The organism is Streptomyces sp. NPDC004327, from assembly GCF_042873935.1.
Classification (GTDB): Bacteria; Actinomycetota; Actinomycetes; order Streptomycetales; family Streptomycetaceae; genus Streptomyces.
The window spans coordinates 639,025-694,849 of record NZ_JBIAME010000003.1; the positions used below are offsets into that span (position 1 = coordinate 639,025).

General features: G+C 72.1%; 50 protein-coding genes, 2 pseudogenes and 1 riboswitch (1 of these 53 cut by a window edge). Of the genes and pseudogenes, 30 read left to right on the forward strand and 22 right to left on the reverse strand.

The window, feature by feature from the left end; translation table 11 throughout:
- Positions 1-161 precede the first annotated feature (161 nt).
- Both ACFYU9_RS13485 and rocD read right to left on the reverse strand, forming a co-directional pair.
- Positions 162-857 (reverse strand): polysaccharide deacetylase family protein, encoded by a 696-nt coding sequence (locus ACFYU9_RS13485; RefSeq protein WP_389344628.1) that lies wholly within the window; start codon positions 855-857, stop codon positions 162-164.
- 241 nt (positions 858-1,098) lie between these two features.
- A complete protein-coding gene (gene rocD / locus ACFYU9_RS13490; protein WP_389204695.1) occupies positions 1,099-2,316 on the reverse strand; it encodes an ornithine--oxo-acid transaminase in 1,218 nt (405 codons plus the stop codon).
- Between the two features lie 109 nt (positions 2,317-2,425).
- Positions 2,426-2,516, forward strand: a riboswitch (ZMP/ZTP riboswitch).
- A 68-nt stretch (positions 2,517-2,584) separates the two neighbouring features.
- Here rocD and glyA point away from each other — a divergent pair.
- Positions 2,585-3,853, forward strand: a complete 1,269-nt coding sequence (glyA, locus tag ACFYU9_RS13495) for a serine hydroxymethyltransferase (RefSeq protein WP_389344630.1) — start codon at positions 2,585-2,587, stop codon at positions 3,851-3,853.
- A 59-nt stretch (positions 3,854-3,912) separates the two neighbouring features.
- Here the strand turns inward: glyA and ACFYU9_RS13500 are convergent, their stop codons facing one another.
- The 3 genes from ACFYU9_RS13500 to ACFYU9_RS13510 all read right to left on the reverse strand — a co-directional run bounded on the left by ACFYU9_RS13500 (position 3,913) and on the right by ACFYU9_RS13510 (position 6,334).
- Entirely contained in the window at positions 3,913-4,065 is a 153-nt protein-coding gene (locus tag ACFYU9_RS13500; RefSeq protein ID WP_389344632.1) for a hypothetical protein, read from the reverse strand.
- 80 nt (positions 4,066-4,145) lie between these two features.
- On the reverse strand, positions 4,146-4,949 hold the full coding sequence (locus ACFYU9_RS13505; protein WP_389344633.1) for a hypothetical protein: 804 nt from the start codon (positions 4,947-4,949) through the stop codon (positions 4,146-4,148).
- Positions 4,950-5,134: 185 nt separating this feature from the next.
- Positions 5,135-6,334, reverse strand: a complete 1,200-nt coding sequence (locus ACFYU9_RS13510) for a calcium-binding protein (RefSeq protein ID WP_389344635.1) — start codon at positions 6,332-6,334, stop codon at positions 5,135-5,137.
- A 299-nt stretch (positions 6,335-6,633) separates the two neighbouring features.
- On the opposite strand from ACFYU9_RS13510, the gene ACFYU9_RS13515 reads away from it, so the two are divergent.
- A complete protein-coding gene (locus tag ACFYU9_RS13515) occupies positions 6,634-7,539 on the forward strand; it encodes a DUF4331 family protein (RefSeq protein ID WP_389344637.1) in 906 nt (301 codons plus the stop codon).
- Between the two features lie 18 nt (positions 7,540-7,557).
- Here ACFYU9_RS13515 and ACFYU9_RS13520 read toward each other — a convergent pair whose 3' ends face one another.
- Positions 7,558-8,661, reverse strand: a complete 1,104-nt coding sequence (locus ACFYU9_RS13520; RefSeq protein WP_389204690.1) for a serine hydrolase domain-containing protein — start codon at positions 8,659-8,661, stop codon at positions 7,558-7,560.
- Positions 8,662-8,762: 101 nt separating this feature from the next.
- On the opposite strand from ACFYU9_RS13520, the gene trpS reads away from it, so the two are divergent.
- Positions 8,763-9,776 (forward strand): tryptophan--tRNA ligase, encoded by a 1,014-nt coding sequence (gene trpS, locus ACFYU9_RS13525; RefSeq protein WP_389344639.1) that lies wholly within the window; start codon positions 8,763-8,765, stop codon positions 9,774-9,776.
- Between the two features lie 109 nt (positions 9,777-9,885).
- Positions 9,886-10,494: a 2'-5' RNA ligase family protein gene (locus ACFYU9_RS13530; protein WP_389344641.1), complete on the forward strand. Its 609-nt coding sequence runs from the start codon at positions 9,886-9,888 to the stop codon at positions 10,492-10,494.
- A gap of 58 nt (positions 10,495-10,552) precedes the next feature.
- On the opposite strand, the gene ACFYU9_RS13535 is transcribed toward ACFYU9_RS13530, so the two are convergent.
- Both ACFYU9_RS13535 and ACFYU9_RS13540 read right to left on the reverse strand, forming a co-directional pair.
- Positions 10,553-11,320: a decaprenylphospho-beta-D-erythro-pentofuranosid-2-ulose 2-reductase gene (locus ACFYU9_RS13535; RefSeq protein WP_389344774.1), complete on the reverse strand. Its 768-nt coding sequence runs from the start codon at positions 11,318-11,320 to the stop codon at positions 10,553-10,555.
- 14 nt (positions 11,321-11,334) lie between these two features.
- On the reverse strand, positions 11,335-12,723 hold the full coding sequence (locus ACFYU9_RS13540) for an FAD-binding protein (protein ID WP_389204687.1): 1,389 nt from the start codon (positions 12,721-12,723) through the stop codon (positions 11,335-11,337).
- A 318-nt stretch (positions 12,724-13,041) separates the two neighbouring features.
- Here ACFYU9_RS13540 and ACFYU9_RS13545 point away from each other — a divergent pair.
- From ACFYU9_RS13545 to ACFYU9_RS13555, 3 genes and pseudogenes are all read left to right on the forward strand, one after another.
- Positions 13,042-13,578, forward strand: a pseudogene (locus tag ACFYU9_RS13545) (phosphatase PAP2 family protein); the annotation flags it as partial.
- A gap of 190 nt (positions 13,579-13,768) precedes the next feature.
- On the forward strand, positions 13,769-14,740 hold the full coding sequence (locus ACFYU9_RS13550; RefSeq protein WP_389204684.1) for a decaprenyl-phosphate phosphoribosyltransferase: 972 nt from the start codon (positions 13,769-13,771) through the stop codon (positions 14,738-14,740).
- A 72-nt stretch (positions 14,741-14,812) separates the two neighbouring features.
- Entirely contained in the window at positions 14,813-15,799 is a 987-nt protein-coding gene (locus ACFYU9_RS13555) for a YihY/virulence factor BrkB family protein (RefSeq protein ID WP_389204683.1), read from the forward strand.
- On the opposite strand, the pseudogene ACFYU9_RS13560 reads toward ACFYU9_RS13555, so the two are convergent.
- Positions 15,762-17,000 (reverse strand): annotated as a pseudogene (locus tag ACFYU9_RS13560) (D-alanyl-D-alanine carboxypeptidase family protein); the annotation flags it as partial. The gene ACFYU9_RS13555 and the pseudogene ACFYU9_RS13560 overlap by 38 nt on opposite strands.
- Before the next feature lie 229 nt (positions 17,001-17,229).
- Here ACFYU9_RS13560 and ACFYU9_RS13565 point away from each other — a divergent pair.
- Positions 17,230-18,267 carry a recombinase family protein gene (locus tag ACFYU9_RS13565; RefSeq protein WP_389344643.1) on the forward strand — a complete coding sequence of 346 codons (1,038 nt, stop codon included), beginning with the start codon at positions 17,230-17,232 and terminating at the stop codon, positions 18,265-18,267.
- A gap of 53 nt (positions 18,268-18,320) precedes the next feature.
- On the opposite strand, the gene ACFYU9_RS13570 is transcribed toward ACFYU9_RS13565, so the two are convergent.
- Positions 18,321-18,560: an SCO4848 family membrane protein gene (locus ACFYU9_RS13570; RefSeq protein ID WP_389204681.1), complete on the reverse strand. Its 240-nt coding sequence runs from the start codon at positions 18,558-18,560 to the stop codon at positions 18,321-18,323.
- An 86-nt stretch (positions 18,561-18,646) separates the two neighbouring features.
- Between ACFYU9_RS13570 and ACFYU9_RS13575 the strand changes: the two genes are divergently transcribed.
- Positions 18,647-19,969, forward strand: a complete 1,323-nt coding sequence (locus ACFYU9_RS13575; protein WP_389344645.1) for a metallophosphoesterase — start codon at positions 18,647-18,649, stop codon at positions 19,967-19,969.
- 220 nt (positions 19,970-20,189) lie between these two features.
- Positions 20,190-21,749, forward strand: a complete 1,560-nt coding sequence (locus ACFYU9_RS13580; RefSeq protein WP_389204679.1) for an ABC transporter substrate-binding protein — start codon at positions 20,190-20,192, stop codon at positions 21,747-21,749.
- Positions 21,750-21,869: 120 nt separating this feature from the next.
- On the opposite strand, the gene ACFYU9_RS13585 is transcribed toward ACFYU9_RS13580, so the two are convergent.
- Entirely contained in the window at positions 21,870-22,643 is a 774-nt protein-coding gene (locus tag ACFYU9_RS13585) for a TetR/AcrR family transcriptional regulator (RefSeq protein WP_389205271.1), read from the reverse strand.
- A gap of 101 nt (positions 22,644-22,744) precedes the next feature.
- Here ACFYU9_RS13585 and ACFYU9_RS13590 point away from each other — a divergent pair, with 101 nt between their 5' ends.
- Positions 22,745-23,251 (forward strand): alpha/beta fold hydrolase, encoded by a 507-nt coding sequence (locus ACFYU9_RS13590; RefSeq protein ID WP_389344647.1) that lies wholly within the window; start codon positions 22,745-22,747, stop codon positions 23,249-23,251.
- Here the strand turns inward: ACFYU9_RS13590 and ACFYU9_RS13595 are convergent.
- Positions 23,248-24,438 (reverse strand): MFS transporter, encoded by a 1,191-nt coding sequence (locus ACFYU9_RS13595; protein ID WP_389204677.1) that lies wholly within the window; start codon positions 24,436-24,438, stop codon positions 23,248-23,250. The two genes, ACFYU9_RS13590 and ACFYU9_RS13595, sit on opposite strands and share 4 nt — an antisense overlap.
- A gap of 204 nt (positions 24,439-24,642) precedes the next feature.
- Here ACFYU9_RS13595 and ACFYU9_RS13600 point away from each other — a divergent pair, with 204 nt between their 5' ends.
- The gene (locus ACFYU9_RS13600) at positions 24,643-25,173 is read left to right on the forward strand and encodes a MarR family winged helix-turn-helix transcriptional regulator (RefSeq protein ID WP_389344649.1); all 531 of its coding nucleotides are present in this window, start codon (positions 24,643-24,645) and stop codon (positions 25,171-25,173) included.
- A gap of 54 nt (positions 25,174-25,227) precedes the next feature.
- Here the strand turns inward: ACFYU9_RS13600 and ACFYU9_RS13605 are convergent, their stop codons facing one another.
- From ACFYU9_RS13605 to ACFYU9_RS13630, 6 genes are all read right to left on the reverse strand, one after another.
- Positions 25,228-25,701, reverse strand: a complete 474-nt coding sequence (locus ACFYU9_RS13605) for a hypothetical protein (RefSeq protein WP_389344651.1) — start codon at positions 25,699-25,701, stop codon at positions 25,228-25,230.
- 115 nt (positions 25,702-25,816) lie between these two features.
- Positions 25,817-26,575, reverse strand: a complete 759-nt coding sequence (locus tag ACFYU9_RS13610) for a succinate dehydrogenase iron-sulfur subunit (RefSeq protein WP_389204674.1) — start codon at positions 26,573-26,575, stop codon at positions 25,817-25,819.
- Positions 26,575-28,329, reverse strand: coding sequence for a succinate dehydrogenase flavoprotein subunit (gene sdhA / locus ACFYU9_RS13615; RefSeq protein WP_389344653.1), 1,755 nt, complete (start codon positions 28,327-28,329; stop codon positions 26,575-26,577). Before sdhA ends, ACFYU9_RS13610 begins: the two co-directional genes overlap by 1 nt.
- Positions 28,330-28,354: 25 nt before the next feature.
- A complete protein-coding gene (locus tag ACFYU9_RS13620) occupies positions 28,355-28,831 on the reverse strand; it encodes a succinate dehydrogenase hydrophobic membrane anchor subunit (RefSeq protein ID WP_389204672.1) in 477 nt (158 codons plus the stop codon).
- An 8-nt stretch (positions 28,832-28,839) separates the two neighbouring features.
- Positions 28,840-29,220, reverse strand: a complete 381-nt coding sequence (gene sdhC, locus ACFYU9_RS13625) for a succinate dehydrogenase, cytochrome b556 subunit (protein WP_389204671.1) — start codon at positions 29,218-29,220, stop codon at positions 28,840-28,842.
- Between the two features lie 203 nt (positions 29,221-29,423).
- On the reverse strand, positions 29,424-29,966 hold the full coding sequence (locus ACFYU9_RS13630; RefSeq protein WP_389344776.1) for a 2-oxo-4-hydroxy-4-carboxy-5-ureidoimidazoline decarboxylase: 543 nt from the start codon (positions 29,964-29,966) through the stop codon (positions 29,424-29,426).
- Positions 29,967-30,180: 214 nt separating this feature from the next.
- Here ACFYU9_RS13630 and ACFYU9_RS13635 point away from each other — a divergent pair, with 214 nt between their 5' ends.
- Together ACFYU9_RS13635 and ACFYU9_RS13640 are read left to right on the forward strand one after the other, a co-directional pair.
- Positions 30,181-31,812, forward strand: coding sequence for a glycoside hydrolase family 20 protein (locus ACFYU9_RS13635; protein WP_389344655.1), 1,632 nt, complete (start codon positions 30,181-30,183; stop codon positions 31,810-31,812).
- Positions 31,813-31,966: 154 nt separating this feature from the next.
- On the forward strand, positions 31,967-32,497 hold the full coding sequence (locus ACFYU9_RS13640) for a hypothetical protein (protein WP_389204669.1): 531 nt from the start codon (positions 31,967-31,969) through the stop codon (positions 32,495-32,497).
- Positions 32,498-32,550: 53 nt separating this feature from the next.
- Here the strand turns inward: ACFYU9_RS13640 and ACFYU9_RS13645 are convergent, their stop codons facing one another.
- Positions 32,551-33,300 carry a Clp protease N-terminal domain-containing protein gene (locus ACFYU9_RS13645; protein WP_389344657.1) on the reverse strand — a complete coding sequence of 250 codons (750 nt, stop codon included), beginning with the start codon at positions 33,298-33,300 and terminating at the stop codon, positions 32,551-32,553.
- A 452-nt stretch (positions 33,301-33,752) separates the two neighbouring features.
- Between ACFYU9_RS13645 and ACFYU9_RS13650 the strand changes: the two genes are divergently transcribed.
- Together ACFYU9_RS13650 and ACFYU9_RS13655 are read left to right on the forward strand one after the other, a co-directional pair.
- The gene (locus tag ACFYU9_RS13650) at positions 33,753-34,421 is read left to right on the forward strand and encodes an RNA polymerase sigma factor (RefSeq protein ID WP_389205269.1); all 669 of its coding nucleotides are present in this window, start codon (positions 33,753-33,755) and stop codon (positions 34,419-34,421) included.
- Positions 34,421-35,482: a hypothetical protein gene (locus ACFYU9_RS13655; protein WP_389344659.1), complete on the forward strand. Its 1,062-nt coding sequence runs from the start codon at positions 34,421-34,423 to the stop codon at positions 35,480-35,482. Before ACFYU9_RS13650 ends, ACFYU9_RS13655 begins: the two co-directional genes overlap by 1 nt.
- Positions 35,483-35,724: 242 nt before the next feature.
- Here the strand turns inward: ACFYU9_RS13655 and ACFYU9_RS13660 are convergent, their stop codons facing one another.
- On the reverse strand, positions 35,725-36,630 hold the full coding sequence (locus tag ACFYU9_RS13660) for a L,D-transpeptidase family protein (RefSeq protein ID WP_389344661.1): 906 nt from the start codon (positions 36,628-36,630) through the stop codon (positions 35,725-35,727).
- 236 nt (positions 36,631-36,866) lie between these two features.
- On the opposite strand from ACFYU9_RS13660, the gene ACFYU9_RS13665 reads away from it, so the two are divergent.
- From ACFYU9_RS13665 to ACFYU9_RS13675, 3 genes are all read left to right on the forward strand, one after another.
- Entirely contained in the window at positions 36,867-38,447 is a 1,581-nt protein-coding gene (locus ACFYU9_RS13665) for a methylmalonyl-CoA mutase (RefSeq protein ID WP_389204665.1), read from the forward strand.
- 147 nt (positions 38,448-38,594) lie between these two features.
- Entirely contained in the window at positions 38,595-39,254 is a 660-nt protein-coding gene (gene leuE / locus ACFYU9_RS13670) for a leucine efflux protein LeuE (RefSeq protein ID WP_389204664.1), read from the forward strand.
- A 45-nt stretch (positions 39,255-39,299) separates the two neighbouring features.
- Positions 39,300-40,121 carry a MerR family transcriptional regulator gene (locus tag ACFYU9_RS13675; protein ID WP_389204663.1) on the forward strand — a complete coding sequence of 274 codons (822 nt, stop codon included), beginning with the start codon at positions 39,300-39,302 and terminating at the stop codon, positions 40,119-40,121.
- Between the two features lie 9 nt (positions 40,122-40,130).
- Here ACFYU9_RS13675 and ACFYU9_RS13680 read toward each other — a convergent pair whose 3' ends face one another.
- Positions 40,131-41,447: an alpha-2,8-polysialyltransferase family protein gene (locus ACFYU9_RS13680; protein WP_389204662.1), complete on the reverse strand. Its 1,317-nt coding sequence runs from the start codon at positions 41,445-41,447 to the stop codon at positions 40,131-40,133.
- Entirely contained in the window at positions 41,444-42,439 is a 996-nt protein-coding gene (locus ACFYU9_RS13685) for a glycosyltransferase family 2 protein (protein WP_389344663.1), read from the reverse strand. The genes ACFYU9_RS13680 and ACFYU9_RS13685 overlap by 4 nt, the downstream gene beginning before the upstream one ends.
- A gap of 199 nt (positions 42,440-42,638) precedes the next feature.
- Here ACFYU9_RS13685 and ACFYU9_RS13690 point away from each other — a divergent pair, with 199 nt between their 5' ends.
- From ACFYU9_RS13690 to ACFYU9_RS13740, 11 genes are all read left to right on the forward strand, one after another.
- Positions 42,639-43,958, forward strand: coding sequence for a DUF6716 putative glycosyltransferase (locus ACFYU9_RS13690; protein WP_389344665.1), 1,320 nt, complete (start codon positions 42,639-42,641; stop codon positions 43,956-43,958).
- A complete protein-coding gene (locus ACFYU9_RS13695; RefSeq protein WP_389344667.1) occupies positions 43,958-45,160 on the forward strand; it encodes a cytidylyltransferase domain-containing protein in 1,203 nt (400 codons plus the stop codon). Before ACFYU9_RS13690 ends, ACFYU9_RS13695 begins: the two co-directional genes overlap by 1 nt.
- A 48-nt stretch (positions 45,161-45,208) precedes the next feature.
- Positions 45,209-46,105 (forward strand): N-acetylneuraminate synthase family protein, encoded by an 897-nt coding sequence (locus ACFYU9_RS13700; protein ID WP_389204658.1) that lies wholly within the window; start codon positions 45,209-45,211, stop codon positions 46,103-46,105.
- Positions 46,106-46,563: 458 nt separating this feature from the next.
- The gene (locus tag ACFYU9_RS13705; RefSeq protein WP_389205268.1) at positions 46,564-47,469 is read left to right on the forward strand and encodes a hypothetical protein; all 906 of its coding nucleotides are present in this window, start codon (positions 46,564-46,566) and stop codon (positions 47,467-47,469) included.
- Between the two features lie 116 nt (positions 47,470-47,585).
- Positions 47,586-48,818, forward strand: coding sequence for an amidohydrolase (locus tag ACFYU9_RS13710; protein WP_389204657.1), 1,233 nt, complete (start codon positions 47,586-47,588; stop codon positions 48,816-48,818).
- Positions 48,819-49,145: 327 nt separating this feature from the next.
- Positions 49,146-50,201 carry a BMP family protein gene (locus tag ACFYU9_RS13715; RefSeq protein ID WP_389204656.1) on the forward strand — a complete coding sequence of 352 codons (1,056 nt, stop codon included), beginning with the start codon at positions 49,146-49,148 and terminating at the stop codon, positions 50,199-50,201.
- Positions 50,202-50,395: 194 nt separating this feature from the next.
- The gene (locus ACFYU9_RS13720) at positions 50,396-52,036 is read left to right on the forward strand and encodes an ABC transporter ATP-binding protein (RefSeq protein ID WP_389205267.1); all 1,641 of its coding nucleotides are present in this window, start codon (positions 50,396-50,398) and stop codon (positions 52,034-52,036) included.
- The gene (locus tag ACFYU9_RS13725) at positions 52,033-53,151 is read left to right on the forward strand and encodes an ABC transporter permease (RefSeq protein WP_389204655.1); all 1,119 of its coding nucleotides are present in this window, start codon (positions 52,033-52,035) and stop codon (positions 53,149-53,151) included. The genes ACFYU9_RS13720 and ACFYU9_RS13725 overlap by 4 nt, the downstream gene beginning before the upstream one ends.
- The gene (locus tag ACFYU9_RS13730; RefSeq protein WP_389204654.1) at positions 53,148-54,410 is read left to right on the forward strand and encodes an ABC transporter permease; all 1,263 of its coding nucleotides are present in this window, start codon (positions 53,148-53,150) and stop codon (positions 54,408-54,410) included. The genes ACFYU9_RS13725 and ACFYU9_RS13730 overlap by 4 nt, the downstream gene beginning before the upstream one ends.
- On the forward strand, positions 54,407-54,811 hold the full coding sequence (locus ACFYU9_RS13735) for a cytidine deaminase (RefSeq protein ID WP_389204653.1): 405 nt from the start codon (positions 54,407-54,409) through the stop codon (positions 54,809-54,811). The genes ACFYU9_RS13730 and ACFYU9_RS13735 overlap by 4 nt, the downstream gene beginning before the upstream one ends.
- Positions 54,812-54,910: 99 nt before the next feature.
- Positions 54,911-55,825 carry the 5' portion of a thymidine phosphorylase gene (locus ACFYU9_RS13740; RefSeq protein ID WP_389204652.1) on the forward strand. The gene runs 363 nt beyond the window's last position, so only the first 915 of its 1,278 coding nucleotides appear in the window; it begins with the start codon at positions 54,911-54,913; its stop codon lies beyond the right edge, outside the window.

Sequence of the window (55,825 nt, forward strand, 5' to 3'; positions counted from 1 at the left end):
GCCTGACCGCCTGACCGCCTGACCGCCTGACCGCCTGACCGCCTGACCGCCTGACCGCCTGACCGCCTGACCGCCTGACCGCCTGACCGCCTGACCGTCCGTACCGGCTTTCCGGGCCACTCGGGATACTCGGACGGCTCGGGACACTCGCGCCGCTCCGGCTACTCCGGTACGTAGTCGCGCAGCGGCGCGGGCCGCAGGCCGGCCGCGTCGGCCGCGGCCAGGGCCCGCCTCAGATCCTGTTCGACCGTCTCGTTGAAGTGCAGCAGGACGATGTCGCCCGCCTTGAGCGCGGGCGTCGGCGGGGTCCACCGGCCCCAGGTCGTCATGTCGTACGTCCACGTCACCACCGCCTTCGCGCCGCACGCCCGCGCGGTGGTCAGCGTGGTCGCGTCGTACGTCCCGTACGGCGGCCGCAGCAGCCGCGCCCCGTCCCCGAACTCGGCGAGCTGCGCCTCGCGCGCCCCGCACACCTGCGCCTTCTGGCCGGCGGCGTCGAGCGCGGTGAGGTCCGGGTGGTCGACGGTGTGGTTCTCGACGCGGGAGGGGCCCTGGTCGAGCAGCGTGTGGAAGTAGCCGGAGTCGTACGAGTAGGCGCCCGGCAGCAGGAAGAGCGAGGTGGGCACCCGGCGGTCGAGCAGCAGTTTCGCGGCGGCCGGGTCGTGGTTCCAGCCGTCGTCGATGGTGATGAAGACGACCGGGTCGGTCGTCCCGACGTGGTTCACGACGGGCACGGGCTCGGGCCAGGCGGCGGCCGGCGCGGCCTGGGCGGGCGCGGCCAGTGCGCCCAGGAGGGCGACGGGGACGAGTGCGGCGAGCGTGCGGCGCAGGGCGCGGCGCGGACGGGGTCTCGGCATGGCGGCCATCATTGGCCTAGACCAACTGGGGTGTCAATGGGGCCAGTTGACGGCGAAACGGACGCCGGCGGTCCACCGTGGGGTGGACCGCCGCCATCCGTTTCCGCGGACCGTGGGGCCCGCGGAACGTGGAGCCGGCGGACCCCAGGGTCCGCGGACCGTGGGACGCGCGAGCCGTAGCGCCCCCAGGCCACCGGCCCCCCAAGCCGTCGGACCCGCAGGCCACCGGCCCCGCAGGCCGTCAGTCCGCCGAGAGCACCGCCCGCAGCTGCTCCAGGCCCCAGTCCAGGTCCTCCTTCGAGATCACCAGCGGCGGCGCGATCCGGATCGTCGAGCCGTGCGTGTCCTTCACCAGCACGCCCCGGGCCATCAGCTTCTCCGAGATCTCCCGGCCGGTGCCCTTCGCGGGTGCGATGTCCACGCCCGCCCATAGGCCGCGGCCGCGCACCGCCTCCACCGCGCCGCCGCCGACGAGCAGGCCCAGCTCGGCGTGCAGGTGCTCGCCGAGCTCGGCCGCGCGCTGCTGGTACTCGCCCGTGCGCAGCATCGCGATGACCTCCAGGGCCACCGCGCAGGCCAGCGGGTTGCCGCCGAAGGTCGAACCGTGCTCGCCCGGCCGGAACACCCCGAGGACGTCCCGGTCCGCGACCACCGCCGACACCGGCACGACGCCGCCGCCGAGGGCCTTGCCCAGGATGTAGACGTCCGGCACCACGTCCTCGTGCTCGCACGCGAACGTCCGGCCGGTGCGGCCCAGGCCCGACTGGATCTCGTCCGCCATGAACAGCACGTTCCGGCGGGTCGTCAGCTCCCGTACCCCGCGCAGATAGCCGGCCGGCGGGACCAGGACCCCGGCCTCGCCCTGGATCGGCTCCAGGAGCACGGCCACCGTGTTCTCGGTGACGGCCGCCTCCATCGCGGTCAGGTCGCCGTACGGCACGATCTCGAAGCCCGGCGTGTACGGGCCGAAGTGGTCACGGGCCTCGTGGTCCGTGGAGAAGCTGACGATCGTCGTCGTCCGGCCGTGGAAGTTGTTCGCGGCCACGACGATCTTCGCGTGCCCGTCCGGCACGCCCTTCACCTCGTACCCCCACTTGCGGGCCGTCTTCACCGCCGTCTCCACGGCCTCCGCGCCCGTGTTCATCGGCAGCACCGCCTCCTTGCCGCACAGCTCGGCCAGGCGCGCGCAGAACTCCCCGAAGCGGTCGTGGTGGAACGCGCGCGACGTCAGCGTCACCCGCTCCAGCTGGGCACGGGCGGCGTCGATCAGGCGCCGGTTGCCGTGCCCGAAGTTGAGCGCCGAGTACCCGGCGAGCATGTCGAGGTAGCGGCGCCCCTCGACATCGGTCATCCAGGCGCCTTCGGCGGAGGCGACGACCACGGGCAGGGGGTGGTAGTTGTGGGCGCTGTGCGCGTCCGCGGCAGCGATCTCGCCTTGCGTCTTCGACGTGCTCGACACGGGATCTCCGTTCGTCCTGCGGCCAGGGGCGGGTGTGGTTCCCTGTTCTTATCGTCGCTCGTATGCCGGACGGGGAAACCTGCCGTGACGGCGCGCCCGATAGTCTGGAAACACGCACGGCGACTGGCGTACGGGGACCGAACCCCGGGGGAGCCGTGCGCGGCAGAGCACACGAGATGCCGCCCGCCTGGGCATCACGGGACACCTGACCAAGTCCCGTGGGGTGCCGCCCGGCACCCGCACCGGGGCCCATTCGCGGAGGAACGCCATGAACCTTCCCGCCCACCACCCGGCGCTGAGCGCGACCGACCCCGAGCTCGCCGTGCTCGTCGGGGCCGAGGAGCGGCTGCAGGCCGAGACGCTGCGCCTGATCCCCAGCGAGAACTACGTCTCCGCCGCCGTCCTCGAAGCCTCCGGGACCGTGCTGCAGAACAAGTACAGCGAGGGCTACCCGGGCCGCCGCTACTACGAGGGCCAGCAGAACATCGACCGGGTCGAGAGCCTCGCGATCTCCCGCGCCCGGGCCCTCTTCGGCGTCGACCACGCCAACGTCCAGCCGTACTCCGGCTCCCCGGCCAACCTCGCCGTCTACCTGGCCTTCGCGCAGCCCGGCGACACCGTGATGGGCATGGCGCTGCCGATGGGCGGCCACCTCACGCACGGCTGGGGCGTCTCCGCGACCGGCACCTGGTTCCGGGGCGTGCAGTACGGCGTACGGAAGGACACCGGGCTCATCGACTTCGACGAGGTCCGGGACCTGGCCCTCGCCGAGCGGCCGAAGGTGATCTTCTGCGGCGGCACGGCGCTGCCCCGCACGATCGACTTCGCCGCGTTCGGCGAGATCGCCCGCGAGGCCGGCGCCGTGCTCGTCGCCGACGTCGCCCACATCGCCGGCCTGATCGCGGGCGGCGCCCACCCGTCTCCCGTACCGCACGTGGACGTCGTCTCCACGACCACGCACAAGACCCTGCGCGGTCCGCGCGGCGCGATGCTGATGTGCCGCGAGGAGCACGCCAAGGCCCTCGACAAGGCCGTCTTCCCCGGCCTCCAGGGCGGCCCGCACAACCAGACGACCGCCGCCATCGCCGTCGCCCTGCACGAGGCGGCCCAGCCGTCCTTCCGCGACTACGCCCACGCGGTCGTCGCCAACGCCCGGGCCCTCGCCGACGCGCTGCTCGCCCGCGGCTTCGAGCTGGTCTCCGGCGGCACCGACAACCACCTGATCCTCATGGACCTCACGCCCAAGGAGGTCCCGGGCAAGGTGGCGGCCAAGGCGCTCGACCGGGCCGGCATCGTCGTCAACTACAACACCGTCCCGTACGACCCGCGCAAGCCCTTCGACCCGTCCGGCATCCGCATCGGCACCCCGTCGCTCACCTCCCGCGGCCTCGGCGTCGCGCACATGCCGCAGGTCGCCGACTGGATCGACCGGGGCGTCGCCGCCGCCGGCAAGGGCGACGAGGAGGCCCTGGCCGTCATCCGCGCCGAGGTCGCCGAACTGATGGCCGCGTTCCCGGCCCCGGGCCTGCCGGTGTGACGGCGGTCGCGGCGGGGGTCCGAGGCCCCCGCCGCGGAAATCGCGTCGCGCCCAGGCAGCTACGCGGCGTCGATGCGCAACTCGCTCTCCGGGTGCAGAGCCGCGATCGACTTGATGCCGACGGACACGCCTGGGGGCAGCGACTGGACGTAGACGGCCAGGCCCTTCGCGAGCAGTGACAGCTCGCGGTGTTGGGCGAGGTGGTTGCCCACGACGGTGTAGCGGGTCGTGGGCCTCCGCGTCGCGGACGTCCGAGACGCGGAAGCTCGTCGGAATGAACGACCTTCCCTGGTCAGGAGATGACGCAGTTGGCGACCGTGCTGCGCACCCTGTCGCCGGTCGAGAAGTGCTTGACCTTGCACTTGTTGATGCCCAGCCCGCCGTCGACCTGGGCGTATCCCGGCCCGATCACCAGCTGGGTGTCATTCTGGCCGCGGATCGTGTCGTTGCCGGGGCCGCCCATGATGACTCCGGACGACTCGTCGCCGACGGACTTCGGCTCGATGGTGTCGTTCCCGCTGCCGCCGAGTACCCGGCCGCCGAGGTCTACTCGGCTGGTGCGGATGACGTCGTCGTCGTCGTTGCCGAGGACCTGGCCGCCGCCGCGCTCGTATTCGCCCGGCTGGCCCATCACGCTGCCCGTCGTGATGGTGTCGTTGCCGTGGTCCCCGTAGACCGTCGCGCCGTGCTCCGCCGTTCCGACGACCAGCGCGGTGGTGATCGTGTCGTCGCCGGCGCCGCCGCGGACCGACGAATCGCCGTTGCGCGGGTAGAGGTTGTTGACCTGGATGATGTCGTCGCCGTCGCCGCCGAGCACCTGGGAGTCGATGACCAGGCCCTTGACGCGGATGTTGTCGGCGCCGCCGCCGCCGTAGATGATCACGTTGACGACGTCGTTCTCGCAGAGGATCGTGTCGTTGCCCGTCGTGCCGTACACGTTTCCGGGCGGGGCCTCGACCCCGTTGACGAAGCACCAGTGCGAGGGCAGGGGATCTGCGGCCGCCTGGGCCGGGGAGGCCGCCAGTGACGCTGTCATGACGACGGACGTGGCGGCGGCGTGCAGGGTGAGACGGGCGACGCGGTTCGTGCGCGGCATGGGGAACTCCCGTACGTGGAGGGGGTGGGCCCGGTCTGCGCAGTGTGAACCGGGCCCACCGGACGAACATGGGTGCCGCGCCGGAGCGCGGGTCCCCCGTACTCCGTACGAAGGGTCGTATGCGGCAGGACGGCTCGCAAGGCCCCGGCACGCGGCGACGCCGCGTCGCCGCGCCGAGGCACGGGTCAGGGAACGTTGGTGACGGACTCGCAGCGCACCGCGACGTCGTGGTTGCCGGCTTCGCCGTCGCAGGAGTCGGTGTGGGCGCCGCCGTCCAGGAGGTCGTCGGCGGGGCCCGCGAAGATGGCGTCGTCGCCGGTGCCGCCGCGGATGTCGTCCCGGCCGCCGGCCGTGCCGACGGTCGCGTCGCCGTCGAAGTTCACGTTGTCGCCGAAGAGGTGGTCGTCGCCGCCGCGTCCGTCGATCACGTCCTTGCCCGCGGACGTCCGCGAGGCGTCGCCGACCGAGCTGTCGCCGAAGAGGTAGTCGTCCGCCGTTCCGCCGGTGATCCGGTCGTCGCCCGCGCCGGTCGCCTGCCCGCCCTGGGGATCGCCGATGTTGTGGTCGCCGATGGCGAAGATGCCGCCGTCGGTGCCGAGGTCGATGATGTCGTCGCCGCCGGCTCCACGGGCCCCGGCGATGCCTTCGCTGTCCCCGACGATGCTTTCGAGGACGCCTGGCCCGGAGAGGAGCACGTCGTCGCCCGCGCCGGTGCCGAACCCCTGGAAGGGCGCGGCCGAGTCGCCGAGCAGGCCGTCGTCGCCGGTGCCACCTTCCAGGTGGTCCCGGCCGCCGCCCTCGGCATTGCCGCCCAGGGCGACGCTGTCCCCGGTGATGTGCACGTCGTCGCCGGCGCCGCCGTACATGACGTCGTTGCCCCCGCCCTTGGCGTCGCCGTCGGCGTCGGTCTCCGAGTCGCCGACCATGAAGTCGTCGCCGCCGCCGCCGTACATGACGTCGTTGCCGCCTCCCTCGGCGTTGCCGCTGTCGCTGTGTGAGTCACCGACCATGTCGTCGTCGCCGGCGCCGCCGTACAAGACGTCGTTGCCCCCGCCCTTGGCGTCTCCGCTCTCGACCGACACGTCACCGCGGATCGCGTCGTCGCCCGTCCCGCCGTCGATCCGGTCGTTGCCGAGGCCGCCGATCAGGCGGTCGTCGCCGCCGAGGCCGCAGATGAGGTCGTCGCCACCGCGACCGTCGACGACGTCGGCCCCCGGGGATCCGACGATGACGTCGCGGCCCGGCGTGCCGGTGAGGGTGCCCGCGCCGGTGAGAGTCGCGGGAATGCCGAAACAGGTGGGCGGGGCGGCAACCGCGGCGGTCGCCGGAACCCCCGTCGTGATCAGCGCCGCCGACACGATGCCGGCCATGACGAACCGAGCCATGCAAGACCTCCAGGTCCGAGGAGTGGCAGAAGGAGGTCTGCCTCACGGCATGGCGCTTCGGACGCGCATGAGGCCGTTTGCCGCATGCCGTCCCTCGAACGCCCCGGCGGGCGTAGCGCTTCTCGGCTTCGGACTGTGGCACCCGCACTGAGCTCCTCGCCCTGTACCAAGCCCCGGGCCGGGGAACCCGTTCGCCTCGCTCAAGATGCCGGGGGTCCGGGGCTCGCCGAGATTGGGGGCATGTCTCATCACCTCAGCGGTCCGAACCTGCGCTCGCCCATGAATGACGCCGGCTCGACATGACCGACCTGTTCGCCTTCACCGTGGACGGCGACCGGACCGTTCTGATCATGAACGTCAATCCGATCGCCCCGACCGGCGGCCAGGCGTTCCACCCGGACGCGGTGTACCGCATCAACGTCGACACCGACGGCGACCAGCGGGCCGACGTTGCGTACAGCTTCGTGTTCGCGCCGCCGCAGGACGGTCGGCAGACCGTCACCGTTCACCGGGCCACCGGGGACGAGGCGCGGGCGCACGACGCCGCGGGTGAGGAGATCTTCACCGACGTGCCGGTCAGCTTCGGGGCCGAGCCGCACCCGGTGGAGTCCGGTGCGTACCGGTTCTTCGCCGGGATGCGCAGCGATCCGTTCTTCGCCGACCTGGACGGCATCGTGCAGAAGTTCCAGTGGACCGGGGTCGACTGGGGGGCCGGCAAGAACGTCTTCGGGCTGGTCCTTGAGATGCCGAGCAGCGAGCTCGGCGCAGGTCCGGAGATCGGCGTGTGGGGCCGGGTGAGCCTGCGGCAGAACGGGCAGCTGACGTCCGTCGACCGGGGCGCCCACCCGTCCCTCACCGCCTACTTCAACGCCGAGGACGTCAAGGACGCCTACAACGCGGGCGAGCCGGCCGACGACTGGGACACCTACCGGGAGCCGTGGACCGCGGTGCTCGAGCACTTCGGCGGCTACAGTCCGCAGGCGGCGGAGGCGGCGCTGCGCACCGTCCTGCCGGACGTCCTGCGCTTCGACCGCCGCCGCCCCGCCGCCTACCCCAACGGGCGCTCGCTCACCGACGACGTCACCTCGGCCCGGCTGTCCATGCTCACCGACGGCAAGGTCCCGACCGACCACATCGGCCCGCACACCGACCTGCTCCCCGGTTTCCCCTACCTCGGCACGCCGCATCCGGTGTCCGCCGGCTGACCCGCCCCACCAGGTCTCTCAGCTCGCGTCGACGGCCTCGCGGACCAGCGCCGCGAGGTCCGCCGCGGAGGAGTCGCCCGCGCTCAGCCGGCTGCGGGTGAAGGCGAACGCGAGGCCGCGCTTCGGATCCGCGAAGGCGGTGCTGCCGCCGCTGCCGTTGTGGCCGAAGGCGGTGGGCTCGCCGCCCGTCTCGGGCCGGCCGAGGAAGTAGCCGAGGCCCTTGGGGACCGGCACGCCGAGGACCCGGTCCGGCTCGCGGGTACGGAGTTCGTACAGCGAGGGAAGCCGCTCGGCGGGCAGCAGGCGGACGCCGTCGACCTCGCCGAGCAGGGCCGCGTACATGCGGGCCGCGGCCCGCGCGGTGAGGGTCGCGCCGGCGGGAGCGTGGGCGCGCAGGAAGTCGGGGCGGTTGGCGAGGCGGGCGCACGGCCACACGTCGGGGTTCGGGACGGCCCGGAAGAAGGGGGCGTCCGCCGGGATCGCGGCGAGCATCTCCTCCCAGCTGCCCGCCACCAGCGGGACGACGCGGCCGGCCTGCTCGTCGGGGATCCCGTAGAAGAGGGAGTCGGCGATGCCGAGCGGCTCGGTGACGTACGTGCGCAGCGCCTCGGCGACGCCGTCGAGACCCGTGGCGCGGCGCACGGTCTCGCCGAGCACCCAGCCGAAGGTCCAGCCGTGGTAGCCGCTGGCCGTGCCCGGCTCCCACAGCGGCTCCTGCGCGGCGATCAGCGCGCACATGCCGTCCCAGTCGCACAGCTCCTCCGGCGTGATGGCCGGCGGCAGCTGCGGCACGCCCGTGCGGTGGGTCAGCGCGTCGCGGACCGTGGTGCGGTCCTTGCCGTGGGCGCCGAACTCCGGCCAGTAGGCGGCCAGCGGGGTGTCGTAGTCGAGCAGCCCGCGCTCGACGAGGACGTGGACCAGCGTCGCCGTGACGCCCTTGCCGGTGGAGTAGGCGTGGAACAGCGAGTCGGAGCCGACCTCCTGGCCCGCCGCCCCCTCGCCCGCGTACGCGTCGACGATCAGTTCACCGTGCAGATACGCCGCCACCTGCACGGCCTTCTCCGCGCCCGAGTCGACCAGCCGCCGGGCCAGGTCCTCGACCCGAGCCTGTATGTCCGCCATCGCGTTCCCCCTGTGGATGCGTGACCGCATGTGTGTTCCTTGTCTCACGGGGCACGATGCCACGTCCGGTTCGGGGGGTCACACCTGAGAGAATGATGAGCATGGCCTCTGACCGACCTCGTGTGCTTTCCGGAATCCAGCCCACCGCAGGCTCGTTCCACCTCGGCAACTACCTCGGCGCCGTCCGCCAGTGGGTCGCGCTGCAGGAGTCCCACGACGCCTTCTACATGGTGGTGGACCTGCACGCGATCACGGTCCCGCAGGACCCCGCGGAGCTGCGCGCCAACACCCGGCTCGCCGCCGCCCAGCTGCTCGCCGCCGGGCTCGACCCGGACCGGTGCACGCTCTTCGTGCAGAGCCACGTGCCCGAGCACGCCCAGCTCGGCTGGGTCATGAACTGCCTCACCGGCTTCGGCGAGGCGTCCCGCATGACGCAGTTCAAGGACAAGTCCGCCAAGCAGGGCGCCGACCGCGCCACCGTCGGCCTCTTCACGTACCCGGTCCTCCAGGTCGCGGACATCCTGCTGTACCAGGCGGACCAGGTCCCGGTCGGCGAGGACCAGCGCCAGCACATCGAGCTGACCCGCGACCTCGCGGAGCGCTTCAACGGCCGCTTCGGGGAGACGTTCACCATCCCGTCGCCGTACATCCTGAAGGAGACGGGGAAGATCTACGACCTCCAGGACCCGTCGATCAAGATGAGCAAGTCGGCGTCCACGCCGAAGGGTCTGATCAACCTGCTCGACGACCCGAAGGCGACCGCGAAGAAGGTGAAGAGCGCGGTCACCGACACCGAGACGGTGATCCGCTTCGACCCGGAGAACAAGGCCGGCGTCTCCAACCTGCTCTCCATCATGTCCACGCTCACCGGCACCTCGGTCGCCGATCTGGAGAAGAGCTACGAGGGCAAGATGTACGGCGCCCTCAAGACCGACCTCGCCGAGGTCATGGTGGACTTCGTCACTCCGTTCCGGACCCGCACCCAGGAGTACCTGGACGACCCGGAGACCCTGGACAAGGTGCTCGCCAAGGGCGCGGAGAAGGCCCGGGCGGTCGCGGCGGAGACGCTGGCGCAGGCGTACGACAGGATCGGCTTCCTGCCCGCCAAGCGCTGAGTCCCGCAACGCTGGCCGAAACGGTGGTGCAGGCCGCACACTGGCGCCTGCACCACCCGTACACATATCGACGCATCGACGGATCGACGGATCGACGGAGGAGAACGACGTGGGGACCGTAACGCTCGGCGTTTCGATCGCGGTCCCGGAGCCTCACGGCAGCCTGCTCCAGGAGCGGCGCGCGGGCTTCGGGGATCCCGCCGCGTACGGCATCCCGACCCACGTCACCCTGCTCCCGCCCACCGAGGTCGACGCGGCCCGGCTGCCCGAGATCGAGGCGCACCTCGCCGCGATCGCGGCCGCCAGCGAGCCGTTCCCGATGCGCCTCGACGGCACCGGCACCTTCCGCCCGCTCTCCCCGGTCGTCTTCGTCAAGCTCGTCGAGGGCGCCACCGGCTGCGACCTGCTCCAGGAGCGCATCCGGGACGCGGCCGGCCCCGTTCCGCGCGAGCTGCAGTTCCCGTACCACCCGCACGTCACCGTCGCGCACGGCATCCCGGACGAGGCGATGGACCGCGCCTTCGAGGAGCTGGCCGGCTACACGGCGGAGTGGAGCTGCGGATCCTTCGCGCTGTACCTGCAGGGCGCGGACGAGGTGTGGCGCAAGCTGTACGAGTACGAGTTCGGCAGCGGCCGTACGGTCCCGGTGCCGGCCCCCGTCACCGCCGTACCGGCGCAGGGCGGCAGCCCCGTCGACGAGCCCACCGCCACCCTCTAGGGCCCGGCCGGCGTCACGTGCGTCACGTGCGGCACGGACGCCAGGGACGTCACTGCCGTCACACCGGCAGGCGGCGGAACAGCGGCCGCGGCACGTGCCGCAGCGCCGACATCACCACGCGCAGCGTGCCCGGCACCCACACCGTCTCCGAGCGGCGCCGCAGCCCGAGCTCGATCGCCGTGGCGACGGCCTCCGGGGTGGTCGCCAGCGGCGCCTCCGCCAGGCCCTCGGTCATCTTCGAGCGCACGAACCCGGGCCGCACCACCATCACGTGCACGCCCGTGCCGTGCAGCGCGTCCCCGAGTCCCTGCGCGAAGGCGTCGAGCCCGGCCTTGGACGAGCCGTAGATGAAGTTCGCCCGGCGGGCGCGCTCGCCCGCCACCGACGACAGGACGACCAGCGAGCCGTGGCCCTGCGCCTGGAGGGACTGGGCACACACCAGGCCGGCCGAGACGGCGCCGGTGTAGTTGGTCTGGGCGACCCGGACGGCGGCGAGCGGGGCGGCCTCGTCGCGCGACTGGTCGCCGAGGACGCCGAAGGCGAGCAGCACCATGTCGATGTCGCCCGCCGGACCCCCCTCCGTGAAGAGCTTCCCGAGCCGTTCCTCGTGCGACTCGGTGTCCAGGGCGTCGAAGGGCACGACGTGCACCTCGGCGCCGAGCGCCCGCAGCGAGCCGGCGGCCTCGGTCAGCGCGGGGGAGGGGCGGCCGGCCAGCCAGACGGTACGGGTGCGGCGGGCGATCAGCCGGCGGGCGGTCGCCAGGCCGATCTCGGACGTGCCGCCGAGAACGAGCAGGGACTGGGGGGCGCCGAAGGCGTCCTTCATGGCGGTCACGCTCCTCAGAGGGCGAGTCGACGGGAGAGGTCCGAGGTGAAGACGGCGGTGGGGTCGAGCGTCGCCCGCAGCTCGCGGAAGTCGCCGAGCCTCGGGTACATCGCGGCCAGCGCATCCGGCCGCAGCCGTGAGTCCTTGGCCAGGTAGACCCGGCCGCCGGCCGCCGCGACCTCCTCGTCCAGCTCGTCGAGGAAGGCGCCGAGGCCGCTGAGCGAGGCCGGGACGTCGAGCGCGAGGGTCCAGCCGGGCAGCGGGAAGGACAGCCAGCCGGGGTCGGCCTCGCCGAAGCGCTTGAGGACGGCGAGGAAGGACGGACAGCCGCGGCTCGCGACGCGCCGCACGACCCGGCGCAGCGTCTCCTCCTGCCCGTACCCGACGACGAACTGGTACTGCACGAAGCCGCCGCGCCCGTACACCCGGTTCCAGTGCGGGACGCCGTCGAGCGGATGGAAGAAGGCGGACAGCCGCTGCAGCCGGCCGGTGGAGCGGCGCGGGGCCTTGCGGTACCAGAGCTCGTTGAAGAGGCCGACGCTCGTGCGGCCGAGCAGCCCCTCGGGGACGTACGCGGGCGCGGCCGGCAGCCGTCCGCCCGGCCGGAAGGCCAGGGGTGCGCGCCGGGCCCGGCGTTCGCGGACGGGCAGGGCGTCGTACGGGGCGTGGTCGCCGCGGGTGAGGACGGCGCGGCCGGTGGCGGCGCCGCGCGCGAGGAGGTCGATCCAGGCGACCGAGTAGCGGTAGCGGTGGTCGGTGGCGGTGAGCCGGGCCATCAGGTCGTCGAGGTCCGTGGCGCGTTCGGTGTCGACGCACATCAGCGAGGTCTCGACGGGCAGCAGTCGCAGCGTGACGGAGAGGATCACGCCGGTCAGGCCCATGCCGCCGGTAGTGGCGTCGAACAGCGGGGTGCCGGGGGCGATCGTGTGCACCTGGCCGTCGGCGGTGAGCAGGTCGAGGGAGACGACGTGCCGCGAGAAGGAGCCGGAGACGTGGTGGTTCTTGCCGTGGATGTCGGCGCCGACGGCCCCGCCGACGGTGACGTAGCGGGTTCCGGGGGTGACCGGCACGAACCAGCCGAGCGGCAGCAGCACCTCCATCAGGTGGTGCAGGCTGACGCCCGCGTCACAGACGACGAGCCCGGCCTCGGCGTCGACGGCACGGATCCGGGCGAGGCCGGTCATGTCGAGGACGGCGCCGCCGGCGTTCTGCGCGGCGTCCCCGTAGGCCCGGCCGAGGCCGCGCGCGATCGACCCGCGGGCACCGCAGGTGCGGACGGCCTCGGCGGCCTCCTCGTACGTCCGGGGGCGGATCACGTACGCGAGCGTGGGGGCGGTGCGGCCCCAGCCGGTGAGGGTGTCGAACCCGGCGTCGATGTCCGCGGGCAGGGGGGTGACCGTCATGAAGGCGACCGTATAGCCGGGAGTGTCGCTTATGCCGGGATTGGCGGGCGGTTCGTCGAAATGGGTGATTAAACGAGTGTCAGGAAAGCGCCCCGGCCCGCAGGACAGGTCGGCGCGTCAGAGTCGCCCGTGGCCGACGGTGAACCGGGGAGGCGGGCGAGGAGCATGCGATACGGGGACGGGCGAGAGGCGGTCCGGCGATCCGGGGACGGGTGGTCAGGGGACGGGCGATCCGGGGACGGGCGATCCGGGGACGGGCGAGACGCGGTCCGGCGATCCGGGGACCGGCGCCCCGGGGATCGGCGGTACCGGGTTCCGCTGACCAGGGTCGGACGGCACCGGGTCCGGCGATCCGGCGACTGGGCCGCGGCCGACCACCGGCTGCTCGCCGCGCTGCGCGCCCACGGCCGCCGGCCCGCCGTGGCCGCGGCCGCCCGCGCGCTCTCGGGCGCCGGCGAACACGCCGCGCTCTGGCTCGCCGCCGGCCTGACCGCCGCCGCCCTCGACCCCCCGCGTCGCACCGGCTGGCTGCGCGCCACCGCCCTGGTCGCCGCCGCGCACCTCGCCGGCATGGGCGTCAAGCGGGCCGTACGGCGCCCGAGGCCGAGCCCCGACACGTACGCGCCGCTCGTCCGCACCGCCGGCCGGCACTCCTTCCCCAGCTGTCACGCCAGCTCCGCCGCCGCGGCCGCTGTCGCCTTCGCCGCCCTGCACCCGCCGACCCGCCGCCTCGCCGTCCCGGCCGCCACCGCCATGTGCCTCGCCCGGCTCGTCGCCGGCGTCCACTACCCGACGGACGTCGTGGCGGGCGCGCTGCTCGGGGCGGCGACGGCGAGGGCGGGGCGAGCGTGGCTGGGCCTCGCGGCCGGACGGGGCCGGCCGGGCGGCGACGCCCGGCTCCTTACCCCGGCGACGCGCGGCGGAGGCCCGGCCCGGCCGCGTACGGCTGCCGCACCCGGCGGAGGCCCGGCCCGGCCGCGTACGGCTGCCGCACCCGGAGGAAGCCGGGCCCGGCTCGGTACCCCGGCACCGCACGGCGGCGGCCGTGGCTGAGTCCGCCGCCGGGCGCGCCGGCGCCCTGCTCACCGCGCCCGCCGCCCCGCCACCGCCCGCGCCGCCCGTGCGGCGGCGGCCGCTCGCCGTCGCCGCCGGGCTGCTGCGCACCGCGCGGCCCCGGCAGTGGGTCAAGAACGCGCTCGTCGTCGCCGCGCCCGTCGCCGCCGGCAGGCTCGGGTCCTGGCACAGCGCGGCCCGACTCGCCCTGGTCTTCGCCCTGTTCACGGCCGCCGCCTCCGCCGTCTACCTGGTCAACGACGCCCGCGACGCCGACGCCGACCGCGCCCACCCCGTCAAACGGCACCGGCCCGTCGCCGCCGGACTCGTCCCCGTACCGCTCGCGTACGCCGCCGGCGGGGCGCTCGGACTCGGCGCGGCGGCGATCGGCGCGCTGGCGTGCGACCCGATGACCGCGCTGCTCGTCGCCGCGTACCTGGCGATGCAACTCGCCTACTGCGTACGCCTGAAGCACGTCCTCGTCGTCGACCTCGCCGTCGTCACGACCGGTTTCCTGATGCGGGCGATGATCGGCGGGACCGCGCTCGGCATCCCGCTGTCGCGCTGGTTCCTCATCACCACCGGCTTCGGCGCGCTCTTCATGGTGGCGGCGAAGCGCTACTCCGAGGCGGTGCAGCCGGCGGCCGCCGAGGGTGCGACCCGGGCGCTGCTCACCCAGTACACCGCCGGATACCTGCGCTTCGTCTGGCAGTTGGCGGCCGGCGTCGCCGTCCTCGGCTACTGCCTCTGGGCCCTGGAGAGCGGCGGCGTCGCGGGCAGCTCGCTGCTGCCGTGGCGTCAGCTCTCCGTCGTCGCCTTCGTGCTCGCCGTGCTGCGCTACGCCGTCTTCGCCGACCGCGGCACGGCGGGCGAACCGGAGGACGTGGTGCTGCGCGACCGGCCGCTCGCCGTGATCGGCCTGGTGTGGGCGGCGATGTACGGCATGGCGGTCGCGGACCTGTGAGGCGGGTGCTCGCGTGAGCCGTCTGCGATCCTGGGGGCCGCTGCCTGACCACCTGAGGAGAACGCGTACGCCATGGACTGGCTGACCAAGCTCCCCGTCATCGGCCCCTGGGTCGTCCGCTTCATGCGGACCCACGCCTGGCACTCGTACGAACGTCTCGACGAGATCCGCTGGGCCCGGCTCGCCGCCGCCATCACCTTCCTCAGCTTCCTCGCCCTCTTCCCGCTGATCACGGTCGCCGCAGCGATCGGCGCCGCGCTGCTCACCCCGGACCAGCTGCACCGGATCGAGGACAGGGTCGCCCACCAGGTGCCCGGCATCTCCAACCAGCTCGACATCGGCGGGCTCGTCGCCAACGCCGGCACGGTCGGTCTCGTCGCCGGTGCCGTGCTGCTCTTCATGGGCATCAGCTGGGTCGGGTCCATGCGCGAGTGCCTGCGCGCGGTCTGGGGGCTCGACGGCGTCGACGAGGGCAACCCGATCGTCCGCAAGGGCAAGGATGCGGTCGTGCTGCTCGGCCTCGGCGGGGTCATGATCTGTTCGCTCGCCGCGTCCTGGCTCGGCTCCACCGCCGTCGGCTGGAGCGCCGAACGGATCGGGCTCTCGCACAACGGTGCCGAGGGGATGCTGCTGGAGGCCGCCGCCCTCGTGGTGGCGATCGGCGCCGACTTCCTGATCCTCACGTACGTGCTGACGCTGCTGCCCGGCGTCGAGCCGCGGCGCCGCGACGTGGTCGTCGCGGCGCTCATGGGCGCGGTCGGCTTCGAGCTGCTGAAGCTGCTGCTCGGCGGCTACATGAAGGGCGTCGCGTCGAAGTCGATGTACGGGGCGTTCGGCGTGCCGGTCGCCCTGCTGCTGTGGATCAACTTCACCGCGAAACTGCTGCTGTTCTGCGCGGCCTGGACGGCTACGGGTTCACGCTCTCGTCCACCGGAGGAGCCGGCCGCGAAGCCTTCCCCCGAGCCTCCCGCGGCGTCTCCTCCGAAGCCTTCGGGGAAGCCTTCCGGGAAGCCTTCTGGGGGCGCCGGGACGAACCCGCCAGCGGCCAGCGTCGGTTGACGAGGAACACGGCACCCGCGAGCAGCACCAGCACGCCGCCCGCGATGGCGAGCGCGATGCCCATGCCGCCCGACTTCTCCTGCACGACGGCCGCGTGCTCGGTGCCGGCCGGTGCGTTCTTGCCGGAGGACGGCCCGGTGCCCGCGCTGGTGCCCGGCGCCGGAGTCGTACGGACCGACTTCGGCGGGACCAGCTCGCCGACCGGCGTCACCTTGCCGGTCGCCGCGAAGCCCCAGTCGAGGAGCCGCGCGGTCTCCTTGTAGACGGCGTGCTGCTCCTTCGACGAGGGGTTCATGACGGTGACGAGCAGCCACTTGCCGCCCCGCTCCGCGACGCCCGTGAAGGTGGCACCGGCGTGCGTGGTGTTGCCGTTCTTGACGCCGGCGATGCCCTGGTACGGGACGACGCCGATGTCGCCGGTGAGCAGCCGGTTGGTGTTCTGGATCTCGAACGTCGGGCGCTTCTTGTCGCCGGGCTTCTGCTCGCCGGGGAACGCGGCCCGCGCGGTCGAGCAGTACTCCCGGAAGTCCGGCTTCTGCAGGCCGCTGCGGGCGATGAGCGTCAGGTCGTACGCCGAGGAGACCTGGCCCGGGGCGTCGTAGCCGTCCGGGGACTTGACCTGGGTGTCGAGGGCCTGGAGGTCGTCCGCGTGCGCCTGCATGTCGGTGACGGTCTGCGCGACGCCGTTGTTCATGGCGGACAGGACGTGCACGGCGTCGTTGCCGGAGCGCAGGAAGACGCCCAGCCACAGGTCGTGGACGCTGTAGGTCTGCTTCTCCTTGATGCCGACCAGACTGGAGCCCGCGCCCATGCCGGCCAGGTCGGCGGGGGTCACGGTGTGGTTCTGCGTCTTGGGGAACTTCGGCAGCAGGGTGTCGGCGAACAGCATCTTCAGCGTCGACGCCGGCGCGAGCGGCCAGTGCGCGTTGTGCGAGGCGAGGACCTGGCCGGTCTCCGCGTCCGCCACGATCCACGAACGCGCGCTCAGCTCCTTCGGCAGCACCGGCGCCCCCGGCAGCAGCTGCACCTGGGTGCCGGGCCGGCCGAGCAGCGCGCCGCCCACGCTCGACATCCGGGCCGGCGGCTGGGGCTGCGGGACCTTGCCGTCCGCGTGCGCGGGGGCGGCGGCGAGGACGGGGAGCAGGGTGGCGGCGGCGGTCGCCGCAAGGGCGGCCTTCGCGGTCATCTTCGAAGCGGACACGATCGAGAACGTACATGCCCGCACGTACGTTCCGAACCCCGCCTGGCGGTTCGACCCGCCCCGTCCACCCGTCCGCAGGGGCGTCGGGGCGGGTGGCGGTACTGGGCTCAGCCGCCCGGTCTCCTGGTTCCTGCTCGCGTTCGAGCTGTGGAGCTGGTTCATCTGCATGACTTTCTATATGTAACTAACCGGTAGAGACTCAATGACAGAGAAGATCAGGTGAGAGACCTTGACCCCCTTCGTCTCGCCCGTGGGAGCCGAGCATCTGGACACGGTTCGGGTGGCCGTCTACGCCCGGCAGTCCAAGGCGCTCCCCGACTCGTCCGAAGCGCCGCCGGAGGCGCAGGTGGCAGCCGGCGAGGCGCTGGCCGTCAGCCGGGGGTGGGAGGTGATGCACACGTTCAAAGACGTCGGTCGGTCCGGTTGGGATCCAAATGCCGTCCGACCGGGGTTCGAAGACCTCATGTCCGCTGTCCGCGCGGGCGAGGTGGACGTGGTGGTGGTCAACGAACTGTCCCGGCTGACCCGCAAGGGCGCACACGACGCCCTGGAGATCGACAAGGAGTTCAAGAAGTACGGCGTCCGCTTCGTCTCCGTACTCGAACCGTTCCTCGACACGTCGAACCCGATCGGCGTCGCGATCTTCGCGCTGATCGCAGCACTCGCGAAGCAGGACGCGACAACAAGATCGCGACGACGCTGCCGGCGTGTCTGGGCACGTCTTGCCGCCGCGGACGTCGACGACCACGAGGACAGAGAATGGCTGGCGGAGGCGGCACTCCGATTCGCGCTTCGGCGCGACCTGTCCGGAGTCCAGGAGGAACGGCGCGAGACGGCGGCGCACCTTGAGCACGTCCGGAACTCCATCGCCGAACTCCAGGCCGACCGCAAGGCGGGGCTCTACCGGGGGCGGGACGAGCTGGCCATGTGGCGCGCGACGATGACGCAGTACCGGACTTTCGAGGACCGGTGCACGGCCAGGTTGGAAGAACTGGACGAGCAGACCACGGCGGCGATCCAGGTTCCCCCGGACTGGTTCGAACCGGGCGAGGACCCCTTGGGTGCCGGTTCCCCTTGGGCAGAGTGGGACGTGTTCAAGCGACGCGAGTTCCTGGACCTCTTCCTCTCAGGCGTCTCCATCGGCCCCGGCCGGGACCCGGAGTCCCGCAAGTACATCGCGATCGAGGAACGCGTGACGCTCCACTGGCGGCACCGTGAGACGGATGAGGACCACGAAGACGACGAAGAGACACTGAAGCCGGGATGAACCGCAAGACCGCCCCGCCTGTGCGCTCTCCCGTAGCGCGTGGGCGGGGCTTTCTACTTGCCCGAGTTCGCTCGTACGCCCCTCAGGCCGATCACGCCGACGGCCGTCCCTAGGATGAACGACGTCACGGCGAGGGCGAGATGCACCCAGAAGTAGGCGGTCGGGTCGCCCGCGTCGTCGAAGGCTAGTCCGCTCGCGTCCTTGTAGAGGTTCCGAGCGAAGGTGATCCAGATCATCCAAGACCAGGCACCGAACGCGAGAAGGAACCAGGACGTGCGACTGCTGAGCTTCACGGGATGCCCTTCCGGGGGGAGGCGGGTCGGTCCTGCCAGTATGCGCGGAGTGCGCGCCCTCACGGGTGGGCGGGGGTAGCGGCGCGATGCTGCTCGTGGTGGTCCTGCTCCTGGTCCTCGCCGTCCTCGGTGCGGTGCACTGGTACGTGTGGCGGCGCCTGGTGCGCGATGTCACGGCGCCCGGTGGCCCGCCCCGCCGGCTCGGTACGGCCGCCGTGATCGTGCTGCCGCTGCTCTCGGTCGCGGCGCTCGTCTCCGGCCGCGCCGACGCGCCCTTCCTGTTCCAGAAGGTCACCGCGTGGCCGGGCTTCCTCTGGCTCGCGGTGCTGCTGTACGTGGTGCTCGCGCTGGTGGTGACGGAACCGCTGCGCCCGCTGCTGCGGCGGGCACTGGCGCGCCGGGCGGCGGCGGAGGAGCGGGAGCCGGTCCTGGTGGCGGCCGACGCGCCGGCGGGCGGTACGGCGACCGTGGGCGGCCCCGAGGACGTGGCCCCGGCGGCGGAGGGCGCGATCGGTCCCGAGGTCGCGCCCCCGGCGGAGGCCGCCCCCGAGGTCGCGCCCCCGGCCGCGGCCGCTCCCGATCTCTCCCGTCGGCTCCTCGTCAACCGGCTCGTCTCCGGCACCGCCGCCGCCGTCGCCCTCGGGACCGTCGGCTACGGGACGTACGGGGTGCTGCGCGGGCCGCGGGTGAAGCGGGTGACGGTGCCGCTGGCCAAGCTGCCGCGGGCGGCGCACGGGTACCGGATCGCGGTGGTGTCGGACATCCACCTCGGGCCGATCCTGGGGCGCGCCCACACCCAGCGGATCGTCGACACGATCAACGCCACCCAGCCCGATCTCGTCGCCGTCGTCGGTGACCTGGTCGACGGCACCGTCGCCGACCTGGGCCCGGCCGCCGAGCCGCTCGCCCGGCTCCGGGCGCGGGACGGAGCGTTCTTCGTGACGGGCAATCACGAGTACTTCTCCGGCGCCGACGCGTGGGTCGAGCACGTCCGCGAACTCGGCCTGCGCCCGCTGCGCAACGCCCGTGTCGAGATCGGCGCCGGCTTCGACCTCGCGGGCGTGGACGACGTGGCGGGCGAGAGCATCGGCGAGGGGCCCGACTTCGCGAAGGCGCTCGGGGACCGGGACCGCTCGCGTACCGCCGTGCTGCTCGCGCACCAGCCGATCGTCATCGACGAGGCCGTGCGCCACGGGGTCGACCTCCAGCTGTCCGGCCACACCCACGGCGGCCAGCTCTGGCCCGGCAACTACCTCGCCGAGCTCGCCAACCCGACCGTCGCGGGTCTGGAGCGCTACGGCGACACCCAGCTGTACGTGTCGCGGGGCGCGGGCGCCTGGGGGCCGCCGGTCCGGGTCGGGGCGCCGTCGGACATCACGGTCGTGGAGCTGGCGAGCAAGCAGGCGTGACGAGGGGCCGAAAACGTGTCGGAGTGACGCAGCGCGCCGTGTCGGATACGTACTGCTCAGGTACGGGAAATCCCTGAAATCCCTTATCCCTGGACATATGCGTGCCGTGTGAAGGTTTACTCTTCCACTTGTGTGGGGCGTGTGATTGGGTGTCGCCATCGCGGCCGCGTGCGTGCCGCCGCGGCAGCGGGGTGGGCACGAAAAAAGGGAAGCACGTCTCATGCGGTCGACGGTCCGTCTGCGCATATTGATCACTTGTGGGGTTCTGCTGGCGGCCGGAATCGGCGGCTGGCAACTCCTGCCCTCGGACGACGAGCGGACCGACCCGATCACCGTCGGTACGACGGACGAGGTCACCTCGCTGGACCCGGCGGGCGCCTACGACGCCGGCTCCTGGGCCATCTACAGCAACATCTACCAGTCACTGCTGACGTTCAAGCCCGGCTTCACCACCCCGGTCCCGGACGCGGCCGAGAGCTGCCGCTTCGTCGGCACGAGGCTCACCACGTACGAGTGCACGCTCCGTGACGACCTGAGCTTCTCCAACGGTCACAAGATCACCGCCGAGGACGTCCGCTACTCGTTCGAGCGGATGCTCGCGATCAAGGCGGACGTCGGCCCCGCGCCGCTCTTCCCGACCCTGAAGAACGTCGAGGCCGAGGGCCGGAAGGTCACCTTCCACCTCACCGCCCGCGACGCGACCTTCCCGCTGAAGATCGCGACGGGTGCCGGTGCGATCGTCGACCACACCGCCTACCCGGCGAAGTCGCTGCGCGCGGGCGATGCCGTGGACGGCTCGGGGCCGTACGTCCTCAAGGAGTACAAGCCGGGCGAGTCGGCCCGGCTGGAGCCGAACCCCAACTACCGCGGCGCCATCACCAAGACCGGTCACACGGTCGTCGTGAAGTACTTCAAGGAGTCCGAGCAGCTCGCCACCGCCTGGAAGAACAAGCAGCTCCAGGTGACGCACCGGCAGATGCCGCCGGCGTTCCTCAACGCGCTCGGCGACGAGCCGAAGGACGGCACCCGGGTCACCGAGGCGGCCAGCGCCGAGATCCGCAACCTCAACTTCAACACCCGCCCCGGCGCGGTGATGTCGAAGAAGGCGGTCCGCCAGGCCATCGCCGCGGTCGTCGACCGCCCGGCCATCGCCACCGGCCCCTACCAGGGCACGGTCGAGCCGCTGTACTCCCTCATCCCGCAGGGCTTCGTCGGCCACAGCACGGCCTTCTACGACATCAACCCGGAGCCGGACCCCGACAAGGCCAAGCGCCTGCTGCGCGAGGCGGGCGTCAGCACGCCGGTGTCGATCACGTTCGGCCACCGCACGGACGCCACGTACGCGGCCGAGGCCGCCGAGCTGAAGAAGCAGCTGGAGGCGAGCGGGCTGTTCAAGGTGACGGTCAAGTCGGTCGACTGGCAGAACTTCCAGAAGGAGTACGCGGCCGGCAAGTTCGACGTGTACCCCGTCGGCTGGTTCCCGGACTTCGCCGACTCCGACAACTTCACCGCCCCGCTCGTCGGCACGGGCAACGCGCTGCACAACAGCTACTCCAGCGAGAAGGTCGACGCGCTGATCGCCGCCACCCAGCAGTACAGCGACCGCGGCCGCGCGGCCGGTGACTTCAAGTCCATCCAGGACGAGGTCGCCAAGGACGTTCCGCTGGTGCCGCTGTGGCAGAAGAAGGACTACGTGATCTCCACGGAGGCCGTGGCCGGCTCCCAGTACCTGACGGACGGTACGGGCATCTGGCGCCTCTGGGAACTCAGCTGGATCTAGCCACACCCCCGGCACGCGAAAGGGGCCCCGGTCCGACCGGGGCCCCTTCCGCATGCTCGGGCCTCCTCGTGTGCCCCGCGGTTTCCCGCCAGGCGTGCGCCCCGGGCTTTCCCGACTGCCTCAGGGCTTCTTGGCGGGCCGCTTGGGCTTGCCCGAGGCGGCCATCCCGGCCGCCGTCGGCATGAAGTCGGCCAGCAGCTCGTGGGTCTCCTTCACCAGCGGGCGCAGGATCCGGAAGCGGGACAGCGAGATGGCCCGGGCGGTGACGGGCGCGAGGCGCTCCACCAGGCGCCGGCTGTTGGCGGCGCCCTCGGAGCGGTCGTACACCCAGAAGAGCACCAGGCCCATCTGCTGGAGCCAGAGCAGCCGGGGCAGCGCCTCGGTCAGCTCCGGGTCGATCTTCACCGAGGCCCCGGCGATGACCCGCCGGTGCACGTCGATGACCGCCTCGCGCGGGCCCTCGGACTCGGGGGAGAAGGGGCTGAGCGGGCTCTTCGGATCGGCCGCGTTCTTGAAGAACTGGGCCGCGAACTCGTGGTACGGCTCGGCGATGTCGAGCCAGGCGAGCAGCACCCCGCGGATCCGGGCCGTCAGGTCCTTCTCGCCGCCCCCGAGGATCGGCTCGACGGCCGCCTGGTGCTCCTCGGCGATCCGGTCGTAGAAGCCCTGGACCAGGTGCTCCTTGGAGGAGAAGTAGTAGTACGCGTTGCCGACCGAGACCCCGGCCTCCTGGGCGATGGCCCGCATCGTGGTCTTGTCGTACCCGCGCTCCCGGAACAGCTGGAGCGCGGTCTCCAGGATGAGCGCCCGCGTCTGCTCGCTCTTCGGCGCCTTGGCGGCCTTGGCAGCCTGGGAGGCCCGTGCAGCCTTCTCCTGGTCCTGCTTCTCTTCCATCGCGTCGCTCACGGGTCCCGAGCCTAGCCGGACGAGCTGTGTGTCCTGTAACGCCCGCTCTCCAGGGGCCGGACTCCCGGCCCCTTCTAGGGTGTCGAGCCATGACACTCGCTCATGACGTGACCGGCGACGGCCCCTCCACCGTGCTGCTGCTCCACTCCGGCGTCTGCGACCGGCGCATGTGGGACGCCCAGTTCGACGCCCTGGCCGCGGCCGGGCACCGGGTGGTCCGCTGCGACCTCCGCGGCTTCGGCGACAGCCCCGTCGACCGCCCGCACCTGCACGCCGACGACGTGGCCGGGCTGCTCGACGGGCTCGGCGCCGAGCGGGCCGCCCTCGTCGGCTCCTCCTTCGGCGGCGAGGTCGCCCTGGAGCACGAGGCCCGCCCGGCGGGCGTCACCGAGGCGCAGCTCGCCGCGGTCGACGTCCCCGTGCTCGCCGTCACGGGCGGCCACGACGTCCCGGACTTCCGCACCCTCGCCGACCGGCTCGCCACACTGATCCCGCGGACCCGCCGGCTCGACCTGGACTGGGCGGGCCATCTCCCCTCCCTGGAGCGCCCCGAGGAGATCTCGGCCCTCCTGGCGGACTTCCTCGACCGGCCCTAGGCGGCCTTGAACCTCCGCACCCCGGGCACGAACGCCGTCCCCAGGCAGCAGCCGCCCACCGCCACCGCCGCGGTCACCAGGGCCGGTTCCGGGCCCCACGCGCGCGCGGCGAGCGGGGCGAGGGCGTAGCCCAGCGGCATCGCGGCGAGCGAGAGCAGCCAGTCGTACGAGGTGACCCGGGCCAGCGCGTGCTCGGGAACAGCCCGCTGGACGGCCGTCTCCCACACCGGGGTCAGGAAGCCCAGGCCCATCTGCGCGATTCCGTACGCCCCGATGACGAGCGGCCCGGGCGCCCCGTACGCCAGGAGCAGCAGCGGCAGCGCGTACGTGGCCAGGCCGAGGTTCGCGGCGAGCACCGGGCGCCTGGGGCGGACCCGGTGGGCGAGCAGCGAACCCAGCAGCAGCCCGATCGCGCCCGCCTGGAGCAGACCGGCCCAGGCGAGGTCGCCGCCGAGCCGGTCCAGGGCGATGGCCGGGCCGAGCGTCATCAGGACGGCCGCCGCGCCGTTCCAGGCGCTGTGGCCGATGAGGCTGGTCCAGTACCAGTCCCGGGTGCGGACCTCCTGCCAGCCCTCCTTCAGATCGGCGAGCACCGACCGCCGGCCGGGCGCCGTCACCCGGGTGACCCGCACCGCGCACAGCAGCGCCGCGCTCACCGCGAAGCTCGCCGCGTCCAGGACGAACGCCCAGCCGGGCCCCACCGTCACGATCAGCGTCCCGGCGAGCGCGGGCCCGCCGACCCGGCTCGCGCTGGAGGCCACGGCCATCGCCGCGTTGGCCTTCTGCAGCCCCTCCGCCGGCACCGTGCCCTTGACCAGCGGCGCGGACGTCGGCTGCGCGAACGCCCCGGCCGCGCCGCCGGCCACCCCGGCCGCGGCGATGACGGTGAGCGAGGGCGTGGCGCCCAGCAGCTGGATGCCGACGATCAGTTGGGTGACGCAGCGGATCAGGTCCATGCCGAGCGCCACCGCCCGCGCGTCGAACCGGTCGCCGACGACGCCGCCCAGGGGCAGCAGGACCAGCTTGGGCACCATCGAGCAGGCGAGGACGAGCGCGAGGGCCGAGGTGGAGCCGGTCGCCTTCAGGACGGCGAGGGCGAGGGCGGCGGGGATGACGGCGTCGCCGACCAGGGAGAGGGTGCGACCGACGAAGAGCAGCCGGAAGGAGCGCAGGCGCAGAGGATGCATGCCTCGGAGGTTATTTCGGTACCGAATAATTCGTCAACGAAATACTTCGCTTCGAAGCATGAGGAGGGAGGCGCCGAGGTCTCCCCGGCGCCCCAGTGCTCAGTGCCCGGCGTCCAGTGCCCGGCGTCCAGTGCCCGGCGCCCGGCGCCCGGCGTCGGAGCGCTCACCCGGGGCGGCACCCGCCCGTCGACGTACGATCACTTCATGGCACCCACCGAGGAGACCCCGCAGGACTGGACCGACGGGCACGTGGCCCGCTGGCAGCCGGTGCTGCCCGACCTCGACCCGGCCGTCGAGGGCGCCGTCACCCGGATGAAGAAGCTCTCCGTCCACCTCCGCCGGGTGCGCGAGCAGTCCCTCGTCGACTTCGACCTCGAACGCCACGAGTTCGACACCCTGCACAAGCTCGCCGGCCGCGGCGGCAGCGCCGCTCCCTCCGACCTCGCCCAGGACCTCGACCTCGCCCCGGCCTCCGTCTCCGGCCGCCTCGACGCCCTGGAGAAGCGCGGCTTCATCCGCCGCACCCAGTCCACGACCGACCGCCGCCGCGTGGTCGTCGAACTCACCGCCTCGGGCCGCGAGACCTGGCTCGGCGCGATGGACGTCCTCGGCCACGAGGAGGAACGCCTCCTCGGCGTCCTCACCCCCAAGGAGCGCGCCACCCTCAACGACCTCCTGCGCCGCGTCATGCTCGCCGCCGAGGAAGGCCTCACCGGCGACCACTGGCACGGCTAGGACCGGTCGGCCGGATCAGGGGCTCGGCCGGCCGGAGCGGCTCCTGGGGATCACTCACATGCTCAGCGAGCGGGCGTAGTTGAGCTGGCCCATGACCCAGTGGATGGTGTCCGGCCCGGTCGCCGGGATCATCGTCGCGTGGTGGCGGCCGCCGCTGGTCACCGTGACCTGGATGAAGCCGGTCGTCTGCTTCTCCTTCATCAGCAGGAAGAGCAGCCCGAGCAGGCAGAACAGGAAGAAGATGACCGCGAGCACGATGGCCACCGTCGGCATCTTCTCCTCGGTGCGCGACATGTCCATCGCGTTCCACACGGCGCCCTTCAGCGGCATCGGGCCGGCCGGCGTCATGATCTGGTCGCCGACCACCGTGATGTCCCCGAGCGACAGCACCGGCGCGCCCGCGCCCATCGGGAACTGCGCGGGCACCGGCGGGTACTGCGGCGGCACCGGCGCGCCGCCGGCCTGCCGGCCCGGGCCCCACTCGTAACCCCCGGCGTCCCCGGCCTGGTAAGGGTTCGGCTCGCTCATCAGTCCCCGTCCTCCATGTACGTACGCACACATGCGAAAGCCCGCTTCTGCACGTCGCAGCGTACAGAAGCGGGCTCTCCGCCGGTGACCTGGTGTCAGGTACCGATCCGGTGGATCAGAAGCGACGCGTGATCAGCGCGCGCTTCACTTCCTGGATCGCCTTCGTGACCTCGATGCCACGCGGGCAGGCGTCGGTGCAGTTGAACGTCGTGCGGCAGCGCCACACGCCGTCCTTGTCGTTGAGGATCTCCAGGCGCTGCTCGCCGGCCTCGTCACGCGAGTCGAAGATGAAGCGGTGCGCGTTGACGATCGCGGCCGGGCCGAAGTACTGGCCGTCGTTCCAGAAGACCGGGCAGGACGACGTGCACGCGGCGCACAGGATGCACTTGGTGGTGTCGTCGAAGCGCTCGCGGTCCTCGGCGGACTGCAGGCGCTCGCGGGTCGGCTCGTTGCCCTTGGTGACCAGGAACGGCATGACGTCCCGGTACGCCTGGAAGAAGGGCTCCATGTCGACCACGAGGTCCTTCATCACCGTGAGGCCCTTGATGGCCTCGACGGTGATCGGCTTCTCGGGGTTGATGTCCTTGATCAGCGTCTTGCAGGCGAGCCTGTTCTTGCCGTTGATCCGCATCGCGTCCGAGCCGCAGATGCCGTGCGCGCACGAGCGGCGGAAGGTCAGCGTGCCGTCCAGGTCCCACTTGATCTTGTGAAGGGCGTCGAGGACACGCTCCTTCGGGTCGATCTCGATCTGGAAGTCCTCCCAGACCGCCGCGTCCGAGACCTCGGGGTTGAAGCGGCGGATGCGGAGGGTGACCGTGATGTACGGGGAGGCGGCGGACTCCGCCTCGACCTTGTCCAGTACGGGGGTAGCCATCAGTACTTACGCTCCATCGGCTGGTAGCGGGTCTGGACGACCGGCTTGTAGTCGAGACGGACGGTCTCGGAGCCGTCCTCGCCGACCTCGCGGTACGCCATGGTGTGGCGCATGAAGTTGACGTCGTCGCGGTTCGGGTAGTCCTCGCGGTAGTGACCGCCGCGGGACTCCTTGCGCGCCAGGGCCGAGACGGCCATGACCTCGGCCAGTTCGAGCAGGTTGCCCAGCTCGATGGCCTCCAGGAGGTCGGTGTTGAAGCGCTTGCCCTTGTCCTGGATGGACACGTTCTTGTAGCGCTCGCGCAGCTCGGCGATCTTCTCGACGGCCGTCTTGATGGTCTGCTCCGTACGGAACACCATCACGTTGGCGTCCATCGTCTCCTGGAGCTCGCGGCGCAGGTCGGCGACCCGCTCGCTGCCCGTGGAGTTGCGCAGGTTCTCGATCTGCGCGACGACCATGGCCTCCGGGTTCTCCGGGAGCTCGACGAAGTCGTGCTTGGCGGAGTACTCGGCGGCGGCGATGCCGGAGCGCTTGCCGAAGACGTTGATGTCCAGGAGCGAGTTGGTGCCGAGGCGGTTGGCGCCGTGCACGGAGACACAGGCGACCTCGCCGGCCGCGTACAGGCCCGGGACGACGGTGGTGTTGTCCGAGAGGACCTCACCCTCGACGTTGGTCGGGATGCCGCCCATGGCGTAGTGAGCGGTGGGCTGGATCGGGATCGGGTCCGTGTAGGGCTCGATGCCGAGGTACGTGCGCGCGAACTCGGTGATGTCCGGGAGCTTGGCGTCGAGCTGCTCCGGCGGGAGGTGCGTCAGGTCCAGGTAGACGTGGTCGCCCTCGGGACCGCAGCCGCGGCCCTCGCGGATCTCCGTGTAGATGGAGCGGGAGACGACGTCACGGGACGCGAGGTCCTTCATGACCGGCGCGTACTTCTCCATGAAGCGCTCGCCGTCCTTGTTGCGGAGGATGCCGCCCTCACCGCGGGCGCCCTCCGTCAGCAGGATGCCCATGCGCCAGATGCCCGTCGGGTGGAACTGGAAGAACTCCATGTCCTCCAGGGGCAGGCCGCGGCGGTAGCAGGCGGCCTGGCCGTCACCGGTCAGGGTGTGGGCGTTCGACGTCACCTTGAAGAACTTGCCGGTGCCGCCGGAGGCGTAGATGACCGACTTCGCCTGGAAGACGTGGATCTCGCCGGTGGCCAGCTCGTAGGCGACCACACCGGCGGAGTGCTTGACCCCGTCGACCTCGGTGATCAGCTGGTCCAGGACGTAGAACTCGTTGAAGAACTCCACGCCCTCCTTGACGCAGTTCTGGTACAGCGTCTGGAGGATCATGTGGCCGGTGCGGTCCGCGGCGTAGCAGGACCGGCGGACCGGGGCCTCGCCGTGGTTGCGGGAGTGACCGCCGAAGCGGCGCTGGTCGATGGTGCCGTTCGGGGTGCGGTTGAACGGCAGGCCCATCTTCTCCAGGTCGAGGACGGCGTCGATGGCCTCCTTCGCCAGGATCTCGGCGGCGTCCTGGTCGACCAGGTAGTCACCGCCCTTGACCGTGTCGAAGGTGTGCCACTCCCAGTTGTCCTCCTCCACGTTCGCCAGCGCGGCGGCCATGCCGCCCTGCGCGGCGCCCGTGTGGGAGCGGGTCGGGTACAGCTTCGTCAGCACGGCGGTGCGGCTGCGCTTCGTCGCCTCGATGGCGGCGCGCATGCCGGCGCCGCCGGCGCCGACGATGACGGTGTCGTACTTGTGGATCTTCATGACGTGGATTACCTCAGCCCCGTGCCTAGCGGATGTTCGGGTCGAAGGTGAAGATCACCAGCGTGCCCAGAAGGATGGTGAACACCGTGGCGGTGTACAGCAGGCCCTTGAGCCACAGGCGCGTGTTGGCGCGCTCCGCGTAGTCGTTGATGACGGTGCGGAGGCCGTTGGCGCCGTGCAGCATCGCGAGCCACAGCATCAGCAGGTCCCAGACCTGCCAGAACGGGGACGCCCAGCGGCCGGCCACGAAGGCGAAGCCGATCTTGGAGACGCCGCCGTCCAGGAAGAGCTGGATCAGCAGGTGGCCGAGGACCAGGACGACGAGGACCACGCCCGAGAGGCGCATGAAGAGCCACGCGGCCATCTCGAAGTTGCCGCGGGTCGCGCGCGGGGTCTTGCCCGTGCGCTTGCGGGGGGCCTCGATGTACGGGGCCGGGTTGTCCACGTCGTAGTGGGCCGCGCCCTCGACGGGACCGATGGCGGAGGTGGTGTCAGCAGACATGTCTGGCGTCAGCTCCCGAACAGTTCACGTGCGGCGTGCCCGAGGACCGGGTAGAGCGAGAAGGCCATCAGCACGACCCAGATGCCCACGACGGTCCAGAGCATCTGCTTCTGGTAGCGCGGGCCCTTGGACCAGAAGTCCACGGCGATGACACGGAGACCGTTCAGCGCGTGGAAGAGGATGGCAGCGACGAGGCCGTACTCGAGGAGTGCGACGATCGGCGTCTTGTAGGTCGCCACGACACTGTCGTACGCCTCGGGGGAGACGCGGACGAGAGCGGTGTCCAGCACGTGTACGAACAGGAAGAAGAAGATGAGGACGCCGGTGACTCGATGAGCCACCCAGGACCACATTCCTTCCCGGCCGCGGTACAGCGTTCCAGCCGGCACGGAAAAACCCTCCGGGAGCGGGGATCGGGGCCGGCCGGCTTCTCTGTCGGTCTGGCCCGGCCGGGTACGGTCCACCGGCCCCGGTCATCGTAGCGACGACTTGTCGGTTCGCTCGCGCGGGGTCCATAGGTGTGATCAAACAGGCACGGACGGCCTATCAGCGCGCAACGAATCGGCCCCTTTCCGGCCCATTGCGGCCGAACTCACCGCGTCTGAATCGAACACGTGAGCCGAGTGCGGGCCAGCCGGCGCAGTTCCTCGGCGGCGACGACCCGTTCCTCCTCCCTTTCGTTGCCGAGACGTGACCGGATCGCGGCGAGCACCTGGTCGAGCCGCTCGCCTTCCGGCACCCCGTCGAGGCTGATCACGAAGGCGTGGCCGAAGCGGGCCTCGTACGCGGCGAGGGCGGCGCCGAGCGCCGTGCGGGCGGCCGGCGGCGCGTCCGGGTGCGGCGGGGCCGGGGTCTCGCGGGCCAGGGCCTCGGCGAGGTCGGCGCGCCGGAGGTCGTAGCCGGCCTCGTCGGCGGCGGCGAGCAGCGCGTCGAGGGTCGGGTAGGGGCGGTGCGCCGTCACCCGTTCGGCCCAGCGGTGGCTGCCGCAGCAGGTGAGCAGCAGGGCCTCGGCGGCGGCGGACGGGGCGGTGTTGAAGCGGGCGAGCCCGCCGTCCGGCCGGGAAGAGTGCCGGTCGGTGGCCTGTTGGGCGGGTATGGCGGGAGGTTCCAGGGTCCGGCAGGGGGCGGCGTGGATGTCGCTGGACAGCGGGGACTCCGGGAGCGAGGCGTGGAGGTACTGGGGGGAAGCGGTGGGGTGGATGTGACTCCACGCTATCGACGGGAAGAGGGAAGTGTCCGACGGGTGCGCGAATTTCACCTGGACGAGTGCGTTTCGTCGATCACGTGGACAGAAGGCCGGAGAACGTCCGGGATGCCGGGGTTCGTGCGATGAGGGAGGATTCCGGGTGATGCGGTACTCCATACGAGGGCCCCGTCGGGGCCCCGCACTGATGGCGGCCGCGGTGGCACTGGTCACCGTGGCGGCCTGTTCGAACGGTTCCTCCGCCGGACCGTCCGCCGTCGCCTCCCCCTCGGGGAGCGGCCCGGGCGGCACGGTCACCTCCGCGCCCCCCACGCCGCCGCCCCCGCCGAGCCCGACGCCCACCAGGACGTACCCGCTCTCCACCGCGCCGCAGGTCATCCCGGCGGTCCGGGCCTTCCAGGCGGCGCGCGGACCCGGCTGGAAGCCCGGCCCGGGCACCGGGGTCGTCGTCGCGGCGAAGGACGCGGCCGCCCTCTCCGACGAGGCCCGGCTGATCGCGGGCGAGCTGCACGTCCCCTACCGCGGCACGGCCGCCGCCGGTCCCGGCGACGTGAGCCTCGCGCTGGGCGGGACCGGCGGCACCGAGTCGTACACCCTCGCCGTCCACGGCGGGCAGGTCCGCATCACCGGGCCAGGGCAGACGGGTGTGTTCTACGGCACCCGGACGCTCAAGCAGTCCGTCAGGTCGACCGGCGCGATACCCGAGGGCACGGTCACCGACGCGCCCGCGAAGCCGCAGCGCGGGCTGATGGTCGACATCGCCCGCAAGTACTTCTCCGCCGGCTGGATCGAGGCCCGGCTGCGCGAGATGGCCGACCTCAAGCTCAACCAGCTCGGTCTGCACTTCTCCGACGACCAGGGCTTCCGCATCGCCTCGGACACCCACCCCGAGATCGTCTCCGCCCAGCACCTCACCAAGGCGGAGGTGCGGCGGATCGTGGCCCTCGCGCAGAGCCTGCACATCGCGGTCGTCCCCGAGATCGACTCGCCCGGACACCTCGGCGCCGTCATCGCCGCGCACCCGGACCTCCAGCTCGTCAGCGCGACCGGGCGGACGCCGCGCGGGGCGGTCGACATCTCCAAGCCGGCCGCCGGGAAGATCGTCGACGAGCTGCTGCGCGAGTACACGGGCCTGTTCCCCGGCGCGTACTGGCACCTCGGCGGCGACGAGTACGTGGCCCTGATGTCCAGCAACCCGGAGGCGAGCTACCCGCAGCTCGCCCGCGCCGCCACCGCCCGCTTCGGCCCCTCCGCGCGCGTGCAGGACCTGGCCACCGGCTGGCTGAACGACCGCGCGGCCGTGGTCCGCCCCACGGGCAAGGCCATGCGCGCCTGGAACGACGGCTTCTACGCGGGCGGCGTGACCAGCGCGGCCGGGGACCTCCAGGTCGCCTACTGGACGGGCCGCGAGATCGGCGCCCGCCTGCCCACCGCGTTCCTGAGCGCCGGCCGCAAGGTGATCAACTACAACGACGAGTACCTGTATTACGTGCTCGGCCAGCCCAACAACTTCACCTACCCCACCGGCCGCCGCATCTACGAGCAGTGGACCCCGCTGGTCCTGCGCGGCACCACCCCGGTCCCCGCCCGCTACGACCCCCAGATCCTCGGCGGCAGCTTCGCCGTCTGGTGCGACCTGTCCGCCGCCCAGACCCAGGCGCAGGTGGCGGACGGCATCCGGATGCCGCTGACGGCGCTCTCCCAGAAGCTGTGGGACGCGCGACGGCCGAGTCTGAGCTGGGAGGCGTTCAAGGGCTTGGCGGTGCGGGTGCGCTGACGCCTTTCTTCCTTACCCCGTCGTCGGCCGTCGTCCGACCCCTATGCAGCACGCGAAGGCCACTGGCATGATTCCGGCCGCGCAGTGACGAAAAAGCGCCCCTCGGCGCAGTAGGGGAAGTACTGCGTCCGCATCTGGTGGCGAGGAGGCGTCCATGGCGTCCGAGACGAGCACGAGCCTGCTGGGGCTGATCGACCGGGCCGACGAGCGGGGCCTTGCCGCCGCCGGGCTCGCCTGCCTGGACCGGTGCCTGCCGGTGTTCGCGCCCGACCGCGCCGACGTGCTGCGTCCGGTGTGGGCCGCGGTGGCGCGCGGTGACGGCGGGGCCTGGGCCGAGGCCGTCGGGAAGGCGCGCGTGGAGCTCGGCGTGGACGGCGTGGACGGCGCGCGGGACGACGAGGCGACCGCGCTCGTCCGCGCGATGCTCGCCGGGGCGCCCGTCGAGTGGGCAGTGGAGCCGCTGCGGGCCTGGGCGCGGGAGTGCTCGGGGGCGGCGCTCGCCGTGCACGAGGGGTACGACGCCACGGACGCGGGCCCGCTGTTCGCGGGCGAACTCCGCCGCCAGCAGGCCGTCCTGGAGTCGGCCGCGCACGGCCCGACCGGGCTGCGCCGGGCCCGGGACCTGTCGACGGAGGGCGGGCGCGTCCTGCGCGCGGTCGTCTCGCGCAGGGCACGCACCGCCTGAGCTTCCTGCCGGGGGCCGTCGGCTCTCCGGCTGCTCCTCACTCTGCTTTCTCGCTACTCCTTCGGCTCCTCGAGATTCAGCGAGGCGATCGCCTCGCCGATCTCCCGCTCGGCCCGCGCCTTGTCCAGGCCGAGACCCGCGAGCGTGCCCTTGCCGTCCTCGAACTCCAGGAGGGCGAGCAGGATGTGCTCGGTGCCCACGTAGTCGTGGCCCAGCCGCAGCGCCTCGCGGAAGGTGAGCTCCAGGACCTTCTTGGCGTCCGCGTCGTACGGGATGAGCGCGGGCACCTCCTCGGCGGCCGGCGGCAGCGTCGCGCCGACCGCCTCCCGCAGCCGCTCCGGGGAGACGCCCTGGCCGGTGATCCAGCGCACGGCGAGTCCCTCGGGCTCGGCGAGCAGGCCGAGCGCGAGGTGAGCCGGCCCCGTCTTGTCGTTGCGGGCGGCGGTCGCCTCGTTCTGCGCGGCCACCACCACGTTCCTGGCCCGGGGCGTGAACCGGCTGAAGCCGGCGGCAGGGTCCATCTTGGCCGCGTCCGCCGCGCTGTCGTCCTTGGGGACGAAGCGCTTCTGGACGGCCTGCCGGGTGACGCCCATGCTCCTGCCGATGTCGGTCCAGGAGGCGCCGGCGCGCCTGGCCTGGTCCACGAAGTGTCCGATGAGGTGGTCGGCGATCTCGCCCAGGTGGTCCGCCGCGATGACCGCGTCGGAGAGCTGGTCGAGGGCGTCTTCCGGGTGGGACTTCTTGATCGCGTCGATCAGGTCGTCCAGACGCACGGGCTGGGTCACGCCGAGTGGATTCGTCATGAGCGCAACCTTAGGTTGACACCCGCAGGGTGTCAACGATGGGTTGACACCCTGCCCGAAGGTTTCCGTGGAGGCGTCCGCAGAGGCGTCCGCGGAGGCACGGGAAGAGGGGCACGGGAAGAGGGGGGCGCGAGTACGCGCAGAGGCCCCGGCAAAGGAAAAGGGCGCCCTCGTCGGGCGCCCTGAAAAGGAAGACGACCGGGGCCGCCACCCCCCACAGGAGAGGCCCCGGTCGTCGTCCGCGGAGCCGCAGCACGGCCCCGTACTCCCTTCAGCGCCGTGCGTGCGTTTTCTGTCACACCCCGCGTCACCCCAGGCGAAGTTGCCAGTTGTACAAAGAACCGGACCCGCGTGGACGCGGCGCCCGAAAAGGACGTAGCGTTCTGCTGCGCCCCGGGCGGCGTGCGGTGACGACCAGCCGCGAGGTGCGCGACGACGAACAGGTGTGGGGAGTGCTGGGGGACGAGGCGGAGCTGACGGCCGCAGTGCTCGCCGCGCAGAACGGCGACGAGGACGCCTTCCGTACCGTGTACCGAGCGGTGCATCCGCGGCTCGTCGGCTACATACGGACTTTGGTCGGCGAGGCCGACGCCGAGGACGTCGCCTCCGAGAGCTGGCTGCAGATCGCCCGCGACCTCGACCGCTTCGAGGGCGACGCCGACCGCTTCCGCGGCTGGGCCGCCCGGATCGCCCGCAACCGCGCGCTCGACCACATCCGGATGCGCGGCCGCCGCCCCGCCGTGGGCGGCGACGAGACCGAACTGACCGACAAGCCCGCCGACTCCGACACCGCGGACGAGGCACTGGAAGCCCTGGCCACCGGCCGCACCATGCACCTGATCGCCCAACTGCCGCAGGACCAGGCCGAGGCCGTCGTCCTGCGCGTCGTCGTCGGACTCGACGCCAAGAGCGCCGCCGACACCCTCGGCAAGCGCCCCGGCGCCGTCCGCACCGCCGCCCACCGCGGCCTCAAGAAGCTCGCCGAACTCCTCGGCGCGGCCGATGCCGACGGCGACACCGCCGCGCTCGACGGCGTACCGCCGCAGCGCGGCCGACGGACCGGGGCTCCGGCTCCCGGACGTGTGACGCAATCACGCCCGCGGACGCAGAAGGACATGTGATGGCCGACGAGCGGTATGCATGGCTCGACAGGGAGGCCGCGGAGCGGCTGCTGCGCGGCGAGCCCGTCGACCCCGCCGACGCCGCCGGCCGCGACCAGGCCCGACTCCTCGCCCGCGCCCTCGACTCGGCCCGTACGCCCCCGGCCGCCGCCGGCCCCGACGGCGAACTCCCCGGTGAGGCCGCGGCCCTCGCCGCCTTCCGCAAGGCGACCGCCGAGCGGGCGGCCGTGGCCGCGGAGCAGGCCGCGCCGGGCCAGAGCGGATACGCCGACCTCGGCGCCGTCCGGCTCGCGCCGGTCACCACGGGCAGCCGCTGGGGACGTTCGCTCCGGTACGGGCTGGCCGCCGCCTTCGCCGCCGTCACGGTCGGCGGCGTCGCCGTCGCCGCCGGCACGGGCGTGCTGCCGCTGACCCGCGACCCCGACGCCGGCCGTTCGGTCAACGCCGTCGACACCACCGATCCCACGGTCTCCGGCTCGCCCACCGGCGGCATCGGCACCGAGGTGCCCGCCGTGCCGTCCACCGGCCCCGGCCGCACCACGGCGCCCGGATCCACCGACGGCCCGGACGCCACCACCGCGGGACCCGGCGGCGGCACCGCCACCCCCGGCGGCACCGGCACCGGCGGCCAGGGCGGGGTGAGCGCCGCCGAGCGCGACCGGGTCCTCAAGGCGTGCCAGGACTTCCGCTCGGGCAAGCTCGCCGACAGCGGCCGGCAGCGGCTGGCCGAGGCGCTCAAGAGCGGCGACACCGTCAAGCGCTACTGCGACCGCGTCCTCTCCGGCGTCCCGGTCAACACGGCCACGCCGTCCACCGGCCGCACGTCCTCCGGATCCGCGAACGGCGGCTCGGGGAACGGCTCCGGCAAAGGGGCCGGCACCGGCAAAGGGAGTGGTTCCGGCTCCGACACGGGCAACGCCGACGGCGACGACAAGAGCGATCGAGGAGACCGGAAGCGCGATCGGGGCGGTGACCGCGAAGGTGACCGGAACCACGACCGGAATCGTGTCGGAGGCGCTGACGGCGCTCACGGCCAGGGCCACGGCAGGAGCCGTGCCTAGCACGGCGGGAACGGCTCTGCTCCGTCCGTGAAGCACGGCACGGACCGCGCGCGTTCAATAGCGCCGAAAACCGGGTGTGACACCCAGGTGTGACACTTTCCGGCCCGCCGGCGCAGTACTGAGTGAGCCGACTGGTCATCGGCGAGCGCAAGGAGCCGGGGTTCCCCCCGTACCTTCGGCTCGGCGCACCGGCGCGGGTGGGGCACGTTCCCCCGGTCCCACCCGCGCCCTCTCTTCTCACCTCACCAGTAGACGACGACCTTGTCGCCGACCTTCACCTGGTCGAAGAGCGCCGCCAGCTTCACCTTGTCCCGGACGTTGACGCAGCCGTGCGAGGCCCCCGCGTAGCCGCGGGCCGCGAAGTCCCGCGAGTAGTGCACGGCCTGGCCGCGGCTGAAGAACATCGCGTAGGGCATCGGCGTGTGGTAGATCGTCGACGTCCACTCGCGCGCCTTCCACTCCACGTGGAACAGGCCCTCGCGGGTCGGCGTGTTCTCCGAGCCGAAGCGCACGTCGAAGGACGACACGACCTTGCCGTCGATCATCCAGGCCAGCGTCCTGGTCTCCTTGCTGATGCACATCACCCGGCCGGTCAGGCAGCGCGGATCGGGCGCGTCCAGCTTGTTGGTGGTCGACGGCCGCAGCTCGTCGGCGGTCGGCTCGTGCGTGACGGACAGCAGCGTCCGCCACGTCGTCTCGTCGACCGAGCCGGTCTCCGGCAGGCCCCGGCGCGCCTGGAACTTGCGGACCGAGGCCGCCGTCAGTGATCCGTAGAAGCCGGTGGGCGCCCGGTCGAAGAAGTCGAGCTGCCGCAGCCGCGCCTGGAGCTCGCGCACCTGCGCGTTCTCGTCGCCGTCGCCCAGCAGGGCCTTGGGCGCCGGCTTGCCGGTGGTCGCGCTCGCCGACGGCGTGGCGGACGACGGCGTGGCCGAGCCGGCCGGGGAGGACGACGGCTTGTCGTCGGACGTGGCGCTCGCGCTCGCCGATGGCGTGGCGGCCGCGCCGCTCGACGCCGTGCCGGCCGGGCCCTTGGTCGGATCCGCTCCCGGACCCGACGCGTCGGGCGTACAGCCGGCGGCCAGTGCCACCACCGCCGCGACGGCCGTACCGGCCATGATTCCTCTGCTGACGACGGACGAACGCTTCATCGGAGCCCCCCGGGAACGACGTGTGTACACAGGGGATGTCTTCCCGGCCCCGCGCGGTTGCGCACGTGACCGAATCGAGACGGGCATGCTGTGAGGAAGGTCCCAGCGGGCCGCCCTCCTCCCTGTCGTACGGGCGGGGCTACAGTCCGTCGCGAGGGTCGGTACCACTGAGCAGCGGACCGGACAGCGGACTGAAACAGCGGACTGAGCAGCGGGAAGCAGCGGAGGCACACCACATGGCGCGCGAGTCGGAGTCGGGACTGCCCATCGAGCCGGTCTACGGACCGGACGCCCTGGAGGGCTGGGATCCGGCCGAGAAGCTGGGCGAGCCGGGCGCGTACCCGTTCACGCGCGGTGTGTACCCGTCGATGTACACCGGCAGGCCGTGGACCATGCGCCAGTACGCCGGCTTCGGCACCGCCGTCGAGTCCAACGCCCGCTACAAGCAGCTCATCGACAACGGCACCATGGGCCTGTCGGTCGCCTTCGACCTGCCGACCCAGATGGGCCACGACTCCGACGCGCCCATCGCGCACGGCGAGGTCGGCAAGGTCGGCGTCGCCATCGACTCGATCGAGGACATGCGGGTGCTGTTCGACGGCATCCCGCTGGACAAGGTCTCCACCTCGATGACCATCAACGCCCCCGCCTCGCTCCTGCTGCTGCTCTACCAGCTCGTCGGCGAGGAGCAGGGCGTGCCGGCCGACAAGCTGACCGGCACGATCCAGAACGACGTGCTGAAGGAGTACATCGCCCGCGGCACGTACATCTTCCCGCCGCAGCCCTCGCTGCGGCTGATCGCGGACATCTTCAAGTACTGCAAGGCCGAGATCCCGAAGTGGAACACCATCTCGATCTCCGGCTACCACATGGCCGAGGCCGGCGCCTCGCCCGCGCAGGAGATCGCCTTCACCCTCGCCGACGGCATCGAGTACGTCCGCACCGCGGTCGCCGCCGGCATGGACGTGGACGACTTCGCGCCCCGGCTCTCCTTCTTCTTCGTGGCCCGCACGACGATCCTGGAGGAGGTCGCCAAGTTCCGGGCGGCCCGCCGGATCTGGGCGCGGGTCATGAAGGAGGAGTTCGGCGCGAAGAACCCCAAGTCGCTGATGCTCCGCTTCCACACCCAGACCGCGGGCGTGCAGCTCACCGCCCAGCAGCCCGAGGTCAACCTGGTGCGCGTCGCCGTCCAGGGCCTCGCGGCCGTCCTCGGCGGCACCCAGTCGCTGCACACCAACTCCTTCGACGAGGCCATCGCGCTGCCGACGGACAAGTCGGCCCGGCTGGCGCTGCGCACCCAGCAGGTCCTCGCGTACGAGACCGACGTCACCGCCACCGTCGACCCGTTCGCCGGTAGTTACGTCGTCGAGAAGATGACCGACGACGTCGAGGCCGCGGCGGTCGCCCTGATGGCGAGGGTGGAGGAGCTCGGCGGCGCGGTGCACGCCATCGAGCACGGCTTCCAGAAGAACGAGATCGAGCGTTCGGCGTACCGGATCGCGCAGGAGACGGACACCGGCGAGCGGGTCGTCGTCGGCGTCAACCGCTACACCGTCGACGTCGAGGAGCCCTACGAGCCGCTGCGCGTCGACCCGGCGATCGAGGCCCAGCAGGCCGAGCGCCTCGCCCGGCTGCGCGCCGAGCGCGACCAGGCGGCGGTGGACGCGGCGCTCGCCGAGCTGAAGAAGGCGGCGGAGGGCACGGACAACGTCCTCTACCCGATGAAGACGGCGCTGAAGGCGCGGGCGACGGTGGGCGAGGTGTGCAACGCGCTGCGCGAGGTGTGGGGCACGTACGTCCCGACCGACGCGTTCTGACGGTCGCGTTCTGAGGGTCGCGTTCTGCCAGTCGCGTTCCGACCGACGCGTGACGGCGCCGGCCGTCCGGCGCCCGGGCGGAGCGGTCAATTCCGCCTGGTGGAACCCGAAAGCGGAGTGTCGTACCCATGTGCGACACTCCGCTTCATGCTGGGTGTCACCGATCTGCCGACCTATCTCGCCGGGCTCGTCCTCATCATCCTCCTGCCGGGGCCGAACTCGCTCTACGTGCTGTCCGTCGCCGCCCGCAAGGGCACCCGGACCGGATACAAGGCCGCGGCCGGTGTGTTCACCGGCGACACGGTCCTGATGACGCTGGCCGCCCTCGGCGCGGCCTCGCTGCTCCAGACCACGCCGCTGCTCTTCATGATCGTGAAGTACGCGGGCGCGGGTTACCTGGCGTGGATGGCGTACGGGATGCTGCGCGCCGCCCTCGGCATGTGGCGCTCCCGCGGCGAGGCCCTCGCCGACGAGCCGGCCGCCGCGCCAGAGACGGGAGCGGCGGAGCACCCGTACCGCCGGGCGCTGATCATCAGCCTCTTCAACCCCAAGGCGATCCTCTTCCTGATCTCCTTCTTCGTGCAGTTCGTGGACCCCTCCTACGCCTACCCGGCGCTGTCCTTCCTGGTCCTCGGCGGCCTGCTCCAGCTCGGCAGCTTCCTCTACCTCACCACCCTCATATTCAGCGGCACGCGCCTCGCCGCCGCCTTCCGCCGCCGCAAGCGCCTCTCGGCGGGGGCGACCTCGGCCGCGGGCGCGCTCTTCCTGGGCTTCGCGGTGAAGCTCTCGCTGAGCAGCGCCGCCTGACCGTTTGACCCTCACACCGTGTGAGGCCGTTCCGTAGGGGTCGTCATGTTCACCATCGGAGACTTCGCCCGGCACGGGCGGGTGTCGGTCCGGATGCTGCGTCACTACGACGCCATCGGACTGCTGCGCCCGGCCCATGTCGACCCGCACAGCGGCTACCGCTTCTACGAGGCGGCCCAGCTCGCCCGGCTCAACCGCGTCATCGCGCTCAAGGAGCTCGGCTTCACCCTGGAACAGGTGCAGTCGATCCTCGACGAGCAGGTGGGCCCGGAGGAGCTGCGCGGGATGCTGCGGCTGCGCCAGGCCGAGCTGGAGACGGCCGCCGCCGAGGCGGCGGCCCGGCTCGCCCGGGTCGGGGGACGGCTCCGTGCCATCGAGAGTGAGGGACGCATGTCCACGCAGGACGTCGTCGTCAAGAAGGTGCCCGCCGTCCGGATCGCCGAGCTGAGCGCGATCGCCGCGAGCTTCGGCCCCGACGACATCAGCCCGGTGATCGGGCCGCTGTACGAGGAGCTGTGCGGCCGCCTGGAGGCCGCCGGGGTCAAGGGCTTCGGGCCCGGCATCGCGTACTACGAGGACGCCGGGCGCGGTGACGGCTCGGTCGTCGTGCACGCCGGCATGACCGTGCCGGAGGGCACGGCCGCGGAGGGCGTCGAGGTGCTCGTGCTGCCCGGGATCGAGGAGGCGGCCACGGTCGTCCACCGCGGTTCCATGGACGAGATCCTGCCGACCGCGCAGACGCTGGCGAGCTGGATCGACACCAACGGCTACGCCTCGGCCGGCTACGCCCGCGAGCTGTACCTGGAGTGCCCCGAGGACACCTCCCGCTGGGTGACCGAGCTCCAGGAGCCGGTCACCCGCGTCTGACCGGCGGGCTCAGCCCAGCGCCCGCCGCTTCAGCTTCAGCGCGCGGCGGGCCAGCCGGCGCAGGCCCGGGTGGCGGGGGACCGGCAGGCCGCCGGGCAGGCCGAGCGAGGTGAGCCGGCGGCGGGTGAAGTGGTGCCGGGTGCCGGCGGCCAGCGGTCCGGACAGGTGGCGCACGGCCGCGTCCCGCAGGTCCGGCCGGATCTTCGGCTGCATCGCGAAGCCGACCGCCGCCACCAGGCCCTGCAGCCCGGCCCCGGTGAGCGGCTCCCGGCCCGGCTCCTCCAGGTCGGGCACGAGGGAGTCGACGAGGGCCACGGGCACCCGGTTGCTGTTCTGGTACGGCGTGAGCCGGGCGAGCAGTGGCCGGGTGCCGACCTTCGCGGTCTCGATGCCGTAGAAGGCGCTCGCGGTGAACAGCGCCGTGGAGAAGCAGCCGACGACGAGCGCGGGCCGCAGCTCGCGGTAGAGCACCTCGGCGAGCACCGGCCGGTCCTCGACGGTCAGTTCGGCGCCGAGCGCCTCGGCCTCCCTGACCAGCGCCCGCGACCAGGCGTCGGGCGCGGTCGGGTGCGGCTTGAAGACGAGCCGGCGGTGGCCGCGGGCGACCGCGCCGCGCACCATGCGCAGATGCAGCTCGCCCTCCTCCTCGGCGGTGAGCAGGGAGAGCGCGGCCAGGTACTGGCCGAGCAGCAGGGCCGGGCCCTGCCCGGTGGCCGCCGGCCCCGCCAGCTCCTCGACGACCTTGGTGAACGCCTCCGTCGGCACGGTCTCGGCGACCGCCCCGAACTCGGCGAGCAGCAGCGGCGCGAGCCCCGGCACCAGGTCCAGGTGGAGCAGCCGCCGCACCCGCTCGCCGACCAGCGGGTCGATCTTGTTGCGGGTCGGGCCGTAGCTCATCAGGCCGTCCGCGTAGACGTCGACGGACGCGTCCGGGAAGAGCTGGGCGATCGTCAGCGCGGGCGCGACCTGGAGGGACTCGACGACGAGCTCGATCCGGTCGGTGCCCAGCCCCCACAGCAGCCGCAGATGCCGCTGGAGCATCGGCAGGTCGTCCTGGCGGGGCGTCCAGCCGCCCGGGTGGAGCGGCTCGATCGTCGCGTTCCAGTCCAGGACCTCGTCGAAGCGGCCGCGCAGCCGCTCGAAGCCGGGCATCCGGTCGAGCGGGGTGGTGGTCTCGGGCACGGCCGCGTTGGTGGACACCAGCAGTATCCGGCGGTCGGCCGGGCCGAAGCAGCCGCTGTCGAGGGCGGCGGCCAGGGTCGCGGCGCCGTACAGCGTCGAGGCGTAGAAGATCCGGGTCGTCCTGCGTACCGGGGCGGTGCTCATGCGGCGTTCGTCTCCTGGGGGGCCGGTGCGGGTGCGGGGCGGCGGCGCTTGAGCCGGCGCAGCGGGCCCGCCCGGTCCTCGCCCATCGCCGTCAGGGCCTCGGCGAGCACGTCCTGCGGCATCCTGCGCAGTGCGCCCGCGCTCATCGCCCGCAATTTCCGGCCGACTTCGGGTTCGAATTTCGCCATGGTGTTGAGGTGATGGGAAATCACCGCGCAATACGTGCGAACGGCCTTGGGCAACAACCGGTCCGCTTCCGGATCCCGCCCCGTTTCCTCGATCACCTGGTCGAAAGCGCGAATGAAATCGAGCTGGCGGACATCGCCGATCTGAGTGAGCGAGGTGGCGACACCGCGACGGTAGAAGATGCCGAGTTCACCGGTGACGGCGAAGGATTCCGCCTCGCGGTGCAGCCGCCAGATCCACGGCCGGTCCTCCGCCGTGCGCAGGCCGTGGGTGAAGTGCAGCAGACCGCGGTCGAGCAGCCGCCGCCGGTACAGCCCGGCCCAGGCGTACGGGTAGTCCACGGAGGTGGTGCGGTCGGCCGGCAGGATCGCCTCGCGCGGCCGCAGCACCTCGTCGCGCCGCCCGACCGGCACCCGCCGCACGGACCGGCTCCGGCCGGTCACCCGGACGTGGTCGGTGCGCAGGAAGTCGCAGTCCAGCTCGTCCATGGCGGCGACGAGCTTCGCGTAGAAGCCGGGCGAGAGCCAGTCGTCGCCGTCGAGGAATGCCAGGTAGGAGCCCCGGGCCGCGTCGAGGCCGGTGTTGCGGGCGGTGGCGAGGCCCTCGTTGCGCTCGTGCCGGATCAGTCGCGCCCCCGGGATCTCGCGCTCGGCGCGCGCCAGGATCTCCGCGGTCCCGTCCGTCGAACAGTCGTCGACGAGAAGGAACTCGAAGTCCTCGCGGGCGTTCGCGCGCAGGCTTCTGAGGGCGTCGGGGGCGTATGTCTGCACGTTGTAGAACGGCACGACGACGGAGAGCTTGACCACGCCCTGGACGCTAGGCGCCGCCCCGGCATTCGTCCTGTCCGGCAAGGGGACACCCGGTGAACACAAAGCGGCGGACCCCTTAACCGGCCCGGATCCGGGCCCCTTTCTGTCCGTTTCCATGGAGGCGTCTTGTCGCTGTTAACCATTTGTTGTGGCCCAGTTGGGCCGTGAATCCCCGAGCCCTCCTAGCGTCCTCGACGTGCCATCACGTACCGATCGAGCGGTGCGCGTCGCCGTTCTCGCCGACTCCGACACCCGGTGGAAATGGGGCGTGCTCACCGCACGCAGAATCTCTCCCGAATCCGCGGCCCTCACCGGGTTCGTCCTCCGCGGCCGCGCCACTCCCACCACCCGCCAGCTCGCCGAGACCGGGGTGTCCGACACCGCCCCGCGCGAGGTGACCGGCGCGGAGTTCCTGCGCGAGGTACGGGACGCCCACCTGCGCGGCGAGGGATACGACGTGATCGTGCTCGCCCTCGTCGGCGGCACCGTCCGCGCCGTCCTCCAGGGCCTGGCCGAACTCGGCCTGGAACGCCGCCCGGTGATCGTCACCGGCTATGTCGGCGTGGTCTACGAGAAGCTCGCCGACGGCCTGCTGCTGCGCCACGGCGCCGACGTCGTGCTCGCCAACTCCCGCCACGACGCGGAGCGTTTCCGCGCCGTGTACGAGGGCGTCGGCGCCGACCCGAGCTCGGTCGTCGAGGCCGCCCTGCCCTTCCTGGGCGGCGCCCCGCACCAGCCCGAACCCGGCCGCGACACGCTGGTCTTCGCCGCCCAGCCCTCCGTGCCCGTCACGAGGAACGAACGTGCCTACGTGCTGCGCCGGCTGGTCGAGCACGCCCGGCGCCACCCGGACCGCGAGGTGCTCCTCAAGCTGCGCTCCAAGCCCGGCGAACACACCACGCACCTGGAGGAGTTCCCGTACCAGCGCCTGGTGCGCGACCTGCCCGTACCGCCCAACTTCCGTCTGGTGTACGGGCACATGGGCGAGGTCCTGGACCGCACCGACCTGCTGGTCACCGTCTCCTCCACCGCCGCCCTCGAAGCGCTGCACCGGCGGATCCCCACCGCGATCCTCACCGACCTCGGCGTGCGCGAGGTGCTCGGCAACCACCACTTCATCGGCTCCGGCCTGCTCACCTCCTTCGACGCGCTCGACAAGGGCGCGGCGCCGGAGCCCGACGGGCGGTGGCTGGCCCGGCAGGGCGTGGGCGCCGCCGGTCCCACCACGCCGCCGGGCGCAGGCGGAGGCTCGTACGAGAAGGCCTTCGACGCGGCCCGCTCGCGCGTCGCCGAGCTGCTCGACGGCCCCGCGCTGCCGCCCGTCGCCCCGTACTACACGGCCGAGACCGCCGGCGGCTATCTGCCCGGCATCCTCGCCCGCCACCGCCTCGACGTGACCGCGCCCGAGCCCCGCGAGAGCGGCGTGCGCCGCATCGTCCGCGAGGTGGCCCGCGGCGCCTACCGCCACGGCGTGCAGCGCGTGGCCCCCGTCATCCGACGCCTGGGAGAACTGTGATGACCGTCCCGACCGTGCTCGCCGTCATCCCCGCGCGGGGCGGCTCCAAGGGAGTCCCCGGCAAGAACCTCTCCCCGGTCGCCGGCATCCCGCTCGTCGCCCGCGCCGTCCGGGCCTGCCTCGGCGCGCCCGCCGTCACCGACGTCGTCGTCTCCACCGACGACCCGGCCATCGCGGACGCCGCCCGGGCGTTCGGCGCGGAGGCCGTCCGCCGCCCCGCCGAGCTGTCCGGCGACACCGCGAGCAGCGAGTCGGCCGTGCTGCACGCCATGGACGCCTTCGAGGCCACCCACGGCCGCGCCGCCGACGTCGTGCTGCTCGTCCAGTGCACCAGCCCCTTCATCACCGCCGACGAGGTCGACGAGACCGCCCGCCGGATCACCGAGGGCGCCGCCGACACCGCCTTCACGGCCGCCCCCAGCCACGGCTTCCTGTGGCGGGAGACGTCCGGGAACGGGGCCGGCGCCACCGGCGTCAACCACGACAAGGCGCACCGGCCGCGCCGCCAGGACCGGGAGCCCGAGTACCTGGAGACCGGCGCCGTCTACGCGATGGCCGCCCACGGCTTCCGCACCCACCGGCACCGCTTCTTCGGCCGCACCGAACTCGTCGTCACCGACCCGGCGCGCGTCCTGGAGATCGACGACCCGCACGACCTGGCCCGGGCCCGCGCCCTCGCCCCGCTGCTCGACACGCCCGTCACGCCGACGGCCGGCGACATCGACGCGGTCGTCCTCGACTTCGACGGCACCCAGACCGACGACCGCGTGCACATCGACGCCGACGGGCGCGAGTTCGTCTCCGTGCACCGCGGCGACGGCCTCGGCATCGCCGCCCTGCGCAGGGCCGGCGTCCCGCTGCTGATCCTGTCGAGCGAGCAGAACCCGGTCGTCGCCGCCCGCGCCCGCAAGCTCCGCATCCCCGTGCTGCACGGCGTGGACCGCAAGGACCTCGCCCTCAAGCAGTGGTGCGACGAGCAGGGCGTCGACCCGCAGCGCGTGCTCTACGCCGGCAACGACGTCAACGACCTGCCCTGCTTCCACCTCGTCGGCTGGCCCGTCGCGGTGGGCAGCGCCCACGACTCCGTACGGGCCGCCGCCCGCGCGGTCACCGACACCCCCGGCGGCTCCGGAGCGATCCGCGAGATCGCCGCCTGGCTCCTCGGACCCGAGCTCACCATCCCCGAGCCCCGCACTTCCTGAGCCCCACCCGCCTGAGCTCCACACCCCGACGCGTAAGGAACCACCATCATGACCAGCCCCCGTCTCCGCACCCTCGGCAGCAAGACCGCGGGCCCCGGCCGGCCCGTCTACATCACGGGTGAGATCGGCATCAACCACAACGGCGACCTGAACAACGCCTTCGCGCTCATCGACGCGGCCGCCGAGGCCGGCTGCGACGCCGTCAAGTTCCAGAAGCGCACGCCCGAGATCTGCACCCCGCGCGACCAGTGGGACATCGAGCGCGACACCCCCTGGGGCCGGATGACCTACATCGACTACCGCCACCGCGTCGAGTTCGGCGAGGACGAGTACCGCGCCATCGACGAGCACTGCAAGAAGCGCGGCATCGAGTGGTTCGCCTCCCCGTGGGACACCGAGGCCGTCGCCTTCCTGGAGAAGTTCGACGTCCCCGCCCACAAGGTGGCCTCCGCCTCCCTCACCGACGACGAGCTGCTGCGCGAGCTGCGCGCCACCGGCCGCACGGTGATCCTCTCCACCGGCATGTCCACCCCGAAGCAGATCCGCCACGCGGTCGAGGTCCTGGGCAGCGACAACATCCTGCTCTGCCACGCCACCTCCACCTACCCGGCGAAGGCCGAGGAGCTCAACCTGCGCGTCATCCAGACGCTGATGGACGAGTACCCGAACGTCCCGGTCGGCTACTCCGGCCACGAGACCGGCCTGCAGACCACCGTCGCCGCGGTCGCCCTCGGCGCCGCCTTCGTCGAGCGCCACATCACCCTCGACCGCGCCATGTGGGGCTCCGACCAGGCCGCCTCCGTCGAGCCGCAGGGCCTGCAGCGCCTGGTCCGCGACATCCGCACGATCGAGACCGCGCTCGGCGACGGCGTGAAGAAGGTCTACGAGTCGGAGCTCGGCCCGATGAAGAAGCTCCGCCGGGTCCCGGGCGTCGTCGCCGCATGACCGGCCAGCTGGCGTTCGTCGAGAGCCCGGTCCAGCTTCTGAACGTCCTGGAATGGGCCCACGCCACCGCCCTCCAGGACCCCCGCCCCCGCCCCCGCCTCCGCTCCGTGCCCCGCCAGCCGGACCGGCGGGGCACCGGGGCGGCGGGCGCGCCCGCCGCGGGCGGCGCCGGAGCCTTCGGCCCGACGGCTCCGGGCGCGGGCGGTGCCGACGTCCTCGGCACGGCGACGAACGCCGGCGGCACCGTCGCCGGAACCGGCGACAGCTCCACCTCCGGCCCGGCGGGCACCGGAGCCCCGGGCCCGGCGGCCGCCGGCACGGGCACGGCCGGTCCGCTCGGCCCGGCGGCGCCGGAGCCCGCCGACGCCCCCGGCGCGGCGACGCACGCCGGCGCCGGTATCCGCCCCTCCCTCGCCGGCCTCCGGCTCACCGTCGTCGTCCTCTCGCCCACCGACCCCATGTCCCGGGGCCAGCTGCGCCGCATGGCGCAGATCGCGCGGGACGAGGGCGTCACGGTGAAGTGGCAGGACGCGCGGCAGGGCAAGGGCGCGGTGGTACGGACGCTGCGGGAGCTCGGCGGGCCGCTCAGGGCCGCGGAGCGGGTGATCGTGGGGGATCCGTTCTCGCGGTACGTCCAGCTGCTCCTGGGCCTGTACGGGCCCCGCCATGTGACCGTCGTCGACGACGGCACCGCCACCATGGAGTTCGCCGCCCAACTCGCGCGCGGCGAGCGCCTGGTGCGCTGGCACCGGCGGGGCTCGCGCGGGCCGCGCGAGCTGGTGCTCGCGCCGGTGACGAGGATGGCGCGCCGCAAGCTCGCGCCGGGCCGCCGCCGCACCGTGGAGATCTTCACGTCGCTGCCGGTCGAGCCGCCGCCCGGCACCACGGTCACCGTCAACGACTTCGCGTGGACGAAGGCCGCCTTCGGCCCGCCCCGGATCACCCGCGGCGCCGACCTGGTCGGCACCTCGCTCGTGGAGACGGGCGTGGTCGACGCCGACGAGTACCTGCGGGCCGTCGCCGTGCTGGCCCGCACCCACGGCGCCACCCGCTACTTCGCGCACCGGCGTGAGTCCACCGACAAGCTGCGCCGCATCGCGGTCGAGACCGGCCTCGAAGTGGTCCGCCCCGATCTGCCGCTGGAGCTGATCGCCCGCCGCGGCCCGATCGGCCGGACGATCGTCAGCTTCCCGTCCACGGTCGTGCACACGCTGCCGCTGGCGCTCGACGGCACCGGCGTGAAGGTCGCCGTCTGCGAGATCGCGCCCGAGTGGATAAAGGAGAACGCCTCCCCGCGCGCCCGGGGCTTCCTGGCGGGTGTCGCCGGGACCGCCGAGCGCACCGAGAGGCTCGAATTCGGGTAAGCGTACCCACACAGGGTGAGCGCCATACACGCCGAACGCGATTTCTTTCCCCTAAGGGGCTGAACTTTTCGCGATCAAGGGCCAGTTGATCTTTGAGGGGGCCTACCCTTCAAAAGGTGAACCAGTTGAAGTCCCGTGAGCCCGGCCCCGACGCGGCGCCCGCAGCGCTGCCCGGAACGCTGTCCGAACCCCTGCGTGCCGAACTGATCGCGTTCCGCAGGGACTTGCACATGCACCCCGAGCTCGGCAACCAGGAGGTCCGTACCACCGCCGTGCTCAAGGCCCGCCTGGAGGCGGCCGGGCTGCGCCCCAGAGTGCTCCCCACCGGCACCGGCCTCGTGTGCGACGTCGGGACCTGGGACCGCGGGCGGCCCATGCTGGCGATCCGCGCGGACATCGACGCGCTGCCCATCCCGGACGTCAAGACCGTCCCGTACCGCTCCACCGAGCCCAGCCGCGCCCACGCCTGCGGCCACGACGTCCACACGGCGGCCGTCCTGGGCGCCGGGCTGGTGCTCGCCGAGCTGGACCGCCAGGGCCGCCTTCCCGCGGCCGTACGGCTGATCTTCCAGCCCGCCGAGGAGGTGCTGCCGGGCGGCGCCGCCGACGCCATCGAGGGCGGCGTCCTGGACGGCGTCGGGCGGATCGTCGCGGTGCACTGCGACCCCCGGGTGGACGCGGGGAAGATCGGGCTGCGGCCCGGGCCCATCACCTCGGCCTGCGACCGCCTGGAGGTCACCCTGGACGGCGCCGGCGGCCACACCGCCCGCCCGCACCTGACCACCGACCTGGTCACCGCCGCCGCCCGGGTCGCGATCGACGTGCCGGCCGTGCTGGCCCGCCGGGTCGACGCCCGCTCGGGCATGTCGGTCACCTGGGGCCGGATCGAGGCCGGCCACGCCTGCAACGTCATCCCGCAGCACGCCGAGCTCTCCGGCACCGTCCGCTGCCTGGACCTGCCGGCCTGGCGCGACGCACCGGACCTGGTGCACGCGGCCATCGACGAGGTCGCGACCCTCCACCGGGCCAAGTCGACCGTCGACTACGTGCGCGGCGTCCCGCCGGTCGTCAACGACCCGGTCGTCACCGAGCTGCTGCGCGAGGCGATGACCGCCCGGCGCGGTCCGCACGCGACCGAGGACACCGAGCAGTCCCTCGGCGGCGAGGACTTCTCCTGGTACCTGGAGCACGTCCCCGGCGCCATGGCCCGGCTCGGCGTCCGCACCCCCGGCGACACCCGGGTCCGCGACCTGCACGCGGGCGACTTCGACGTCGACGAGCGGGCCATCGCCGTCGGCGTGGAACTCTTCACCGCCGCGGCCCTCCTCGACGCCGCTCCCGACCACTGACAGGCCGCCGGCGCGAGCGCTTTCCCGCGCTCGCTCGGAAACGTCGAAAATCCGGACTTTAAGTACGACTTAATGGGTGGCTGGATGCTGTTCATCCGTTCGGCGGAGCCTTCGGCGTGTCCCCAAGGGGCCCGGCCCGCAGGCCCGTACCAGCGTGTATGACGGGCCGTATCGGGGCGGATGCCGCCGGTGCGCGGCCTGGCCGGTTCGCGTCGATCCGATAACGACTCATGAACGGGTCTTTAACTGACATCTACGCGCGTTACGATCGCCGCGAAACCAGCGCCGGAAGAGGCGCTTTCGGTCAGTCTTGAAGGGACCCTCCTCTTGCGCCGGATCACCAGGATCACGACCGTGGGCATCGCCTCCGCGGCGCTCGCGCTCACCGCCACCGCGTGCGGCAAGTCCTCCAGCTCGGGCTCCAGCACCCCGTCGGCGTCCGGCCAGGTCAAGGCCGCCATCGCCTACGACATCGGCGGCCGTGGCGACCAGTCCTTCAACGACGCCGCCTACGCCGGCATGCAGCAGGCGGAGAAGGAGCTCGGCGTCAAGGGCGCCGAGGCCGAGCCGTCGCAGGGCGAGAGCGACGCCGACAAGGTGCAGCGCCTCACCGCCCTGGCCCGCGCCGGGAACAACCCGGTCATCGGCGTCGGCTTCTCCTACGCCCCGGCCATCGCGAAGGTCGCCAAGTCCTTCCCGAAGACCACCTTCGGCCTGATCGACGACACGTCGGTGACCGGTCCGAACATCGCCAACCTCGTCTTCAACGAGGAGCAGGGCTCCTATCTGGCCGGCGTCGCCGCCGCCAAGGCGTCCAAGACCGGCACGGTCGGCTTCATCGGCGGTGTCGAGGTTCCGCTGATCAAGAAGTTCGAGGCGGGCTACACCCAGGGCGTCAAGGACACCAACCCCAAGGCGAAGGTGCTCACCCAGTACCTGACCCAGCCGCCGAACTTCGACGGCTTCTCGAAGCCCGACCTCGGCAAGGCCGCCGCGCAGGGCCAGCTCGACAAGGGCGCCGACGTGATCTACGCCGCCGCCGGTCTCGCGGGCTCCGGCTCGATCGAGGCCACCGCCACGGCCGGCAAGTGGGCCATCGGCGTGGACTCGGACCAGTACAACCAGAAGGGTCTGGCCGCGTACAAGGACCACATCCTGACGTCGGTCACCAAGAACGTCCAGGGCTCCGTCTTCAACCTGATCAAGTCGGTCAAGGACGGCAAGCCGCAGACCGGTGAGGTCCGCTACGGCCTCGCGACGGACGGCGTCGGCCTGGCCGACTCCAACCCGGCGTTCCAGAAGATGACCGACGTGACGGCCGCCGTGGCCAAGGCCAAGCAGGCCATCGTCGACGGCAAGATCACGGTCAAGACCACGCCGTAACGGCACCCAGGTCACGACCCGGGCCCGCGGGTCCGGCGACGGTGGCAGTCCACCGGAGCCGGGCCCCGGTCCCATTTCCCGTACGGGTTTTCAATTCTCGGCAGTGCTACGCGTGTAGATGTCCCAGCGGCACGATAACTTCGCCCCGCCCTGCCCACTCCGCTCCCACTCCTTCCGGCCAAGGAGAGTGCGCCATCAACGCGTCCAGCCCCCCTGCCGTCGAACTCCACGGCATCACCAAGCGCTTCCCCGGCGTCGTCGCCAACAAGGACATCGACATCACCGTCCGGAAGGGCACCGTTCACGCCCTCATCGGTGAGAACGGTGCCGGCAAGTCGACCCTGATGAAGATCCTCTACGGCATGCAGAAGCCGGACGAGGGCACCATCGCCGTCGACGGCGAGCAGTGCTCCTTCTCCAGCCCCGGTGACGCCATCGCGCGCGGCATCGGCATGGTGCACCAGCACTTCATGCTCGCCGACAACCTCACCGTCCTGGAGAACGTCGTCCTCGGCGGCGAGAAGCTCTACGGCATCGGTGCCAAGGCCCGCAAGAAGATCAACGAGATCTCCGACGCGTACGGCCTCGGCGTCCGCCCCGACGTCCTCGTCGAGGACCTCGGCGTCGCCGACCGGCAGCGCGTGGAGATCCTCAAGGTCCTCTACCGCGGTGCCCGGATCCTCATCCTCGACGAGCCGACCGCCGTGCTCGTCCCGCAGGAGGTCGACGCGCTCTTCGACAACCTGCGCGAGCTCAAGTCCGAGGGCCTCACGGTCATCTTCATCTCGCACAAGCTGGGCGAGGTCCTGAAGGTCGCCGACGACATCACCGTCATCCGGCGCGGCACCACCGTCGGCACCGCCGACCCGAAGACCGCCACCACCAAGCAGCTCGCCGAGCTGATGGTCGGCACCGAGCTGCCGTCCCCGGAGACCCGCGAGTCGACGGTGACGGACGTCCCGATGCTCCAGGTCGAGGGCCTCACGCTGTCCGCGGCCGGCGCCGCGGCCGCGACCCCGCTGACCACCGCCGCCCCCGCGGACCCGTCCCAGACCGCCGGGGTGCACGAGGAGGCCGCCGCCGGGCGCAAGCTGCTCGACGACGTCTCCCTCACCATCCACAAGGGCGAGATCCTGGGCATCGCCGGCGTCGAGGGCAACGGCCAGACCGAGCTCATCGAGGCCCTGATGGGCATGAACACCCCCGACGCGGGTGTCATCACCCTCGACGGCGACGACATCTCCAAGGTCTCGGTGCGCAAGCGCCGCGAGGGCGGCATCGGCTACATCCCCGAGGACCGCCACCGCCACGGCCTGCTGCTCGAAGCCCCGCTCTGGGAGAACCGGATCCTCGGCCACGTCTCCGAGGCGCCCAACTCCAAGCGCGGCATCCTCGACCCGAAGGCCGCCCGCAAGGACACCGAGCGGATCGTGCGCGAGTACGACGTCCGCACCCCCGGCATCGACGTCACCGCCGCCTCGCTGTCCGGCGGCAACCAGCAGAAGCTGATCGTCGGCCGCGAGATGAGCCACGCCCCCAAGTTCCTGATCGCCGCCCACCCCACCCGCGGTGTGGACGTCGGCGCGCAGGCGCAGATCTGGGACGCCATCCGCGACGCCCGCCGCGAGGGCCTGGCCGTACTGCTGATCTCCGCGGACCTCGACGAGCTGATCGGCCTGTCCGACACCCTGCGCGTCATGTACCGCGGCAAGCTCGTGGCCGACGCGGACCCCGCCACCATCACGCCCGAGGAGCTGGGCTCCGCCATGACCGGTGCCGCCACCGGCCGCCTGGAGGGCAACGACCAGCACCCCGAAGACGGTGACGCCCGATGATGAAGATCGACAAGGACAAGCTGCTCATCGGGGCCGCGGGCCCGGTGCTCGCGCTGGTCACCTCGTTCGTGCTCACCGTGCTGGTGCTGCTCGCCACGGGCCTCGACCCGATCGAGCCGATCCGGCTGATGATCGAGAACGCCGGCTACTCCGACATCCAGGTGCTGATCGTCAACCAGACCGGCATCTACTACCTGGCGTCGCTGGCCGTGGCCATCGGCTTCCGGATGAACCTCTTCAACATCGGCGTCGACGGCCAGTACCGCCTCGCGGCGATGGTGTCGGCCCTCGTCGGCGCTTCCGTGAGCCTGCCCGGTCCGCTGCACATCCTGCTCATCGTGGTCGTCGCGATCCTCACCGGTGCCTTCTGGGCCGGTATCGCGGGCATCCTCAAGACCACCCGCGGGGTCTCCGAGGTCGTCTCGACGATCATGCTCAACGCCATCACCACCGCCCTGGTGGCCTGGCTGATCCTGCCGAAGAACTTCGGTGTCCAGCCGCCCGGCTCCAACAACCTCACCACCGGTGACATCCCGGAGTCCGGCTGGTTCCCCGGCATCGACATGGGCGAGGGCAACGGAGTCATCTACGGCTTCACCTTCGTCGCGCTCGCGCTCGGCGTCGTCTACTGGTTCGTGCTCAACCGCACCAAGTTCGGCTTCGACCTGCGCGCCACCGGCGCCAGCGAGTCCGCGGCCCAGGCCAGCGGCGTCGACGCCAAGAAGATGATCCTCACCTCGATGCTGATCTCGGGTGGCCTCGCCGGCCTGTCGGGCATGCCGACGCTGCTCGGCGAGACCCACACCTACAGCCTCGACTTCCCGGTCGGCGTCGGCTTCACCGCCATCGCCATCGCCCTGCTCGGCCGCAACCACCCGGTCGGCATCCTCTTCTCGTCCCTCCTCTTCGCGTTCCTGGAGAAGGCGTCCTCGTCGCTGGACACCAACGGGTACCCGAAGGAGATCACGCAGATCATGCAGGGCATCATCGTGATCGCCGTGGTCGTCTCCTACGAGCTCGTCCGCCGTTACGGCCTCCGCCGCCAGCAGCAGAAGGTCGGCGAGCAGCTGGCCGCCGGCGGCGCCATCAAGACCGACAAGGAGGTGACGGCATGAGCACCGGCACCGTCGCCAAGCCCGCCGCCGCGCCCAAGAAGGCCGCGCGCCGCAAGCTGACCTGGCCCTGGATCCTGCTGATCGTCGCGGCCGGTCTGGTCCTGTTCTCCTTCGTCCGGACCGTGTCCGGCGCCGACGACCTCACCTCGGTCGGCCAGGTCTCCGGCGCGCTCCAGCTCGCCGTGCCGATCGCCATGGCCGGTCTCGGCGGTCTGTGGTCCGAGCGCGCGGGCGTCGTCAACATCGGTCTCGAAGGCATGATGATCCTCGGCACCTGGTTCGGTGCCTGGGCCGGCTACCAGTGGGGCCCGTGGACGGGTGTCGTCGTCGGCATCCTCGGCGGCGCGCTCGGCGGCCTGCTGCACGCGATCATCACCGTCACCTTCAACGTGAACCACATCGTCTCCGGTGTGGCGATCAACATCCTGGCGGTCGGCTTCACCCAGTACCTGTCGAACTTCACGTTCGCGGAGGCCGAGGGCGGCTCCTCCAAGCAGTCCCCGCGCATCGACGAGATCACCTCGATCACCATCCCGGGACTCTCGGACTGGCTCCAGGACCTCCAGGCCAAGCACTGGTTCCTGATCTCCGACCTGGCCGGCATCCTCGGCGGTCTGGTCACCAACCTGTCGCTGCTGACGATCGTCGCCGTCCTGCTGATCCCGGCCACCTGGTGGCTGCTGTGGCGCACGGCCTTCGGCCTGCGGCTGCGGTCCTGCGGTGAGAACCCGGTCGCGGCCGAGTCCCTGGGCGTCAACGTCTACAAGTACAAGTACATCGCCGTGGCGGTGTCGGGCGGCCTCGCCGGCCTCGGCGGCGCGTTCCTCGCGATCGTCTCCACGGGCATCTACCAGGAGGGCCAGACCGGCGGCCGCGGTTACATCGGTCTCGCCGCGATGATCTTCGGCAACTGGATGCCGGGCGGCATGGCCATGGGCGCCGGCCTGTTCGGCTTCACCGACAGCCTCAAGCTGCGCGGCGGCGCCACCAACGTGCACGCGCTGCTGCTGCTCGTCGCGCTGCTCCTGGTGATCGCCGCGCTGTGGCAGATGTACCGCAAGAAGTGGGTGGTCGCCGCGATCGGCGCCGTCTTCGCCGTCGGCTTCTTCCTCTGGTACGCGCTCACCGACGAGGTCCCGAGCCAGTTCGTCGACGCCGCTCCGTACGTCACCACGCTGCTCGTCCTCGCGCTGTCCTCGCAGCGGCTGCGGATGCCGAAGGCGGACGGTCTGCCGTACCGGAAGGGCCAGGGCAAGTGACGTCCGGCCTTCCCGAGTCCGACTGGGAGCGCCTGCGGACGACGGCGCGCGAGGCCATGGCGAGGGCCTACGCCCCGTACTCCGGCTACCCGGTCGGCGCGGCGGCGCTCGTCGAGGACGGGCGGGTGGTCTCCGGCTGCAACGTGGAGAACGCCTCGTTCGGCCTCGGCCTGTGCGCCGAGTGCGGACTGGTCTCGCAGCTGCAGGCGACCGGCGGCGGGCGGCTCACGCACTTCGTGTGCGTGGACGGCCGGGGCGAGTCCCTGGTGCCCTGCGGCCGCTGCCGGCAGCTCCTGTACGAGTTCGGCGGCCCCGAGCTCGTCCTGGAGACGCCCGAGGGCTTCATGACGCTGGCGCAGATGCTGCCGCAGGCGTTCGGCCCCGGCCACCTGACGAAGTAGCCCCTTGACCGGGTAGTACGCGAAGGCGGCCCTTCCGGCAGGATGGAGGGGCCGCCTTCTCCTTTGCTCCTCTATGCGCGTAGAAAGAGGCATCACCACATGGACGTCATCTCCGTCATCCGCACCAAGCGGGACAAGGGCGAGCTGAGCCCCGAGCAGATCGACTGGGTCATCGGCGCCTACACCCGCGGGGAGGTCGCCGACGAGCAGATGTCCGCCCTGGCCATGGCTATCCTGCTGAACGGCATGAACCGCGACGAGATCGCCCGCTGGACCGCCGCCATGATCGCCTCGGGCGAGCGCATGGACTTCTCCGCGCTCTCCCGCCCCACCGCGGACAAGCACTCCACCGGCGGCGTCGGCGACAAGATCACCCTGCCGCTGGCCCCGCTCGTCGCCGCCTGCGGCGCGGCCGTCCCGCAGCTCTCCGGCCGCGGCCTCGGCCACACCGGCGGCACCCTCGACAAGCTGGAGTCCATCCCCGGCTGGCGGGCGCTGCTGTCCAACGAGGAGATGCTGAACGTCCTCGACACCACCGGCGCGGTCATCTGCGCGGCCGGCGACGGCCTGGCCCCGGCCGACAAGAAGCTCTACGCCCTGCGCGACGTCACCGGCACGGTCGAGGCCATCCCGCTGATCGCCTCCTCGATCATGTCGAAGAAGATCGCCGAGGGCACCGGCTCGCTCGTCCTCGACGTCAAGGTCGGCACCGGTGCCTTCATGAAGAACATCGAGGACGCGCGCGAGCTGGCGCGGACGATGGTCGGTCTCGGCACCGACAGCGGCGTGAAGACCGTCGCGCTGCTCACCGACATGTCGACCCCGCTCGGCCTCACCGCCGGCAACGCCCTGGAGGTGCGCGAGTCCGTCGAGGTCCTGGCGGGCGGCGGCCCGAAGGACGTCGTCGACCTGACGATCGCCCTCGCGGCCGAGATGCTGGCCGCGGCCGGCATCAAGGACGCCGACCCGGCCAAGGCGCTCGCCGACGGCTCCGCCATGGACGTGTGGCGCCGC

What these genes read in the sequence shown, in the direction of transcription:
- ACFYU9_RS13485 (WP_389344628.1), bottom strand. Translation starts at nt 857, where the DNA reads ATGCCGAGACCCCGTCCGCGCCGCGCCCTGCGCCGCACGCTCGCCGCA.
- glyA (WP_389344630.1), top strand. Translation starts at nt 2,585, where the DNA reads ATGAACCTTCCCGCCCACCACCCGGCGCTGAGCGCGACCGACCCCGAG.
- ACFYU9_RS13505 (WP_389344633.1), bottom strand. Translation starts at nt 4,949, where the DNA reads ATGCCGCGCACGAACCGCGTCGCCCGTCTCACCCTGCACGCCGCCGCC.
- ACFYU9_RS13510 (WP_389344635.1), bottom strand. Translation starts at nt 6,334, where the DNA reads ATGGCTCGGTTCGTCATGGCCGGCATCGTGTCGGCGGCGCTGATCACG.
- ACFYU9_RS13515 (WP_389344637.1), top strand. Translation starts at nt 6,634, where the DNA reads ATGACCGACCTGTTCGCCTTCACCGTGGACGGCGACCGGACCGTTCTG.
- ACFYU9_RS13520 (WP_389204690.1), bottom strand. Translation starts at nt 8,661, where the DNA reads ATGGCGGACATACAGGCTCGGGTCGAGGACCTGGCCCGGCGGCTGGTC.
- trpS (WP_389344639.1), top strand. Translation starts at nt 8,763, where the DNA reads ATGGCCTCTGACCGACCTCGTGTGCTTTCCGGAATCCAGCCCACCGCA.
- ACFYU9_RS13535 (WP_389344774.1), bottom strand. Translation starts at nt 11,320, where the DNA reads ATGAAGGACGCCTTCGGCGCCCCCCAGTCCCTGCTCGTTCTCGGCGGC.
- ACFYU9_RS13540 (WP_389204687.1), bottom strand. Translation starts at nt 12,723, where the DNA reads ATGACGGTCACCCCCCTGCCCGCGGACATCGACGCCGGGTTCGACACC.
- ACFYU9_RS13555 (WP_389204683.1), top strand. Translation starts at nt 14,813, where the DNA reads ATGGACTGGCTGACCAAGCTCCCCGTCATCGGCCCCTGGGTCGTCCGC.
- ACFYU9_RS13575 (WP_389344645.1), top strand. Translation starts at nt 18,647, where the DNA reads ATGCTGCTCGTGGTGGTCCTGCTCCTGGTCCTCGCCGTCCTCGGTGCG.
- ACFYU9_RS13580 (WP_389204679.1), top strand. Translation starts at nt 20,190, where the DNA reads ATGCGGTCGACGGTCCGTCTGCGCATATTGATCACTTGTGGGGTTCTG.
- ACFYU9_RS13585 (WP_389205271.1), bottom strand. Translation starts at nt 22,643, where the DNA reads ATGGAAGAGAAGCAGGACCAGGAGAAGGCTGCACGGGCCTCCCAGGCT.
- ACFYU9_RS13590 (WP_389344647.1), top strand. Translation starts at nt 22,745, where the DNA reads ATGACACTCGCTCATGACGTGACCGGCGACGGCCCCTCCACCGTGCTG.
- ACFYU9_RS13595 (WP_389204677.1), bottom strand. Translation starts at nt 24,438, where the DNA reads ATGCATCCTCTGCGCCTGCGCTCCTTCCGGCTGCTCTTCGTCGGTCGC.
- ACFYU9_RS13600 (WP_389344649.1), top strand. Translation starts at nt 24,643, where the DNA reads ATGGCACCCACCGAGGAGACCCCGCAGGACTGGACCGACGGGCACGTG.
- ACFYU9_RS13605 (WP_389344651.1), bottom strand. Translation starts at nt 25,701, where the DNA reads ATGAGCGAGCCGAACCCTTACCAGGCCGGGGACGCCGGGGGTTACGAG.
- ACFYU9_RS13610 (WP_389204674.1), bottom strand. Translation starts at nt 26,575, where the DNA reads ATGGCTACCCCCGTACTGGACAAGGTCGAGGCGGAGTCCGCCGCCTCC.
- sdhA (WP_389344653.1), bottom strand. Translation starts at nt 28,329, where the DNA reads ATGAAGATCCACAAGTACGACACCGTCATCGTCGGCGCCGGCGGCGCC.
- ACFYU9_RS13620 (WP_389204672.1), bottom strand. Translation starts at nt 28,831, where the DNA reads ATGTCTGCTGACACCACCTCCGCCATCGGTCCCGTCGAGGGCGCGGCC.
- ACFYU9_RS13635 (WP_389344655.1), top strand. Translation starts at nt 30,181, where the DNA reads ATGCGGTACTCCATACGAGGGCCCCGTCGGGGCCCCGCACTGATGGCG.
- ACFYU9_RS13640 (WP_389204669.1), top strand. Translation starts at nt 31,967, where the DNA reads ATGGCGTCCGAGACGAGCACGAGCCTGCTGGGGCTGATCGACCGGGCC.
- ACFYU9_RS13645 (WP_389344657.1), bottom strand. Translation starts at nt 33,300, where the DNA reads ATGACGAATCCACTCGGCGTGACCCAGCCCGTGCGTCTGGACGACCTG.
- ACFYU9_RS13655 (WP_389344659.1), top strand. Translation starts at nt 34,421, where the DNA reads ATGGCCGACGAGCGGTATGCATGGCTCGACAGGGAGGCCGCGGAGCGG.
- ACFYU9_RS13660 (WP_389344661.1), bottom strand. Translation starts at nt 36,630, where the DNA reads ATGAAGCGTTCGTCCGTCGTCAGCAGAGGAATCATGGCCGGTACGGCC.
- ACFYU9_RS13665 (WP_389204665.1), top strand. Translation starts at nt 36,867, where the DNA reads ATGGCGCGCGAGTCGGAGTCGGGACTGCCCATCGAGCCGGTCTACGGA.
- leuE (WP_389204664.1), top strand. Translation starts at nt 38,595, where the DNA reads ATGCTGGGTGTCACCGATCTGCCGACCTATCTCGCCGGGCTCGTCCTC.
- ACFYU9_RS13675 (WP_389204663.1), top strand. Translation starts at nt 39,300, where the DNA reads ATGTTCACCATCGGAGACTTCGCCCGGCACGGGCGGGTGTCGGTCCGG.
- ACFYU9_RS13680 (WP_389204662.1), bottom strand. Translation starts at nt 41,447, where the DNA reads ATGAGCACCGCCCCGGTACGCAGGACGACCCGGATCTTCTACGCCTCG.
- ACFYU9_RS13695 (WP_389344667.1), top strand. Translation starts at nt 43,958, where the DNA reads ATGACCGTCCCGACCGTGCTCGCCGTCATCCCCGCGCGGGGCGGCTCC.
- ACFYU9_RS13700 (WP_389204658.1), top strand. Translation starts at nt 45,209, where the DNA reads ATGACCAGCCCCCGTCTCCGCACCCTCGGCAGCAAGACCGCGGGCCCC.
- ACFYU9_RS13705 (WP_389205268.1), top strand. Translation starts at nt 46,564, where the DNA reads ATGTCCCGGGGCCAGCTGCGCCGCATGGCGCAGATCGCGCGGGACGAG.
- ACFYU9_RS13725 (WP_389204655.1), top strand. Translation starts at nt 52,033, where the DNA reads ATGATGAAGATCGACAAGGACAAGCTGCTCATCGGGGCCGCGGGCCCG.
- ACFYU9_RS13730 (WP_389204654.1), top strand. Translation starts at nt 53,148, where the DNA reads ATGAGCACCGGCACCGTCGCCAAGCCCGCCGCCGCGCCCAAGAAGGCC.